The organism is Pseudoalteromonas sp. 3D05 (genome assembly GCF_002723455.1).
Taxonomy (GTDB): Bacteria; Pseudomonadota; Gammaproteobacteria; order Enterobacterales; family Alteromonadaceae; genus Pseudoalteromonas.
This window is the reverse complement of sequence record NZ_PDUS01000009.1, coordinates 64,463-122,133: the sequence shown is the minus strand read 5'-3', so window position 1 is coordinate 122,133 and position 57,671 is coordinate 64,463. Positions and strand designations below refer to the sequence as shown.

Here is a 57,671-nt window from a genome sequence, read left to right as displayed (position 1 = left end):
ATTTTGCTGGTGAAACTGTTAATTATACGACGGTTCCTATTATTTGGGGAATGACGGGCATTAACGGCCAACATGCTTTTTACCAATGTTTGCATCAAGGTAACGTGATTGTGCCTGCCGATTTTATAGCCTCAGTTAAGCCGCAGGTAAGTGTTGGACAACACCACGATATATTACTATCCAACTTTTTTGCTCAAACAGAAGCAATGATGATGGGTGTTGATGAAAACCAAGTACGCGCAGATTTAACGGCTAAAGGTAAATCTGAGAGTGAAATTGAAACGCTGTTAAATCATAAAATACACAAAGGTAACAGACCGACTACTTCTATTCTTTTGGATGTAGTTGATGCAAAAGCAGTCGGGCGTTTAATTGCACTGTACGAGCATAAAATATTTTGCCAAGGTATTATTTTAGAAATATGCTCTTTTGACCAATGGGGAGTTGAGTTAGGTAAAGGGTTAGCGTCTAAAATAGAAGCTGAATTACTTGATGAAACAGTTAAACATACCCACGATAGTTCAACTCAAGGCTTAATGAACTACTACAAAGCGCACCGCGCTTAACAAATTTAGCGATTGGCATTAGTTAAATGCTTATTGCAAACCAAATACCTTTGAACGGGTAGCGCTGGAGTTCTTAGGGCCTGTATATTTGTGAGAGGATATGCAGAGCCCCTAAGGCTCATTTAATCAGCCGTATAAATCGAATTCAACAGGCTTTTTCTCGATGCGAAAAGCTGACATCACTTTAAACAACAAACGTATGCCTGAACTGCAATAAAAGCAGTCGACAACTGGGCAATGCTAACGTAGAGAGTTAATTATGCTAAATCCTTTTGATATTGTTATTTTTGGGGGCGGTGGTGATCTTGCTTTACGCAAATTACTTCCAGCAATGTATCGCGCATATCAAGAAGGGAATCTACCAGAAGGTTCGCGTATATTGCCGACCGTTCGAGAAGAAAGTAAACGTGCAGAATACATCGAAACCGCGCATGAAGCGTTAAAACAGTTTCTTAGTAAAGGTGAGTTTAACAGCAAAGATTGGAAAGCATTTTCTGCTTTTTTAGTTCCGGTTGTTACCAATGTAACCGAAGCGGATAGCGACTGGGATACATTAAAAGATATTCTCGATCGAGATTCATCAGAAAAATCACGTGTTTTCTACTTGTCATTACCACCTGCTGTTTACGGTAGTTGCTGTGAAATATTGTCTGTCAAAGGTCTGATCACCCCGACATCTCGTGTAGTGGTTGAAAAACCTATTGGTTACTGTGGCCAGTCAGCAGAAGAAATCAATGCAAAAATTGCTGAGTACTTTACAGAAGATCAAATATTCCGTATCGATCATTATTTAGGTAAAGAAACAGTTCAAAATTTAATGGCACTGCGTTTTTCAAACTCATTGTTTGAAAATATGTGGGATGCTAAATCGATTGATAACATTCAAATTAGCTTATCAGAAACGGTTGGTCTTGAGAGTCGTGCAGGGTTTTACGATAAAGCCGGTGCATTACGTGATATGGTACAAAACCATCTATTGCAACTACTTTGCCTTGTTGCAATGGAGTCGCCTAATAAGTTAAATGCCAATAGTATTCGCACTGAAAAATTAAAAGTGTTGGAATCTTTACGTCCATTGGTCGATGGCGATGTTGATGACAATATTATACGTGGTCAATATGTACCAGGTGATTTAGACGGTAAAATTGTCCCAGGATACTTAGAAGAGTTGAACGAAGGCGCCAGCAAAACAGAAACATTTGTCGCTATTCGTGCTCATATTGATAACTGGCGCTGGGCGGGTGTTCCATTTTATTTACGTACCGGTAAGCGCATGGCCAAACGCTGTGCTGAGATTGTTGTTGAGTACAAAAAAGTATCGCACAATGTTTACGGTGATAATGTAGGTAAAATAGAACCAAATCGCCTTGTGATCCGTTTGCAACCGGAAGAAACCATCCAGCTTACTTTGATGTCAAAACGTCTTGATAATCTTGAAATGCAATTAGAACCCGTCACTATGAATATTGAGTTATCAGAGGCTTATAGTAATGGTTTTCATTCTGATGCTTACAAGCGCTTAATGCTAGATGCAGCGGCAAATAATCCGTCACTATTTATACATCGTGATGAAGTAAGGCAAGCATGGAAATGGATTGATCCAATCATTAAGCGCTGGCAAGAAAAAGGTAAACCTGCATTGTATCGTGCTGGTAGCTGGGGCCCAGAAGATGCGGATGATCTTCTTGCTGAAAAAAATCATGTATGGTTTAACACTGGCGAAAAGGGATAAGCATGGCACATATTACTGAGAAGTTTTTTGATTCAAAAGAAGCGCTTACTGCTGAATTATCAGCTAGTCTTGAGCAAAGCTTGGTTTCGGGTATCAAGAATGACGGACGTGCTGTATTACTGGTATCTGGTGGTTCATCGCCGGCACCTGCATATAAGCATCTGTCAAACCTTGAACTTGACTGGGACAACATCGATGTGGCTATGGTTGATGAGCGCTGGGTAGATGTTGAGCACGAGAAAAGTAACGAAGCGTTTATCAAAAGCACGTTGTTACAAAACCATGGTGCGGCTGCAAACTTTATCACTATGAAAAACGCAGCAGAAACTGCAGAGCAGGGCAGTAAAGAGTGCGAAAAGGCTTATCAGCAATTAAAGCAAGCTTTTGATGTGACAATTTTAGGCATGGGGCCAGATGGTCATACTGCGTCATTGTTTCCACACGCACAAGGCCTTGAGCATGGCTTAACAACTTCGCAATTGGTTTGTGCAATTAATGCGATTGAAAGTGATGTAACAGGAACTATTACTGAACGAATGACTTTAACCTTGTCTGCTATTGCGCAGTCTAAAGTTGTTAAGTTACTTATCAGTGGTGAAGAAAAGTTAGCTGTTTACAAAGCTGCAAAAGCAGGCGGAGACGTTGACGATATGCCACTTCGAGCAGTTCTTAATCACCCAACGATAAATATAGAAGTTTACTGGGCTCCTTAACACAATAGTCCCAAGTATTAGAAATGCAGACATTTAGTCTGCATTTTCATTTCTACACTTGTTTATTTAATTTTATCTTTAGTTAACACATCAACTAATTCTTCATATCAAATATAAAAACCGCTTTCTCTAAAACGTCAGGCAATGTATTTAATTTTTAGAACCTCTCCTCACTAGCATGTTGAATATTGATGCTGTCAGATTTGCACATACCCATGTCACCTTAAGATCTGAGCGTTGTTGGGCGTTTAGCTGTTACTTAACCTGAACTCTGGTTAAGAGATGTACTAATATATTGATATTAAATCAAAAATACATTTATAAGTCTCCAGCCGGCAGCTTTTAGCGATAACAAGGCGAATCTATGCGTCAATAGCTGGTCTACTGCAAGTAAATTCAACGTAGTTAGCGTTGAAAGTAGCCGCTGGAGATAGATTTATTATCCAGGTTTCAGGTTACTTACTCTCATCCTTGTTACTTTTTAAAAGGGTTTGCCACTGTTGCAAAGTAACGTCTTGATAGTAAAACCATTTTAAAATACTGAGTTCTGTATTTTGGGGTAGATGGACATATAGCTTTTGTTTAGACGTTAGCCTTTTAATTGAAGACTTGTTATGAACATTAAATAAAGATAGACATGTGATGATGAGGCCTTTATAATCCAAAATGACAACGCTGTCATTGATATTGATAACTATTTACTTCCCCTTGGTTTGTTTTATTTGCCCAATAACAAATCATTATCTTTATAAACAGCTAATGTTGATTTTACAGAGATTTTGCTCATTAAAAAGCTTAAGTGGAGCGATAAGTTTACATGTTATTGCGATTGAACCGCCGTTTTTACCTTTATTAGGTATTTCTTTTTTCTCATTTGATATTAAATCATGGTATATTTGCGCCGTTAAAATGTAACAAACTATTCATTTACATTTTTAATTTCACCTTAAATCAATAACTTGCTTTTTTTTGAGTTTTTTTCGTACAGAAATTAGCTAAAAAATGTAGCACAAATGTAATTTAGGGTGTATGGTTTGTTACTAGATGACAACGCTGTCATCATCACTGGGCAGAAGTGATAAATAAAACCAACAAAATGATTCAAGGGGAATCCTGTGTTAGCTAAAAATTTTAAAAAAAGCTTATTAGCAGTAAATATCGGTCTTGTAATGAGTGCCGGATTCACTGGTGCTGCATTCGCGGCTGAAGAAAATAAAGTTCAAGAAGATGTTGAGGTAATTGAAGTTCGTGGTATTCGCGCATCAGCTAAAGCGGATATTAACAACAAGCGTTTCGCAAATGCAGTTGTTGACTCAATCACTGCCGAAGACATCGGTAAGTTTCCAGATAAAAACGTTGCTGAGTCACTATCACGTATCACTGGTGTAGGTGTTAGCCGTGAATTTGGTGAAGGTGAAAAAATCACGGTTCGTGGTTCAGATCCTACTAAAAACCGTACTTTGCTAAATGGTCAAAATGTAGGTACAGCGGATTGGTTTATTCTTGATAATCCGTCACGTAGCTTTAACTTCACAATGTTACCTTCATCATTGGTAAGTAACCTTGAAGTTTATAAATCACCAGAAGCGCGTTTAGATGAAGGCTCAATCGGTGGTACCGTTATTCTTCACACTCGTAAGCCTCTAGATTTGGATTCTGGTACGACCAATATCACGCTACAAAGCCAATATTCAGAAGCATCAGAAAAACATGATCCATTAATCGAAGGTCTGTTTTCATGGAAAAATGAAGACGAAAAATTTGGTATCTTGGTTTCAGGCTCTAAGTCAGAGCGTACTGTTCGCCGTGAAGGTTTTGAAGTACTAGGTTGGGATGCACACAGTGACGGTACATATACACCGCGTACAATGGGTGTGCCGGTTTTCCGCCAAGACCGTGAGAGAACAACATTCTTCAGCGCAATCCAGTTTGCACCATCTGATGATTTTAGCGCAACACTTAACATTCTAGACTCAAATATGGATGTTAATAATACAAACTCTAACTTCCTTCTTATGAATCCGGCAAGTAGCTCTACACTTAGCTATGAAGGCGCAAATGCTGTTAAAGGTTCAGCCGGTACAGATGTACGCTGGAACCACATTAACCGTATTTCAAGTACTGATACAAACTCTATCCATTTAGATATTGATTTTGCTACTGATTCATTCACTATGAATGTTGAACTAGGTAGTACTGAAGCTGAAGGTGGCACGCTTAACGAAACTTCATGGGAATATGGCGGCCAAGGCAACTATAACTTTGATTTAACTGGAAGTACTCCAACTGTAAATGCAGGTATTGACGGTACTGACCCATCTAAATTCAACGGTGGTTGGATTTGGGGTGGTAATAAACCAACGACTGATGAAGAGTCTTACGCACAAGTTGATTTTGATATCCCAGTTGAAATGGGTGCATTTACAGCGATTAAAGTAGGTGTTAAATATCGCGACCAAAAGCGTACTCAAGATAGAGAAGCATACAGCTGGCATTGGGGTTATGCAAATGACGGTGAAAGTGCTAACTACATGAACCAGATTCTAGCGGCCGATTGCCCTACATTAGCACAGTGTGACCTATCAGTAGGCACAGATAGCGTTGGTTCTGATGTTGTTAATGGCGATATTACTCAGCAGTTAACTCACAACAGTGCGAAAATGCTTGAGCTAGGTTTAGGTCCTAACGCATCTTACGCAGCCCATAAAAACTTAGCTGAAATATTTGAAGTTGTTGAAAAGAAAACATCTTACTACATTCAAGGTGACTTTTCAGGTGATGACTATCGCGGTAACTTAGGTGTACGTGTTGCACAAACCGATCAAGACTCTTCTGGTTACTTGTATTCTCCAGATTCTTGGGGCCTACTAACAGTTGATAACCCAGGCTTAAACCCAGATTTAGTACCAAGCACATTAGAGTGGAAAACTGAATCACGCACTTACACTGAGATTTTACCAAACTTTAACTTGTCATATGACCTAGCGGAAGATCAAATTGTTCGTTTATCTGCTGCACGTACAATGGCTCGTCCAAACTTCTTTGACATCTCACCAATTACAGCACCTGGTGACTTAGGTGAAGACAACCCTACAGCTCAAGCAGGTAACCCTAACTTAGACCCGCAGTTAGCAAATCAGTTCGATGCTGCTTGGGAATTCTACTTTGATGATGCATCTTTGTTTGCAGTTACATTGTTCTATAAAGATATAGAAAGCTATGAAACATCTGGTACATATAGCCAAGATTTCTATGACCAAGAAACTGAAACTTGGGTATCAGCTACGGTTACGCGCCCTGATAATGGTCCTGGTGGAACAACTACTGGTCTTGAAGCATCATTACAGTATGACTTAGGTGATGGTTTTGGTTTATCTGCTAACTACACTTACACTGATGCAAACAATGATGCTGAGCGTGACGTAATGAAACCTGGCTCAGGTTTGGTGATGGGTGCTTCAGAGAATATGTTTAATGCATCAGCATTCTATGAAGAAGACTTGTTCTCAGTTCGTGCAATGTATAACTACCGTACTTCTTGGTATAAAGGTTTACATTCATCTGGTGCAGAGCTTTGGAATGATGACTACGGTCAGCTTGATTTTAGTGCCAACGTAAATATTACTGAAAATATTTCAGTTGTATTTGAAGGTATTAACTTAACTGATGAAAAAGTTGTTGAGTACAACACTAGTAAAGACCGTGTATTGTCAATATACCAAAATGGTCGTCGATTTGTACTAGGTGCAAACTTCAAATTCTAATATATATTGTTAGATAAAAATGCCGCTTTTTAGCGGCATTTTTTTTGCCCAACTTACAAAGTCAATGTGATATTAAAAAGTTTATCAGTATAATGAGTTAAATAAGTTGGTGGTTTAATGTGTTGTTAATGAATTAGTGGTTGTTGCTTTTCATTCTTGAATTTAGTGCTTTATATGCCAGTTTAATTTTGTTTTTATTGCCACATAATATTCCATCATAGTTTTTGGTTTTTTTAGTGAAAGGGTCTGATTTATTGAAAACATAATAATCAAAAATTTTTTGCCATGATTTTCTCTGATGCTCAGGTAAATGTCTAATTGTTAAAATGCTATGTAATAAACTATCGGGAGCATTATTATTTATACTCTTATCCGTGGTTTCATTTTTCCACCAATAATTAATTAATATATTTATTTTTTCAGTTGCTTTTACATTATGCCACCACAGCGGTGGAATAAATAAAGCTTCTCCTTCATTTAGCGATGCCTTTAATACTTGATCTTTTACATTTGAGAACTTTGGAAACTTAGTAAGGTCAGGTTGCGAAAAATCGACTTGACTAACAGCGGGACCCGCTATGGAAAAATCCAGAGGCGCAACATATAAATTTGAAATAGCTTCGGCAGGAAGTAGATAAAAAGTTCTTTTACCGCAAAGGTTTAAAGCTATATTATGCTCGCAATCATAGTGTCCAGGGACTGTTGTGGCATTACCAATCCAAATTCGAGGATCAATACTTGCTAAAAAGTCTGGGGATGGATTATTTTTTAAAAATGAAGTTAAGCAATCTTTAATTAGAGCACTTTGAACTGCAATGACCTCGGTGTTCTTTAACTTTAAATTAAGGATAAGCTTTTTAAGCACTGATTGAAAAGGAGCATCGTATTTTTTAAAAGTATAAGACTCAAAAGTATTATCTGAAAAGCTTATTAAACCGTTGTGTTTTTCATCAATAACTAAAGTATTAACAAGTTCAGGTTTCGCTTGACTAATCAAGTGTCGTAATATTTTATCACCTGAATGTTTTGCAATTTCTAATGATGGCCAATTATTAAATAAGTTGGTTAAAATAATTGGGCTGTCTTTTTTTTCAAGATAACTCTTTAAATCATCAATTTCTTCAACATTAATTCGTTGTATCTTCATCCTTTAACTTACCTTGAATACATGTTATTTTTAATAAAATAATAACATATTGATGAGTGATTTATGTCAGAAAATTATGAAATATTTAGCTTGGAAAAACATAAAGAATATTTTGTTCAAATTAGTGGTGAATATTCATACGCTAGCCATCTACATATGGTGAGTATTGTACCTAGTGAAATTGCAAAAGTAGCTTTAAACTTCCCAATTTCTTTTATTAAGTCAAAAAATGATAGCTATCATATGGTTGCTATTCTGGGTCTACAGGCGGGATCTAATGTGTTCATTAATGATGGGCATTTTGATACGGTCTATGTGCCACAAAATATCGCTAAATATCCTTTTGCATTGGCAAAAAATACACATGATGATGTAGTAATGGCGGTCAATCCCGATGTGCTCAATACGCAAGGCATAGGAACTGCTTTGGTCACAAGTGAAGGGCAACCTTCTGAATATACAATTTCAAAACAAAAGCAATTATTGGATCTGGCTGAGCAAGAATTACTAAGCAGTCAGTTTATTGAAAAGTTAAACGAATTAGGGCTTCTGACTGAGCAAAGTTTTAAATTTGATTTAGGTGATGGTGAAAAAAAGCAAATCTCAGGGTTGTTTTCTGTAGACAGAGACTTATTAAACACTATAAGCGATGAGGATATGTTATTGATGCAAAAAAATGGCATGCTTGAGGCTATTTATTCGCAGTTAATTTCATTAGGCCAATTCCAACGTCTAATAGACAAGTCAACGAAAAGTTAAATTTCAAACTAAGGGTTCTATAATGTGACAAGTCATGTCGTTCACACATAGATGCTTAATTAACCTTCCTATGTAAGCAAATTGAAGTAGTTTAGGTTAATCTAATTGGTGTCATTCAAAGTAGTAAATCTGAAGTACAATTTGCAACAAAATTTTCACTTCCTTTTTGTGTTCAAAACCTTTAGCCTTAGGGCACTAACAGCAAAAACATAATTTATAATTTAATGGAGCAGTAACATGGCGGAGCAACAAGTACAGCCTTTACACAATGAAAAACATGCCAACACTAAAATTCAAAACGGCATCAATGTAGAATTTTTAAAATCACAACATTTAGTACCAGTTGTTGCACACGAGTTTGCTCGTGTGGCAAATGAATTCCCAATGTCTTTTGTTAAAAATAATGAAACAGGTCAATTTCAAGCGGTTGCTATGTTTGGCCTAGAGCCAGGCGAAAACTTATTTGTTCAAGACGATAAATGGACTGCTGCCTATGCACCTATGGCAACAACACGCTACCCACTAGGTTTGGTTAAGCACCCGCAAGAAGATCAATACGGTATTGTTATTGATGAAGCAAGCCCGCTTGTTGGTGAAGAGCAAGGTAGTGCTTTATTCGAAAACGGTGAAGAAACTGATTATTTAAAGCGTCGTAAAGAAGCATTAGTATCTTTTATTGAGTTTTCTCAAGTAACAGAAGCGTTCACTAAGTTTTTAGCTGATAAAGAGCTGCTAGTTGCACAGACACTAACAGTTGATATTAAAGGCGAGAAAAAAGACATCAATGGTATTTACCTTATTGATGAGAAAAAACTCAATGAACTAAGCGATGAAGACTTTTTAGATCTTCGTAAACGTGGTTATTTAGCACCAATGTATTCGTTCTTAACGTCTACTCATCAAGTAGCGCGTTTAGCACGCTTAAAAGCTCAACAAGCTTAATAAAGCATGTATGACGAAAAAGCGCCACTAGGCGCTTTTTTTATGCGCTTTATCTGGTAAAGGTTGTAATAGGAGGTGATTTTATACACAGTAGTATCACATTGAATAAACTAAATAGAAATACATGAATAAATTAGTCTTAGCTAGTTTAATAAGCGTTACCTCGCTTATTGTTAGTCCACAATTGTTTGCCAATACAAAACCGTTCGCAATCGCTATCCATGGCGGTGCAGGCACTATCGAAAAGAGCAGATTTACACCAGAGCAAGAAAAAGCATACAGAGCTAAACTCAAAGAGGCAGTAGAGACAGGTTATAAAGTGCTTGAACGAGGTGGAGAAAGCCTAGATGCCATTACAGCTGCTATCAACGTCTTAGAAAATTCCCCTTATTTTAATGCCGGCCGTGGCGCTGTATACACATATGATGGCAAGCATGAGTTAGATGCGTCGATTATGGATGGACGTAACCGCCAAGCAGGTGCTATTTCGGGTGTGAAACACATTGAGAATCCTATTAACTTAGCCCGTTTAGTTATGGAGCAATCAGTTCATGTAATGCTTAGCGGTCAAGGTGCTGAGAAGTTTGCGGAAAATAACGGTGTTCCGTTAGTTGAAAACAATCTATTTGATACAGAAAATCGATATAAATCTTTATTGAAAGCCAAAGAAAAGCTAGATAAAGCAAAGCAAACAAGTAAGGACTACCAAGCTGCACATTCAGCACTGCCTGCTAACTTTAAAATGGGCACCGTAGGGGCTGTTGCACTTGATAAAAATGGCAATTTAGCAGCAGGTACTTCTACCGGTGGTATGACCGCAAAACGCTTTGGTCGTGTTGGTGATGCACCTATTATTGGTGCCGGTACATTTGCTGAAAACGAGTCGTGTGCAGTGTCAGCAACAGGGCATGGCGAATACTTCATTCGTTACACTGTGGCTGCAGATGTTTGTGCCCGTGTAAAATACCAAGGTAAAACAATTTCACAAGCAGGCGATGAGGTTATCAACGGCGTGCTTAAACCAATTGGAGGAACGGGCGGTGTGATAATTGTTGATAGGGAAGGAAATATGAGTATGCCGTTCAATACTTCAGGTATGTATAGAGCAAGCAAATCAAACACGCAAGCTACTTACGTTGGTATATTCAATGGAGAGTAATCATTTTTAAAAATGAAAGCGCCTAATTTATGTGGGTGATGCAGTCAGTTTATTTGTGTAATCACCCTTAATAATCTCTAATGCTTTTAACACATCTTCTGGTTTAACATTGTTTTCTTCTAATAATTGAATGAGATCAACGGCTAGTTTGATATGGGTAGGTGCTTGTTCAAGTGCTTGGCTCATACTTTTCCTTTTTTTGCGATTTGGCTGATAGCAACATCTATTGCAATGTTAACTTGGTTTTCCATGTGAATTCTCTCGTCTTGTGGCAAATAAAAGGCCATATCAACATCAAAACGAATATATCGTGGTGTTAACTGGTTTAACACAGTGCAACAAAAATCCGCCATTGTATCATCGTCATACTGCTTATCTAACTTTCGCTTAATTATCTCTTCAACCACTATTTTTTCAAAGTAGTTATGTATATCATCATGGAGTCTCACGGCTTTACTCGCTTAGTTTATATCATTGATTTTAGTTTATACTAAGGTGTTGGATAAATCGAATATCTGCTGCAAAATCGAGCGTTAAATTATCGACTATACAAATAATAAGTGTGAATAGGGTAGCTAGCGTAGTTGTTTTTTTTCAACAAGTTGGATTTTTTCTTCAGTGGCCGATATTGCCTTTCTACACCGGCCCAAGCGGCCGTGTAAGGTTAATATTTCTAAATTCAACTCAGAGGCTTTTGCGGGTCCGACATTTTGCATTTTTAGCTTACGTTCTTCTATCATTAATACCAGTCTTCGCTCGAACTCATGATTTTGTTTTAATTCATCATAGAGTTCATGAATCGGTTGCATGATTTTCTTTGCGGCTTGCTGAAAAGCTTTTGTCTTATTGCGGGGTTTGAATGTATGTTTATTTTCTTTTGCCCAGATCGGTGTTGATTTAATAACATTAAATACAGCCTCTACTTGGTTGCCAATACGTTCAAGGGCATAATTGTAAGCGTGGCGATGCTCTGCTGGAGGCAGCTTTGCTATTTCATCCTCTATTTCAATCACATAGTCAGCCAAGTTTAAGCTTTTAGTTGAAAAAACACGACGATCAAATAAACTTGGTTGAGCTTGCATATAGCGATTTTTAGTAAGTAATTTAGCATTATCAAACTTGATTGCTTGTTGCTTGAGTGTATTTATTTGCTGACAAAGCTTTTCAAACGCGATTGATTGCATATTATAAATATGCCTCATAAATTAATTTAAGCGCTAAAATAATCACAACAGTATTAAAAACAGGCTTGATAAACTTACTACCAAAGCGGATTGCAGAGTGAGCACCCAGCCATGCACCTAGCATAAGAAACAGCCCCATTGTGACACCTAATATAAAGTTAACATGGCCCAGAGCAACAAAGGTGATTAATGACACAAAATTTGAAACAAAATTCATGGAACGCGCTAACCCACAGTTTAACAGTAAGCTCATTCTATAAAGTAAGCTGTTAGATGCAGTCCAAAAAGTACCGGCACCTGGTCCTGCTAATCCATCAAAAAAACCTAGGCTTAAGCCTTGCAACCATTGCTTAACCTTTGTTGAGCGATTAAGAGGAGGTAATGCATGCTCTTCAGTCGCGCTCATGTTACCGAATAAGCTATAACAAGCTACAACAATAATCACAACGGGTAAGAGTTTATTTAAAAACTCGATGCTTAAGTAATCAACAACAAGCGTACCTATTAACGCACCTAACCCCGTCGCTAAGATCGAAGCAGCCCAAAAACGGGGATTAAATAGTTGTTTACGAAAATACGTTACGCTTGCGGTAAGTGAACCAAAGCTTGCGGCTAATTTATTCGTGCCTAGAGTCAAATGTGGCGGTAACCCGGCTGTTAATAATGCTGGTACAGTTAACATACCGCCGCCGCCGGCTATGGCATCAATGAAACCTGCGGCCAGTGCCACAGCGCAAAGGAGTGCCCATGTTGTTGGGTCAAGTGCAAGTTCAAACATTAATAGTCTATTTGTCTTTTAAAAGGTGGAAGTGTATCAAGCATGGCTTTTCCATATCGCTTGGTTACTAATCGGCGATCAAGAATTGTGATTCGTCCCTGATCGTTTTCTTTTCGAAGCAGTCTACCACAGCTTTGTACTAATTTCTTTGCTGCGTCGGGCACAGTGATTGATAAAAATGGGTTTCCACCCTTACTTTGTACAAATTCAGCTTGAGCTTCTTCTATCGGTGAAGTTGGCACGGCGAAGGGAATTTTAGTTATCACGAGGTTTTCAAGATATTTACCGGGTAAATCGAGTCCTTCGGATAGACTTTGTGTGCCAAATAATATGCTACCTTTCCCTTGTTCTATATTTGTATTATGTTTTTTTAAAAGCGCTTCTCGAGACATCTCGCCTTGTACTAAAATATCTATATTTTTTAAACGTAATGCTTTGACCACATGATCCATCTGCCAATACGATGCAAATAGCACTAAGTTCGCTTGTTGTTGATTTAAGTGTTCGGGCAGAACAGAGGCTAAATGATCACTAAAATCTTTATCGGTAGGTTCAATAGTTGATTTTGGGATATGTAAAGTAGCTTGATTTGGATAATCAAAAGGTGAAGGCACTTTGAGGTATTTAACGCCTTCCTCTTTGGCTAATCCGCTTTCGTATGCAAAATGATCAAAAGATCCCAGAGCTGTTAAAGTGGCTGAACATAAAACAGCACCCGCACATTGTCGCCAAAGTTTATCTTTTAAGTAATAACCCACTTCGATAGGACAGTCACTTAATAGATGATCATGATGGTTCTTATACTCTAACCGTTTTATCCAACGCGCATGGGGAATGCCTTCACCTTTATTAGCATAACTAAACCAAAGCTTGTTAAGTTGTTCTAACCGATTTATGTAATGACCACTTTCGCCCAGTATGGGGTCGGCTACATAGGGTTTGATATCGCCATCACTTACATCTTGTACTAATGTATCGTGCATTTTATTTAAACAGCGAAGAGCATCCAGAGTAGCTTCACTAATATCTTTGGCTTTATTGTATAACGAATCGGGGATCTCACCATGTTCAAAGCGATAAGTGTCATCTTTAGAGTAGTTAAAATCGGCCTTGTCTAATATATCGCGAACAACTTTTAGGTCTTTATTAGCATCGTTAACGCTGTCGCATAATTTAAAGTTTTGCCCTATGGCTTTTTGACCTACTAAAATTTTTGCCATTTTCCCACTGAATTTTGTGAGTTTGTCTAACCAGTCAATGGTGCCTTTTATAGTGGCTGCCGCAGAAGAAAAATCACGTGTTATATGTGCTAAATGATGAGCTTCGTCGATAACATAAATGGTGTTATCTGGCTCGGGCAAAATTTTACCGCCGCCCAAATCAAGATCTGCCAGTAATAAAGAGTGATTGATGACCAATACATCCATTTGCATTAATCGTTGACGAGCGAGCTGAAATGGACAAGTTTGATGTGCTTTCATTTGTCTTTGACAGGCGTGCTTATCGCAAGCAATTAGCCCCCAAACACGATCTGGAATAGTATCAGCCCAGCTATCTCTATCGCCTTGCCATTTTTTATTGGTATATGCATCATAAAGTTGTTTTAGGCATTTTGTTTCCATCGGACTCAAAGGAGAGTTCAGCGTTGGCATGAACTCCATTTGTGTTTGGCTATCGCCATTTATAGCATTGTGCAGCTTATGTGCGCATATATAGCGTTGACGACCTTTAACTAAATCAAATTTAAAATCAAGTCCAGAATGAGTTTTAAAAAACGGCAGTTCTTTACTTATAAGCTGCTCTTGCAATGCAACAGTTGCGGTTGAAATGACGAGTTTCTTTTTTTGTGCCAGTGCTAAAGGCAAAGCGCCTAGGCAATAAGCGAGTGATTTGCCAGTACCAGTTCCTGCTTCAATAACGCAAATACGTTGTTTTTTATGGTATTCGCCAGCAAGTGTTTTCGCAATTTCAGCGACTAAGTAGTTTTGGCTGCTACGAGGGCGGTAGTCGTTCAGGTTATCGGCCACATGCTTATGAATTTTTCGTATGGTGGTTTTTAATGGTTCAGAAAGCATGGGTGAATAACCTAAAGTATGTATATAATTACAGTGCTACATATTAATTGGGATCGGACATTGACACAAGCAATCTATCAAGGCTTTATACTTTCAAGGCAACAATACTCTCCTAATAAGTATAACCACCAAGAAGGCATTACTCTGTGTTATTGGCTGTCTAGTGATAGTGGCCCAATAAAAGTGTTAATACCTAATCAATCGGCTTTATTCTTTATACGCGCCTCAGATGTTGAAAAAGCAAACGCTTTATTAAAATCAGCTGCAATCCCATTCGACATAAAAGAGGTATCAATACACCACTTCGACTCAGAAGAATGCGTCGCCTATTATTTTTATTCAACTCAAACATTATATCAAGCACGTACCCTACTTGAGCAGTCAATCTCAATATATGAAGCGGATATTCGCCACACTGACCGCTTTTTGATGGAGCGCTTTATTCGTGGCAGTGTTTATGTCACTGGAGAGGTCACACGAAAACAAGGTTACATTCAAATTAATCATGCGCAAATCAAAGCGGCTGATAACTATATACCTTCATTTAAGCGTTTATCGTTAGATATTGAATGTAGTGGGGACGGGGTGCTTTTTTCAATCGGCCTTGTTGGTGATGACATTGATTGTGTATTGATGATTGGCGAGCCTATGACATCTAAACAGTCAATTGTGTGGTGCCATGATGAGCTTGATTTACTCAACCAGCTTCAAGCTTTTATCTTAAAAGTGGACCCCGATATCCTCATCGGCTGGAATGTCATCGAATTTGATTTTACTGTACTTTACAAGCGTGCTGAAGAGCTTGGTATAAAGTTGTTAATAGGGAGAGATCATTCACCTCTTTTTGTAAAGGAAGGTCATTTTACGCGCTTAACATTACCGGGTCGTTGCGTTATTGATGGTATCGATACGTTAAAGAATGCAACGTATCACTTTGATAGTTTTTCGCTTGCAAACGTGAGTCACAAAGTATTGGGTGAAGAAAAGCTGATAAAAAGCAATAATCGTTTAAGTGAAATTGTTCGTCAATATAATGAAGATAAATTAGCACTTGCAGCTTACAATCGCCAAGATTGTGTTCTAGTCAATCGAATATTCGACACACTCAAACTTATAGACTTTGCCGTTGTTCGTACTGAATTGACTGGCTTAGAACTAGAGCGGATGGGGGGCTCCGTGGCTGCGTTTACTAACTTATACTTGCCGTTACTCCATAGAAGTGGCTATGTTGCACCTAATTTAGGTGAGCATGGTTTAACGTTTGAAAGCCCTGGAGGTTATGTTATGGAGTCAACACCGGGGCTTTACAAAAACGTATTGGTTTTAGATTTTAAAAGCCTATACCCTTCTATAATGCGTACCTTTTGTATTGACCCATTGGGCTTAATTAAAGGCCTTGGTAATGTGAGTGATGCAATCCCTGGCTTCTTTGAAGCTTATTTTTCAAAAGAGCAGCATCACTTACCAAACTTAATCAAAGAGCTTGCAGCGTCTCGCCAACGTGCAAAAGAAACTGATCAACCTATGTTATCGCAGGCGATTAAAATTATAATGAACAGTCTTTATGGTGTGCTCGGTTCAAAAGGCTGTCGTTTTTATGATCCGCGCTTATCGAGTTCGATTACCCTGCGTGGCCATGAAATCATGCAAACCACACGTAAATGGCTAGAAGAACTTGGCCACACAGTTATTTATGGCGATACAGACTCGACCTTTGTCTGTTTAGATGAAGCGATGACAGCACAACAATGTAAGCTGGAAGGAAACCGGCTAGCGCATACCATCAATATAAAATGGCAAGAAGAAATAAAAAATCGATTTGATTTAGAAAGTTATTTAGAAATTGAATTTGAAACTCACTACAGTCCCTTTTTTATGCCTACTATACGCGGAAAAACAACTGGGTCTAAAAAGCGCTATGTAGGCCAAATTAATAATGATGGCGATAAAAGGCTGGTATTTAAAGGCATGGAAACAGTTCGCAGCGACTGGACACAGCTTGCACAAGAGTTTCAGGTAGCGCTTTTTGAATTGTTATTTAAAGATAACTTTGACGCCACAAATTTAACAACGGTTATCGAAAGTTATATCGAACGGTTACATGCTGGCGAGTTCGATAGTAAGTTAATCTACCGTAAACGCCTAGGGCAACATTTATCAGATTACCAAAAAAACATCCCACCTCACGTACAAGCTTTAAAAAAATATCAAGCTAACAACCCTGAATTTGAAATAGCAAAGGGACAGGTTGTTGAATATGTATATACAGATAGCGGTGCGCAATTACACCAAATTGGCAACAAGTTTGATTATGCAGTTTATGTCGAAAAACAAATAAAACCTATCGCTCAAATGATACTCCAACCATTAAAGTTAGACTTTCAAAGTACAAAAAAGAGCCAGTTAGACCTGTTCTGATTGTTGCGAAAAAAGAAACTAAGTTCCCACAAGCAAAACAATGCGTAACAATTTTAATAAATTACCAGTTGCGATTGTCCCTTAAATAAGCATATTTGTACCCCTTTGATGCATTTTTTGGATTAATTACTTAAATTAGTTTAATTATTCGTGAACAGATGTTGGCAGTCGTGTTTTTTTTGTTTAGTATCTTTGTGTGATTGCAACGTTATGTTCGCAATCGTTTACAAAAGCTAAATAAAAATAACCGCAATATAGTGGTCCAGGGAGAATCAAATGTTAAATAATAAAGTTTCAAAAGCTGTTCGCTTAGCGATTGCTTTTGGTGCAGTTTCAACTGCTGCCTTTTCAGCTAATACAATGGCTGCTGAAGAGGGTGCAGAAAAAGTTGAACGTATCCAAGTAACGGGTTCACGTATCAAACGTACCGACCTTGAAGGCGCTTCACCAGTAATTTCAATTACAGCGCAAGACATAAAGATGGAAGGTGACTTTACAGTTGCTGATGCTTTACGCTCTAGTTCATTAAACTCTTTCGGTTCATTCTCTGAGCGTTCTGGTAGCTCAGCGCAGTCACAAGCAACTATCAACCTTCGTGGTGCTGGTTCACGTCGTACTCTTGTACTTCTAAATGGCCGTCGTTTCCCAGGTTCACCTACTCTTGGTGGTGCTTCTGCTAACCTTAATGCTATCCCAATGGCAGCTGTTGAACGTATCGACATCATGACTGAAGGTGCTTCTTCAATTTATGGTTCAGATGCAATGGCAGGTGTTGTTAACGTAATCCTAAAAGACAACTTTGAAGGCCTAACTTTCAATGTTGGTGCAGGTCATCGTGACCAAGATGAAGGCACAACTTCATCTGAGTTCTCAGTAGTCGGTGGTGTTTCTAGCGACAAAGGTAATATTACTTTCTCATTCGATCACCAAAAACGTAAAGGTATTAGTGACGGCGCTCGTGATTATACTAAAGCGCAAATCGGCGATTTAGACGGTGACGGCGATATTGAAGCGTATTCAGGTGATACTGTAGGTTGGTCAATCTATGGTGCTACTGTTGCTTCACCTGATTTTGCTACAGCTTCAGCTTCACTAAAATGTGATGACTTAATTGCAGAATACGGTGAAGATACGTTCCGCCGTGTTGATGCAAATGAAGATTGGGGCCCAGGTTCTGAATATTGTATGTATGCATTCGGTAACGTTTCTTACAATACAGCTTCGATTGACCGCAACACGTTATATGTGAGCTCTAACTATGAGCTATCTGAAAATGTAGAGTTCTTTGGTCAAGCAATGTTTGTACAAAACTCTTCATTCGGTCGTTATGCACCACCGGCTGCTCCTTGGCGCGGTATGGCTGCTGATAATGAGCACAACCCATATGGTGAAGAAACAACTGGTTACTTCCGTTGGGTAGATATCGGTACGCGTGATGGTAACGTTGATGACTATAACCTAGATTTAACAGCAGGTCTTCGTGGTTTCCTTGATTGGAATAATGCTTCTTGGGAAGTATATTACCACCGCAACAAGGCTGATAATAAGTCTGTAGGTCAATACTACCTTTCTTATTCAGGTCTTGCTTACAACCAACAAAACGATATCGATTTAGGTTCTGAAGAAGGTGTTGCAAACATGAAAGCAACAACTCTTCAAGAGTCTTCTTCTACATTTGACCAAGTGTTTGCTGGTATCGGCTTCGATTTAGGTGAACTATCTGGCGGTACTGTATCTCACTATGTGGGTGCAGAATACTTTGAGCAAACTTATGCTGATATCTATGATGGTCAGTCTGAAGCAGGCCGTATCGGTGGTTCAGCAGGTAACTCTTCTGAAGGTTTACGTGATGTAACAGCTGTATTCTTTGAAACAGTATTACCTGTAACTGAGACTGTAGAGCTTAACGTTAAAGCACGTTACGATGATTATTCAGATTTTGGTGATAACATTGCACCTGCTCTTTCAGCTCGTTGGGAAGCTATGGAAGGTGTAGTGGTTCGTGGTTCTTACTCAGAATCATTCCGTGCGCCAGGTCTTGACTTGCTAAATGCTGCACGTACTTTCTCTGCTGAATCGGCAATCGATTACGCTAACGGTGCAACAACATCACGTCAGTATGATACTTATTACACGCAAAACTCTGGTCTAGATGCAGAAACGTCTGATTACACTAACTTAGGTGTAGCATGGGATGTTAATGACAATGTGAGCTTTAAGCTTGATTACTTCCAACTTTCTGTTGAAAACGTAATTCAATCTAAGTCTTTACAAGGTCTTCTTTCTGACGAAGCTGCTGGTCTAATCTCAGCTGTTTCACCTGATACAGATACTTCAAACGAAACTTTCTACTTGAAGCGTGCTGCATCTGGTACTCTAATTGAAGCAGGTACTTCTTACTTTAATGGTGCTGGTTTCGAAATTGAAGGTATCGATTTCACAATCAATGCTAACCTTGAAACAGCATTCGGTGATTTACGTTTCAGCAATGTTAACAGCTTTGTACTTGCATACGATTCTGAAGTAGGTGGTACGGTTCAAAATACTACAGGTTGGTCAGGTCAACCAGAGCTTAAGTCTGTAGCGACTGTGTCATGGTCTTATGAAGATCATTCAGTATCTTGGAACTCTACTTATACAGATAGCACAACTGAGACAGAGATCGATAGAGACGGCGATGGTTACTACGAGCAAGAAGGTAAGCTTGACAGCTGGTTGATTCACAACTTAACTTACAGCTATTTTGCAGGTGAGTACGGTTCAGTTACATTCACAATCAATAACTTAACTGATGAAGATCCAGTTCTTTCTTCAGCAGGTACATGGGATAACCAAGACTTGTACAACAACTTTGGTCGTGACTACCGTGTGAACTACACTATTAGTTTCTAAGTTTAAATAAACTTAAAAATATAAAAGGGCTGATTATTCAGCCCTTTTTCATGTCAGTAAGAAGGGTTTATGAAAGATTATTGGAGCGAGTATTGGGCACAGGGTTATATAACTTCTTTTGGTGAAGGTATAAAAACAAATTACTCAGGCAAACTGAAAGAGTGTTGGGGGAATTTTTCTAGTACATTAAATGAAGATGCTACAATTTTAGACATAGGTACAGGTAATGGGGCATTAATCGATTTAATAAATAATTCTCGTGAGCATAATTTTACATTTTTTGCAGTCGATCAAGCGCAATTAAAAGAAGAGCTTATAAAAAGCCTACCAGGAAGATTTATTTCTAACACGAACGCAGAAAACCTTCCATTCAAAAATGAATTTTTTGATGCAGTAGTATCACAGTTTGCAATTGAATATAGTGACCTTCATGCCAGTATTAAAGAGTGTGGTAGGGTTTTAAAAAAAGGGGGGAGTTATCAGTTAATTTGCCACGAAAAAGATTCTGATATCGTTACTCCGAATAGAAATATATTAGCTTCAGCAAAACGAGTTAAAAACAGGTTCTTAAATGAGCTTTACCATCTCATAACATGCATCAAAAAAAACGATGATATATTAAATGAAAAAATTAATTTAATAGAACTTTTTATAAAAGAAGAAAATAAAATAAACACTTACGCATTCAATGCAACATTATTTCCAAGCTTTTACGAATTTGTTTTAAGTAATAGAAAAATCGACTTAGATAAAGCCTACTCTTTATTCAATAAAGAGCTTGAAGGGTTAATATTTAGGCTGAGTGATTTAGAGAATGCAGCAAAAAATAGTAGTGAAATTTTAGGTTACTTAAATCAATATAATTTATCAGTATCTTCTGTAAAGTTAATCGATAAAAATAAACAGCTCATTGGAACACTTTATCAAGGCCATAAGCTTTAAAATTACTTTTATATTTCAGGGCTAATAAATGTAAAAGCACGTTGAATAAAGTTGTTAATTGTTTTGATTGTTTGGCTTTTAAAATTCCTTGGTTTTAGCTAAATGATAATAAGAATTAGTTCATATCGTGGCTCATTTAATTTATTTTAGGCTGTTTATAGCAACTGCATAGCATTTTCACTTATTTTACATATGGTTACATTTGAACCTCACCGTTAACAGACGTTTTTTTTGTAAACAAAACGCCTTGCAAGTTAAAAAACTGTTGACCAAATGATGTTCCTGATATTAATATATTTTCTCGCAATGGGGTACTTAGTTGCCATTACGTTAACTAATTCGCTCCTTTGGGGTCTAAAACTAATAAAATCATATTTCAAATATGACCAGGGAATAATCAAATGTTAAATAATAAAGTTTCAAAAGCAGTTCGCCTAGCGATTGCTTTCGGTGCAGCATCAACAGCTGCATTTTCAGCAAGCACAATTGCTGCTGAAGAAGGCGCAGAAAAAGTTGAACGTATTCAAGTAACAGGTTCACGTATCAGCCGTACTGATATGGAAACTGCAACACCAGTTACAGTTTTTACATCTGTTGAAATTGAAAAAACAGGTGTTTCTACAGTCGCAGAGTTTTTAAGAACCAATGCTTCTACTGGCGGTTTTAACGAATCAGCTACACTTAGCCAAGCGGCTGGTGCATCTTCAGTTGGTATTCGTGGTTTTAGCTCTGATTACACACTAATTCTTTTAAACGGCCGTCGTTTACCTAAAAACTCTGCTGGTGGCGTATTTACAGATGTAAACCAAATTCCAATGGCAGCAGTAGAACGTATTGATGTATTACCTGATGGTGCTTCAGCAGTATATGGCTCTGATGCGGTAGCTGGTGTAATTAACATCATTACTAAAACTGACATGGAAGGTGTTGCAGCTAAATTTAAATACGGCGCAGCATTAGAACACATGGATGGTGATGAGCTTCAGTTCTCATTAACAGCGGGTGCTACAAGCGGCAATACTAATATTTTATTCGCAGCTGATTATTTTGAGCGTCGTCCAATTATGGCTAAAGACCGTGAAATGGGTGGTACAGCTTATCTTCCAAACCACCGTGGTGGTGAAGGTCGTTCATCTTGGGGTATTCCAGGTTCTACGTATGTTGATTCGACTTCTGCGACTGATACAGGTTGGGCTCCTTGGTCTGATTGTGCTACCGAAAATGTATTATCTAATGGCCGTTGTGCGTATGACTTCGCACCGTTATATCAATTACAGCCAGCAAGTGACCGTCAATCTATCTTAACGTCAATTTCTCATGAATATAGTGATGACCTAACATTTGATTCACAGTTCCGTTATACACGTGCTTACACGCACAGTTCGAATGCACCAGCTCCAGGCTCTGTTAACATTTCTGAGAGTCCTTTCTTAAGAGACTTCTTAATTAACGACCGTTATAAATCAAACCCTACGCTGGGCGCTAAAATTGCTGATGAAATTGCTGCTGGCGATGGTTTTGCCTACGTAGGTCGTCGTTATATCGATTTCCCTAATCGTCAAAAAGACAACACAAATGAAACGTTTGAAGCAATCGGTGGTGCAAACTACTTGATCAGCGATAACTGGGAGTTAGATTTTGATATCGGTTTCTCACGTTTAACAAACCGTCAAGTTGGTAAAGCAGGTCAATTACTTGTAGATGGTGTTGAGAGTGCATTTGCTGATGGTACTTTGAATCCGTTCGTAGTAAATGACTGTAATTCAGCAGAGTTAAAAGACTTCTGTGAAGGATTAAATTCATCAATTCATAGAACATCTGAATATGAGCTAGCTTTCTCTTCATTAGCAGTTTCGGGTATCACTGGTTTAGAATTGCCAGGTGGTGAAGTAGGTGTTGCTGCGGGTGTTGATGTTCGTCGTGAAAACTACTTAGATCGCTCTGATGAAGCTTCTATCAGCGGTGCTGTTATTGGTGGTGCAGGTTCAAATGGTGGTGGTGTATTCCAAAATGAAGCAGTATTCATGGAAGTTAACTTACCAATCCTTGACAACTTAGAAGCGAGCATCGCAGTACGTAATGACTCTGCAGACTGGGGTGAATCAGATGCAAGCGAAACAACTTATAGCGCTAAAGTTTCTTATCGTCCGACAGATGACATAATGCTTCGTGCATCATATGGTACAGGCTTTAAAGCACCTTCACTAGATTCGCTTTATTTAGCTTCATCTTTTGGTGTTAGCAAAGCAGTTGATACTAAACTGTGTCAAGCAGCTGGTAACGATGATAACCATCCTGATTGTAAAGAAGTTGAGCTTAACTCTAAATCAGGTGGTAACGTAGAGCTAGAGCCTGAAACATCAGTATCTTACAATATTGGTATGGTTTACGATGTAACTGAAGATCTATCTTTCACAATCGATTATTGGTCACTAGAGATTGAAAATATTGTTGGTTCACTTGGTATTCAAGAAATTCTTGATGAGGAAGCGAAAGGTAACCTTACTGACCTAGTTGTTCGTAACTCATCTGGTCGTATTGATGATACTAAGAGAACAGGTTTTGTTAAAACCGATTTACAAAACTTGACTGAGCAAAGTGCAACTGGTTTGAACTATGATATTCAATATTCAACTGATTTAAGCTTTGGTTCTTTAACTTCTCGTTTGAAAATTGAACAGTTCTTAAGCTATGAATCACAATCTTCAGCAGTTCAACCTTTGTGTGATTGGATTGATGATGAAGCAACACGTGATTACAATGCTAATGGTAACTTCACACTTGATACAGGTGACTTTACAACGTCATTAAACATGCGTTTCTTACCAGGTTATGACTCGTATGATAAGCGTAATACAGCTAACAAATCATGTCAGTTAGTTGGTTACTACGATGTAGATACTAAAAACTTAGATGCAAACGGTGATTACGTAGACGCAGGTGAGTCTCAACATTTTGCTTCTTACGTTCAGTTTGATTTAACAGGTGCATACCACGTTAATGAAAACAACACAGTAACTGTTGGTATTCGTAACTTGTTTGATAGACAGCCTCCATTTAGCTCAGTAAATGACTGGCCTTTCTACAGCCAAAGCACTTACGACAACATCGGTCGTTTCATGTACGTACAATATGATGTTAAATTCTAATTTAGTTTAGAGTAAGGGAGCGCACAATAGTGCGCTCTTTTTTTATGATTCAAATAAATGCAAAACCCAAAATATGCTTTGCTTCACCTGTTCTTGAAGGAAGCTTTGCTCACTCAGAAGCGTTAAATAAACGATTATCTGAACTATTTTTTGACCTTGAGAAACAAGGTTATAAAAATGAGAATAAACTTAATACCACTCTAGGCAACATTTTCGATAGCCCTGGTGATTTATTTTCATTAACTCAATACGAAGATATCCTAGAAATTCGTCGTTTAATGAATGGTGCTTTAACTTCTTGGATCTTAGAAACATCAAATTGGCAAAAAGAAGATTTAAGTAATTTAAAATTTGAATTCGAATCTTGGTTTCATATATCACGATTTGGTGCCACTAAGTCATTACACGATCACGGCCAATGTTCTTGGTCAATGATCTATTATGTTGATGCTGGGGATTTACCAACTGTTGAGTTTCCACGAAGTGGCTACTTACAAATATATGATCCAAGACACATACAGCAAAATCCTGATGATCAAGGCTTTTTTAATTTAAAAGCGATGTTCGATTATGGTGGCTTTGCAATTAGACCAAACTCGGGGAAATTTGTTATTTTTCCTGGTTATCTAGAGCATGAGGTTGTTACTTATTTCGGTCAGAGTCCGAGAATTATGATTGCACTTAATTGTTTAATTCGTAAAAAGTAAAAGGAAAAATCTAATGAAAAAAATTATGACTCCCTTGTTGATACTACTTCTCACGGCATGTAGTTCAAACAATGTTAATAACAAAGATGCTCAAATGGAAGAATTAGCTAAAGTTGAGAAAGACGATAAGTATGTATGCACAACAATTAAAAAAACAGGTTCGCACTTCAATACGCGTCGCTGTATAACTAAAGAAGCAAAAAAGAGAGAAGAAGAAAACGCTAAAAAAACGATGGAAGACTTGGACCGCAACTGGTCCTTGCATGGAGGTTAAGATGAGCAAATATTCACTTATATTATTTCTTTTTGTCTTATTGAAACCTTTCAACTTATTCGCGGCAACGCAGTGGATTGATTTTAAAGTGGTTAATGGTAAAGTTGTTGTTCCTGCGGAAATCGAAGGGATTGCCGTAAACGCTATATTAGATACCGGTCAGAAAGAGCATTACATTAGTGAGCAGTTTTTAATTAGCCACCCGTTGGCTGATAGAAAAGGTAAATCAATTGATGTTAAAGATACCAGTACAGAAGCTAGAAAATTTTTGTACAACCAAGTTAAGCTTGATATTTTTGGCTTCAACAATAAATTAGATGAAATGAGACCTACAAAAATAGATGATGGCGATATTATTCTTGGTATCGGCTTTTTCCATAATTTTGTAATGCAATTTGATTATCCAAAAAGAAAACTGCGATTTTTAGATCGAAAATCAATTGACTTAAGAGCAGCTGAAAACATTGATATGCGCTTGCATCGTCAGTCAGCGCTCCCTATAGTAAAGGTTAACCTAAACGACAGTAAGTCTATTTGGGCTCTAATCTCTACTGGTGCTCAAGAGGGGTTGAAAGTTGAACGCACGATCATTGAAAATCAAGGTTGGGATAAATCTCTTGCCTCTACTCCTGTTGAAATAGTAGAAATAAATGGCCCTCAAACTTATGAGTTATCTAATATACCAAAAGTTGAATTTGGACCGTTCAATGTAGACGCTGTATCGATTGCTTACCCGCAAGAGGGTAAACGCTTTGAGTTATTAAATAGCGATTCATTTACAGGCTCCAATTTAAAGGGGATGGATGTTAAAGGTGTTCTTGGGTATGACTTATTACAACACTTTTTAATAACTGTAGATTTTAAATACGGGCATATGCATGTAGGCCTTTCAGAGTAAGTTAAACGATGCTAAATAACATTTACTGTAATTTAGCATCTCTCCAATCTAAAAAATATCGCTCAAAAAGTCCTTATAATTTTTAAACCTTCCAACTGACCCTGAGTGTAATTTACTTCTAACTTGATGATAGCTAGCCGTACGAATACTGTTAGTATTTTTGTAAAAATTTAGCATGTCTTTTTCAAACTCTATTTCTAGGAATTGGCACAATGTCTTTAGACTTTGCTCAGTATAACTAATTAAATCTTCGTACTTAAACGTCAAAATATCGTCGTTAAATTTGGACTGCCAGTGTTTTACTACTGTTTGTTGTTTTAAATAATACGCTTTAGTTAACTCTAAATTTGATGCGTAGGGGTAGTTGTTAGCGATATTTTGAAAATAGATGGATAAGCAAGTATCTTCGATGCTTCTTTGTGTAATGATGAATTTCGCGTTTGGGAAAAGTGCTTTAATTAGACCTATGTATAAAACGTTATCCGGTAATTTGTTTATAACTCGATTAATCCCCCCTCCATATAAGCTCATCTTTTTTTCATATGCATTTGCAAGTTCATTTGCATAGTTGTTACTTTTAAGACATGAGTTAAGTGTTTCAGCTGTAAAGAACTCAATTTCACCACCACTATCAAACTGACTGTGTGCAGAAACAATCTGTTCAATAAGGGTACTACCTGATCTGAACATACCGCAAATAAATACTGGGGATTCATCACGCTGTAATTGGTAACTTATTTTATGCTGCTCTTCCATTAAGTAGATGGGATCATTCGCTGTTTCACTAAATGGAATTAAGTTGTTTGCAAGTTTAAAGTACTCAAAAGCACGACCAAACTCTGCAAGCTTGTCAAAAGCTGTACCCATTGAAAAATATAGATCAGTTAGCTCAGCTTTTGAGAGTTCGCTTTTTTTAATTATGTTTTCACATGTTCTTAAAAGTTGAGGTAATTTTTCTTTACACTCTATAGATAAAAGCCTGGTTAGTGATTGCGTATGATTATGGTGCTTAAAATTTGTTTTGAAGAGTAATTTTGCTTGTTCAAATTCGCCAACATTTTCATAGGTAAGTGCCAAGTTATAACGAGATACATAGTGTTTAGGGTCTGATGAAAGTACCATTTTTAAATAGTGCACAGCTTCATTCTGACGGTCTAATTTTAAATATGAATTTGCAACGACCTCAAGGACATCTATGTTATTTTTTATTTGGTTCTGGGTATGAGAGTCTTCTTTTAGGCATTTAATTGTGAGCTCGTGATCACCATATGAGGCAAGTCTAATAAGTGCTGCTATGTAGTCCTTGTTAGATAAGCCTTTCATTATGATTTTACAGATATTGCTTTTTTCAGTTAATTCCCCTGCATGAAATATCTGGTTAAATATACAAAGTTTAGATTCGTCATTTAAATTACTGTAAGCTCTTTCGAAGAAAAACAAATCATCAATGTATAAGTAGTGAATAGCTAAATTTAAAGTGATTTGAATATTATTTTTGTTTAAATCAAGTAATTCATTATTAATATTTTTGTAGTTTAAAGAGGCTCCCTCATTTCTAAAAAGGTTATATGCAACTTCAAGTTTTTTAGCTATTTCTTTATTGTTCATTATTGACTAATACCTGTATTTATTTTCCCAATAAAGTAACATAGATCTTAATTAAATAAGAGCCATTAGCATGATAATCTATGGGTGTTGAACGAGAACTTTAAACATAAATAAGGAACAATCATGTGCTACATTAAACACCTGAGCGAAGATGTAAGCGCTATGCTAATGAGAACGACTGTATTATGATTAATAGTTTGTATTTTGTATTACTTGCAGCAGTAGCAATGCTTTGTATATTGGCCATAACAGTTTTAAAAATTAAAGATTGGTTTATAAGAAAAGACGTGTTTGTTCAAAATATGCATGCGATGAATTCTGTTATGCCATATTTCTATATTGAAGACACTAAGAATGTACTTTTATACTTTAATAAAGCATGTCTTAATACGTTGAAAGTTTTTTGCAATGAACCGAGTGGGTCTTTAAATGAAATTAACTCTTTAGCGCAGTACATGTTTTGCATAAATGATGAAGTAACGGATACTTCTCAATCATTAAGTTTTTGTATATTAGTACCTAATAACTCAGGGTCACTAATCAAACTTGAATGCACCAAAATTCCTTACTTAAATAATATAGGCAAGACAGCTGGTGTTATCACTTTTTTAAAAGAAATAAAATCAGCTGTTAATGATCGCGTATACAAAGTTTCGATGTTTGAACAAGATGCTGAGCTTGTAAATCATTTCTCAGATGGCCAGTGTCAGTTTGAGTATTTCTCTAATGGTGAAGGGCTTTTCAGAGCTTTATCTTCTGGGGCGGAAGACTTGCTTGGCTTGAACTCCAGTTCAATTAATAAAACAGGTATAACAGGGTGTATATCGCCTGCTATCTGTGATGAAGATAGAGTAAACATAGCCCGTGCTTTTAAAAGTGTTGATAGCGATACTAATAAACTGACGTGTTCATTTCGTTACAATTCGAAAGGGGAAATACGCCAATGTAAGTTTATTGCGATTAGAGATTTCACATTAAGCGGACCATCGCAAAGCAGTTTATGGCATGGAATTTTTATAGACTTAGGCCTTGTAAATACTGCAACTCAATCGAAGGAAAATTTGCCTCCACCAATAGATCGAGATATCAATACTCAAGAATCATGGTTGCTATTCAGATATCATCAGGCTTTAGTTGATGGTCTTACTCTCAACTTAATTAATTTTAAAATATGCCAACAATCCTCTATAAATGACGTATTGAACGATACGGCTAATATTGTGTTTATGTTGGACGATTTAGTTCAGCAGTATGGCCAAAAGTGGCTTGACTACATTGCTAATTTTAAAGGAAAAGCAATTGTTGTAGCAGCAAATGGCGAACAGTTTCATTATTATACAGAATCAATAGTTCAAATACCGTTAGCGCAATTTAGTAAAGTCAAATTCGCCACCTTGTTCTGTCACTCTGATTCACCTTTGCCAAATAAGGCTCCTTTTCAGCCTTGTAACTTTAAAGTGTTAATTGCAGAGGATAATCAGGTCAATCAATTTCTAATTAAAAACCAGCTTGAACAGTTAGGGTGTGATGTAACGATAGTTTGTAATGGTAAAATTGCACTTGAAAAATTAAATCAACAGAGATTTGATATCGTCATTACTGACTGTCAAATGCCTGTGATTGATGGCTTTGAGCTTGCTAAGCAAATTCGTCAAAACGCGCTAGCAACGATTAGAGACTTACCCATTATCGGCCTTACAGCAGATAACTCAAAAGATATATCTGTCTTATCTCATAATATTGGTATAAATCGTGTGCTATTCAAACCGTACCTCATTGGCGATTTGTATGAGGCTTTAGTTGATTTGGTTGAATCATCGACCCTGGCCCCTCGTGATAGTGAATCGTTAGTTTGTAATGAAATAATTGTTCCAGACTTATCTCAATGGGTGGGGGTTTTCGGCTCTGAAGCAGATGCAGTTAATATGGCGCGTATTTTTAATGAGACATTAGAAGCAGATATATTAGCGCTGGAAAAGGCGATTGAAGAAAATAATATTCCAATGTGCCAGAAAATATTGCATCGCATTAAAGGGTCAATAGTGATGGTTAAAATGAATACAATTACACAGCAAATAGAAGAGTGCGAAGCATTCATCACACTTGAAAATCGTATAGATGATCGGTTATATCAATTAGTAAATAACCTTGTACAGATAAATAAGGTTGTTCTGACTTGGTTAGTTTAAAATAGTTTCTTCTTAGATTATTATTAATAATATGCTTATAATGGACTATAGTTGAAACCCTAAACCCTTTATTTATTTTTGAGAGTCAAATGAAAGAAATACGTTCATTTATTAAAAATGCTAGTTTATCTGAGTTAGAAAAAGCGCAGTCATTAATTAATAATGCAATTGTTAAGTTCACGGAGCAACAACAGGCTAAGCAAGAAGTGCTTGACTTACTAAAAGAAAAAGGACTGACACTGGAAGATCTTCAAGAAGTTGCTGGTGATAAGCGCACTAAAGTGTTACCCAAATACAGAATTGAACACGAAGGTAAAATCGTAGAGTGGACCGGCCGTGGTAAACGGCCTAAAGCTTTTCAAGGTGTAGAGTTAACAGATCATTTAGCATAAAATTAAATATGCCTATAAATATGCCAATGATTAATTCATTGGCTTTTTTGTTTAAGTAGTATCGATGAGTTACATATTAAGGCCTTATCAGCAAGAGGCTGTTGAAAAAACCATTGCTCACTTTAGAAAAACAGATAATGCAGCAGTCATTGTATTACCAACAGGCGCCGGTAAAAGCTTAGTAATTGCTGAACTGGCTCGTATTGCCAAACAAAAAATTCTTGTATTAGCACATGTTAAAGAGTTAGTTGAACAAAATGCAGAAAAGTATTCCAGTTATGGACTTCAAGCGAGTATATTTTCAGCAGGGTTAAAGCAAAAGTCACTTTCACATCAAGTCACATTTGCTAGTGTGCAATCATTATCACGTAACCTATCACAATTAAATGAACATTATTCTTTGCTCATTATTGATGAGTGCCACCGTGTGAGTGATGATGAAAACAGTCAGTATTTAAAAATAATAAAAACACTCAAAGAAAATAATCCAAAGCTTAAAGTATTAGGCCTAACAGCGACGCCTTACAGGTTAGGAATAGGGTGGATATACCATAAGCATTATCATGGTTTTGTCCGTGGCAGTGAGGCCAGTCCGTTTAAACAATGCATATTTGAATTACCACTTCGATATATGATTAAAAACCAGTTTTTAACACCACCAAAGGAAGTTGATGCTGCATTAAGCCATTATGATTTTTCATCACTGAAAAGTGATAGTTTTGGCCGATTTAATCAAGATGATTTAAATACATTATTAAAAGAAAATACACGGGCCACCCAGTCTATTTGTCGCAATATATTAACGCTTAGTGAAACGCGTAAAGGGGTGATGGTATTTGCCGCAACTGTCCGCCATGCGCAGGAGGTGTTAAGTTATTTTCCTCAGCAACACAGTGCATTAATAACAGGTGATACCCCCGCACAAAAGCGCGATGAGATAATCCACTCTTTTAAATCCAAACGGTTAAAGTATTTAATAAATGTGTCAGTGTTAACAACGGGGTTTGATGCACCTCATGTGGATTTTATAGCGATATTACGTCCAACAGAGTCAGTGAGTTTATATCAACAAATTGTTGGGCGTGGTTTGAGGTTAAGTGAAGGTAAGCTAGATTGCTTAGTGATAGATTATGCAGGCAATGGGTTTGACTTATTTTACCCTGAGGTGGGGAATAAAAAAGCCGACAGTGATAATGAACCTGTACAAGTACTTTGCCCTGGTTGTGGGTTTGCCAATATTTTTTGGGGTAAAACAGATTCTCAAGGAAAAGTCACCGAGCACTTTGGACGACGTTGTCAAGGCTTGCTAGAAGACGACGCAGAATCGGCACAATGTGATTATCGTTTTAGATTTAAAGAATGTGAACAATGTGGTGCTCAAAATGATATTGCTGCGAGAGTGTGCCAATCGTGTGATGCTACACTTGCTGATCCGGATGACAAATTACGCGCAGCGTTAAATCTAAAAGATGCATTAGTACTGCGTTGTAGCGGTTTGAGTGTGCAGGCACTAAACTCGAATAGCAGTGTTATTAAATTAACCTACTTTGATGAAGATGGTGCAAGCTGCGATGAAATATTTGATTTTTCTAACCCGGGATCGCGTTATATATTTAATAAACAGTTCGGTGTTCGCTCTTCCCAAGGGCGTTTACCAATTGAGTATAAAACGGCCAGTGAAGTAATTGCGGATGAGCTTAATTTAACTGCGCCTGACTTTGTTATTGCTCGTAAAAACAAAAAATATGGTTGGAAAGTGGCTGAGAAGCTATTCGATTACAAAGGTAGTTTTAGGAAAGCAAACCAGTTAAGTCGTTAACTACTTAACTGGTTTGAATATAAATAAAGGTTATTCGCTTTCTAATCCCCAGCCATCGCCGTAGCCTTTATGACCATTAGCAATACTTTCTAGATATTGTTCCGTTTGACCAAGCAAGGTGTGGTCAGGGACCATTTGCACTTGTGTTATCACTTCCCAGATACCTGTGTCTTTGCACTGCTCAAGTTGTGTTGTTGGCGCTAATTCATCTTCACTAATCGCTTTTGCAAATTGTTCGGCTTCAGTTTTTTGCTCAAACAAAATATAAAAATCAATTTTATGCATTTGTGTTAAATCAATACCAGCATCAGCTATTTCAGTTAGTAATTGGCCGTTTTCGTCATCAGGAAATTGCATTTAGAAGCTCTATAATATTATCTCAAATTCGTTATTGCTATTGTAACCAAAATAAAGCAATTAAGCGTACTAATTTTCACATTTGAGTTGATGTGTCGTGGTACTGGCTTGTGGTATTATTAAGCCTCTTGAAGGTTCATTTGTTATTAGTAAGGAAATTACTTGCCTAGTCGTTTATTTGCGCCCATTACAGCAGTATTCTTTTTTATATCGTGCAACTTAGTTGCCGCTCCCCAAGTTGTAAAAAGCTACGATATCAATGGTATTAGTGGTGAACTTGAAAAAAATGTAGAGTTGTATTTAAAGCAACTAGAGGGAGAAAAAGCCACAAGTACATTATTGAGCCATGCTAAAAAGCAAGTGGCGAATAGTATGAAGGCGTTGGGCTACTACAAACCTAACATTAACCTTAACTATCTTGCACAGTCTCAAGAGATTGTCGCAACGATTGAACGTGGCCCTGCAACACGGATAGCGGATATTCGTATCACTGTAAACGGTGAGGGTAATACTGATCCGCAACTAATGGATGTAGTAGAATCAATTAAGCTAAAACAAGGTGATATTTTAAACCACAACCATTACGACTCTGCTCGGAAAAAAATTGAAAGCCAATTGCTAGAATTGGGTTATTTCGATGTTAAGTGGCAAACTCATCAATTAGCGATTTCTCTAAAATCGAATAGTGCTGAAGTCATTTTAACTTTCGATACTGGTGTAAGATATCAGTTCGGTGCGTTAATTTTAGGTGAACCAACCCCTGCGGAAAAATACATTCGCACACTTGCTGACTTCAAGCAGGGGGAGCAATATCAAGCGTCAATTGTTTCAGAGTATAACCTCTCTCTTTCTACAACCCCCTACTTTAATAGTGTTCGGGTCTATGCTGATATAGCAAACCGTTCAAATCAACAAGTGCCCATAAATGTAGATGTATTGCATAAGCCTGCAAACAGCTTCGAAGTAGGTGGTGGTTTTGACACTGACTTAGGACCTAAACTGAGGTTTAAATGGTCAAAGCCATGGATCACAGAAAATGGTCATTATCTCGAAAGTAATCTAAACGTAGCTGAAAAACAGCAAGATATATCATTCGGTTATACTGTACCTGTTGATGACCCTAATGATGACTTATGGCGTTATTCGGTTGGTTACAAACTGGAGGACGAAATAACGGATGATATTTATAGCGAAATATTTACCGCGCAATTACAACGCCAATGGTTGACTGAGAGCGACTGGGTACGCACTGCGTTCATTCGCCGTGATTATGAAACGTATCGATTTGGAGATGATGAACAAAGCTCCAAAATGTTGATGCCAGGTATTAGTTATGCCAAAAAAGAAACTAAAGGTGGAACAACCCCATACTGGGGGGAGCAATGGCTTATTTCAGCAGAGTTTGGTTTAGAAGATGCATTTTCAACAACCAATATTATGCGAGTACAATTTAAAAATGCATGGTTACGCACATATTTGGACAAACATTTACTGTTTTTAAAAGCAAATTTAGGGGCTATGTATGTTGATGACATTAATAATGTGCCTTTATCTCTTCGCTTTTACGCAGGTGGTGATCAAAGCGTACGAGGTTTTGCTTACGAGTCAATATCGCCAGAGGATGAAGAAGGGCGCTTAATTGGTGGTAAATACTTACTGTCAGGTACTATTGAGTACAATTATCAATTTGCACAAAGTTGGCGGTTAGCGCTATTTATTGATAGTGGTACGGCGACGAATGACTTTTCAGACCGAGTTGAAGTGGGCGCAGGATTTGGCTTTCGCTACCTCACGCCCGTTGGGCCTGTCAGGGTTGATCATGCTTGGGGACTAACAAAAGAGAGTAAAAGCACACGTTTAAGCATTACAATAGGGCCTGAAATTTAATGTCAAAAATGAAAAAAATTACAGCCGCACTGACCATCGTAGTTAGTACACTGATAGTTGTACTATTTTGCTTGCTATTTACAGCATCAGGAAACCAATTAATTGCTTATACAGCAAATAAATTAATTGATGGACTGTCTATAAATATCAAAGATGGTCGCTTTTTATATAATGACGCATTTGACGTTGACTATACGTCACCAAGTTTAAACCTTACAGCAAAGCAATTAAAACTCGATTTATATTGGTGGCACTGCGATGGAATTTGTATTGAAAACTTAAGTGCTCAGGCAATTAATTTAAACCTCGGTAACCCTCAAACTGAGGATCAAAGTGTTGAACCTGTTGACGAAGAATTATCAACTGAAACGCTCGGTGAGCAAGCTGCTGAGATTAGTTTGCCTTTTGATTTGTCAATCAAACGTGTTGCAATAGCGAGCTTTAACTTGTCACATTCTAGTGCTGATGTAACGGTTCATAAATTTCAACTAAGTGCTAAAGCAAAAGACTCTTTAGTAACGCTAAAATCTTTGAATATTCAACAAATTGATGTGTTATTAAAACAAAACGAAGAGTCCCCAGTGGAGCCTTTAACCGCATTGGAGCCACTACCTAATATTGAATTTAGTTCACCTATAGCTGCAAATATTGAACAAGTAGCAGTAAACTTGGTAAACATCACCAAAGGTGAACAACAACACAAAATTAAACAAATAAATACAGCCCTTTCGCTGCAAAAAGACCAGTTGGTAATGCACACGCTGAGCGCGGATTACTTACAATGGCATCTATCAAGTGAGTTAAAAGCAGAGCTAAATGGACGCACGCCATTAAGCGCTAAAATTGAAGTTGCAAGCACAGAAAATCAATTAACTTTACTCGCCAGTGGTGATCTAACTGACCTTCAACTTGATACAACTATCAAAGGGCTTTACCCATTGTCAGCTAAAATAAAAGCTGATTTAAAAACAGTAAACTATCCTTTTACACTAAAAGCGAATATTGCGCAGTGGCAGCTAAACACTCAGAGCAACCCGTTAAAGATTGAAAGTGTTGATTTAAATGGCAAAGGTAACGCAGATGACTATGTGTTAACACTTACTGGAAAGAGTCAACTAGGCGCCTACCCTGAAGTAAATCTAAATGCGATGCTAAACGGAGGTTTAACGCAAGTAAATGTGGAACAACTTGCTTTAGCAGCCAATGAAAGCAGCGCCACGATAAAGGCATCAGCAAGCTGGGATAATGGTTTAACAAGTCAATTTTCTGGGCAATTGGACCAACTTAAAGCGCAATACTTAACTGATGTAGTCACCAGTGATATTTCTGGTCAATTTGCAGGGTCTTTCAAGTTTGCCAATGATAATTGGCAACTAATCATGCAAGAGAGTCAATTAACGGGGCTTATTGATGACGTTAACTTTAAGTTTATGTCAGACTTTGATCTAAACAGTAATTTGCATGCAAGTATTAAAGTATTTGAGCTTACAAGTGGTGAAAACACATTATCTTTAGCAGGCAATATTGATCAGCAATGGAATATAGATGCAAAGCTGCATTTAGATAAACCAGAGCAAAAAAAGCTGCCTTTTACGGGGGTAGGAAATGGGAAACTTGCTATACGAGGCGGACGTTTAGAACCAATAGCTAACTTAGACTTAGCTTTACAGGACTTAACATACGCTGACATATCGGTTGCAGCGTTATTTATTAAATCTGACTTTAATTATGCTGCTGACTGGCAAACGAATGCCAATATCAAGATAACGGATGCTCAACTTGGCGGGCAGCATATTAATAGCCTAAGTTTAAATGCGACAGGAGACAAGAAAGACCATAGAGCTCAGTTTGAATTAGACGCCCTTGAGGGCAAAGCTGAATTTGAAGTAGCAGGTGTGGTTGTTAATAAGGTCTGGCAAGGACAGCTAAGCAATGTGTTATTGACTGATAATACAATACAGTTAACAGCAATGCCTGAGGTAGCAGTCACTTTTGATGCAACTACGGGCGATTTTTCAGTTGATAAGCATTGTTGGCAAACTAAAAATAGTAAGCTATGCATTGATAAACTTAAGCAGGTTGATAACTCGGGACATTTAGCCGCTAAATTGGATAATTTAGATTTATCTGAGTTAAAACACTTATTTCCTCATAATATAACAACAAAAGGGGGCTTTAGTGGGCTAGTAGAGGCAAAGTGGCAAGCCGCCAGTTTAAGTAAGCTCACAGCTTCACTGCAATCTCATCAGCTCTCAGCAACCTACATTGATGCTGAAAAACGTTATCAGTTACCTATTGAAACTTTGACACTTGAGGCGAGCTCTGACGCCATGAATGGTCAGCTTCAAGCAAATCTTAGCTCTAGTTTATTAGGTGATATAAGTGCGGATATTTCAGTGCAAGATTTACCTTCAAGTCGGGCATTATCTGGCAACATAGACATAGATCAAATTTTACTGACTGATTTGCAACCTTTCATTGGTACCCTAGAACAACTTAAAGGTGATATTAGCGGTCAAATTGCACTCAGTGGTTCTATCACCGCTCCTTTGTTAAATGGTAACGTCAATATCGCGCAAGTAAATATACAAGGTGAACAGCTCCCAGTGTCAGTGGTTGATTCAAATATTGATATCGGCTTTGATAATACAACCGCTACATTAGATGGCAAGCTTAATGATAGTGAAGGTGGCAATATAACCCTTACGGGCGATATTGATTGGGGAGAAGACAAACCAGCGGTAAATTTAGCAGTAGACGGTGAGCAATTTTATGTTAGAGCACAACAAGGTGTGCTTTTTAAAGTATCCCCAGATTTAAAATTAAGTCTTGCAGATAGTGCATTCAAATTAGCAGGGCAAGTTGTAGTCCCTTATGGGCGAATTATAATTGAAGAATTACCTGAAGGGGCTGTGCAAGTAAGTGATGATGAGATTATTATTGATCAGCAAAATGAACAGTCCAAAGCAATGCCATTTGATTATGATATTGATCTAAAATTGATTGTAGAAAATGATGTCCGTATAGATTCGTTTGGGCTCGAATCTAAAGTTGCCGGTGACTTAAGCATAAAAATGGATCAACAAACTCCCATGATTGCTACCGGTGAGCTAAACTTACGTGAGGGCACTTATCGTGCTTTTGGCCAAGACCTAATTATTACTAAAGGTCAAGTTGGTTTTAGCGGACCAATTAATAAACCTTACTTGAATATAAAAGCGATACGTAACCCAGAGAACACCGCTAATGATGTCGTAGCGGGGGTTACACTAACAGGAAATGTTGAGCAACCTTCTTTAAAAGTATTTTCAGAGCCAGCCATGGATCAAGGGCAATCATTAGCTTATCTTTTAAATGGCCAGCCGCTTGATGAAGGTGATAGTTCAACAGATGCCATGTTAACTCAACTATTATTAGCACAAGGGGTGAGTCGCAGTGAAGGGTTGGTGTCAAAAGTAGGTGAAACCTTTGGTTTATCGGATGTTAGCCTTAGTTCAAAAGGCAGTGGCGATGACACTAAAGTTGAAATTTCAGGTTATGTTGCACCCGGTATCCAAGTTAAATACAGCGTAGGGGTGTTTGAGTCGTTAAGCGAAGTGGCCATTCGCTATCAGCTCCTTTCTCAATTGTATGTCGAGGCGACCAATGGCTTAACTCGAAGTATTGACATATTATATAAATTTGATTGGGATGAATAATTATTAAAGTAAATAGACTCTTAATTATTGGGTGCATATTAATGCCATTTATGACTGCAGCCGAGGCGTTAACAGTCCGCTATACTGCGGGAGGGCACCCATATATTACAGAGTTGCTTAAATTAGTACTAAGTAAATCAGACATTACCATCAAACCAATTGAAATTGACAAAATACCGTCGCAGACTCGTGCGATACGCCTTTTAGGTGAACAAGATGGCATTGATGTTTTTTGGACGGTCACCAGCCCTTCGTCTGAGAAAAGAGCAAAAGCGATATTAATTCCTCTTGTAAAGGGGTTGATGGGGTATCGCATTGCATTAATACAAAATACAAGAAAAGATCTTTTTTCAAATGTTACACATTCTGGGCAGCTGAGCCCTTTTACATTTGGCTTACGCCAAGATTGGCCTGATACTGCTATTTTTCAAAGTAACGATTTAAAGACTATTACGTATGGGCAAGGAGCAGACCCACTTAATATGCTTACCAGTGGCCGTTTTGACGCTTTACCCTTTGAAATATTCGACCTTGCAAGTTTACACAATGAGCAAGTTGTTGGTGATCAATACATTGCTATTCGATACCCAAGTGCTGTGTACTTTTTTGTTGCTAAAAATAATTTGAAGCTGCATAAGTTAATAGAGTCAGGTTTATTAAAAGCGATTGATGATGGTTCATTTGAAGCGCTATTTAATCAACATTTTTCACAAGTCATTAAGCAAGCACAATTAGGTAGTCGCCGTATCATTGAGCTTAAAAACCCATTATTGCCCCCCAGTGCGCCTATCCACGAAGCACATTATTGGCTTGATAAAAATAAATTAAAGCAATAACCTATATAAAAACCTAATAAGCTTTTGTCATGCGTAAACACTTTGTTGTTACTATTTTAACCTCTTTATTATTTCATTCGCCTTTAATTAATGCTCAGCAGCCCAGTGCAGCTGCCATTATTGAGCAAGCACAACAATCACAGTGGCGACAAGTTGATCCGAGTAATGTGCTAAAAGTATCGTTACCAATGGGTGACGCTTATATTGAGTTAAACCCGCTTTTAGCACCAAATCACACTCAGAACATTAAACTCTTAGCTAAGGAGGGCTTTTATAAAGGCTTAAACATATACCGTTTTGTTGAAGGCTTTGTGGCGCAAGGTGGTGATGCAAGCGGTAAAAAACTCATAAAAACAGCCAATAAAAAGATACCTGCAGAGTTTTATTTGAAAACCCCAAAACCACTGATGATTACCGAGCTTGATAAAAGTGACGGCTATGCCCCGATTACTGGTTTTTTAAATGGGTTTGCGGTGGCTCAAAATGAGACAAAGACCCAAACGTGGCAAGTTCATTGCCACGGCATTTTTGCTATGGCCAGAGGGAATGAAACTGATAGTGGGGGGACTGAGTTTTACACCACAATAGGCAATAGCCAACGTTATTTGGATCGGAATATTACAGTTTTCGGTCGTGTTTTAGAGGGGATGGAGTACTTTAACCGATTGGACAGGCTGCCAACTAACGGGAAAACATTTAATCCTATTACTGATGTGCAGGTATTAAATGATATCGCCAAAGATGACGACAGCCAGTTTGAAGTAATGCATACTGAATCCGCTGCATTTAAAGCACTGATCGAGGCCCGCAAAAATCGCAGTGAAGCGTGGTTTGTTGAATCACCAGGTTACATTGATGTATGTTCAATGCCTATCCCGACACGACGTGTTTCCCGCTAACCCCAAATGCATGGGGTTAGTTTAAGTTAACAGCTATTGGCGGTTTATTTTTACATTAAATGGCACTGTGTTATTACTTGTAGAGCGGTACGGATTAATGTCTAAGCCACCTCTGCGAGTATAACGAGCATAGACTTCTAAATTTGATAGCTTTAGCTGAGTATTTAAGTCGCAGAAAATACGTTCTACGCATTGCTCATGAAATTCATTATGAGTACGAAACGAAATTAAATACCGCAATAACGACTCTTTACAAATTTTTTCACCCGAATAGCGAATAATGATACTTGCCCAATCAGGCTGTGAAGTGATTAAACAATTCGATTTTAGTAGGTGGCTGTGAAGTGTTTCGGTCACACACTCATCAGATGCGCTTTTGAGACTTTGAGCATCTAAGTCATAACTATCGATCTCAATGTCTAAATCGTCAATGCACACACCAGGTAAAGGTGTGCAAGGTAAGCAGTTGTATTCATCTGGGCTATACAAAGTAACCTTTACAGGCATTGCAACAGCTACAGATAAATCATTACTTAATGTGCTTTTAACCTTATCAACTGAATCAAATCGGGTTTGGTTAAAACTATTTAAATACAGTTTAAATGACTTTGATTCGATGATATGGCTAGTTTGACAAGGAAACTCAAATAACGCGACGCCAACCATCGGTTTTCCTTTATTATTTAGCCAAGATACTTCGTAGCCAGTCCATATATCTTGTCCTTTAAAAGGTAACTGTGCTTCGTCGATATTTAAATCATCACGGTTAAGCTTTCGAGCGATAGGAAAAAGTAAGCTAGGTGTATAGGTATCTACATACTCGGTTGATTGGCCAAGTACGCTGCCTTTTAGTTCGGGTGAGTTGCTGTAATCTGTCATGTTGCGTCTTTTGTAGTTACAATGGCTTCATTATACCTAAAGCTAATGAGTTTCGCAGTATGTCTATTGTTACCCAGTTAGAGCAACTTCATCAAGAATTTGCACAACACACCCTAGAGAAAACCAACAAATTACCACTCATAGAGCAGGATGATAGCTGGCCTAGTCCATGTGAAGTGGGTGAAACCAATGAGCATGGGCAGATCCAGTGGCAAGCTGTTCGTCGTAGTGAATCAGGCTCATTGACTGATTTGGCTAGCGCGCTTGATTTAACGTTTCCTGAGGAACTTTCAGACTATTATGGGTCTTTTTTTGGCGGCGGCATTGTTGCGATAATTGAAGACCATAAAGTAGAGTTATTACAAGCTTGGAGTGACGATGACTTTGACTTACTTCAGCAAAATATCACCGGTCATGTATTAATGAAACGCAAGCTAAAGCAACAACCCAGCGTGTTCATAGGCTTAACAGAGCAAGAGGACTTGCTTGTTACAGTATTAGTTGAAAGTGGTGAAGTGTGTTTGGAATACGTGGGTAAAAAACCTCACCACGTACTAGCTCCAAATCTAGAAGCGTTTATAAAAGCACTTAAAGTTTAAAAAATATTAGCGGAGTATCATTCACTCCGCGAAATTTATTATTGAAAGTCCCATGAAATGTTAGATACTAAGCCGCATGGTTCACACCTAAAATCGAATAAACCAAACCACGGCTCAGGTAGCTTCCAATCACTGTCGCAGCTGGGGCACCTTCGCGCTAACTCAGAGGCTTCATCTTTCCCTCCTACTCGGTATAAGTAGTAGTAAACTGGTTTTTTAGTTAAAAATTTAATACGTTTAGCGATGTCTTTTCCACGCCGAGATAAATCGCTTTCTATGTTTGATATTTCATCCAGCGCCGGGAACTCGCACCGCGTAGCGCCATTAATTTGAATTTGGTCGCATGCTTGCCAATCTTCTTGCCATTTAATAAGGGTTTTATAATCCCCGTTTGCAATGGCTGGAATATTAAATAACGGAATAGGTAAAAAGTCATCACCACAATAAAGCGGGCTACATGTGTGAACATACGTGGTATATAATATATATGACGAAGGTTCATGACATGCATCAGCGCCGTTAGAGTGAATATCTTGCCCTATTACTTTTACTTTTGGTGCCAATAAGCCAGCATCATGTAACTTATCAATACTGTGTTTGACAAATGGACTGTGATTTAACGGATGCATAGCGTCATCAGTTGGGCACATTACCCGAGTAATAAAATAACCATCTTTTAAAACGGTAGGGAATTCTTCCCCCATTATTTGACCATTAAAGCGCAAAGCATTTACTAATCGAATTATAGCTTGCTCAGCATTTTCAAGGGTCGTATCTTGGTAGCAGTCAAATGTTAAATCAACAACAAACATGGCATAGTCCAATTAATTTTTGTTAAGTAAGGCTAACAATGTATCTAGTTTAGCTTCAATGCGATCAAGTTGTTTTTGGTCTGCACAAGGGTTGTTTTGTTCAGTAGGTTGTTTTGTCAGGCTATGAATTGAATCAGGGTTATTCTTGTACTGACTAACAGCAGCAATTATAACCGGCATCGGAACAGGCTGAGTTAACCTATTTTTAGTCAATGCAACAGTGGGAGTTTTGCCTTCTTCAAGAAGGGCTTTTATAGCATCAAGAACAACTGAATTCATGTAATTAAAAGACTCTTAGGTTTGTATGAGGCGCAGTAGTGCGTGCATGTGCATAGTATCAATTTACTTATGTGTGCTCAATGTTGACAGCATGACAACACAAGCGTAAATATGGTGCACTTTTGCAGTTTAACTCCCGCTGAATTTGCGTTTTGTTACAGATCGGAATATACCTATAAGTAACAACATAAAAATAATCAATAATGCCAATACCAATTATAGTGAAAGAGTGATCGCGTCCTACGGCAAAAAAGTAACTATTATAAAGCCACTTTATTCGGTGACTTTAAATACATAAATACCTGTTTGAACATCTCACTCATAAATCGAGTTCGCTTTAACGAAATTGGTACAGTAAGGATAACTTATGACAACTATCACGCCAGACGATGTATTTAACGTACAGTATATTGCTGCTGAAGACATTAGCATTGCAGCAAGTTTAATTTATCAAGCGTACCATGATGATCCAATACTGCAGAAAATGCTTAACTACTCAGAAGATGAGTTGGCAGCCTATGAAAAAAAATTACGAGCGTTAATACGTGAAGAGCTAAGTACATTTTGGCAGGAAAAACAACCGCTCATTGGTTTGTACAAAAATAACAGGCTCAAAGCTGTCGCGTGTGTATTTGAATCAAGCAGCCAACTGCAGGCACAGCGGTATTGGCACTGGCGTTTAAAATTGATGTTAAGCGCGGGTTATTTACAGACAAACCAATTGATTGAAAAAGAACAAACCATTCGTGATGCACTCAAACAGCAAGGTAATTACTATTTTTTAGCCTTTATTGCCGTTGACCCTCATTTTCAAGGAGAGGGGCTTGGTCGCTATTTATTACGTGGTCTTGATGATTTAGTAAAAAGTAATGCTCAGGCAACAGGCATGGCTGTATTTGTGACCCAAGAACAGCACATTAATTTTTTCCAAACGGAAGGGTTTGAAAAGCTAAAAAAACTAACATTTAATAACGTTGAGGGAGAGTTACTGTTTAAGTAACAATTGTTTTTTAGAAAAGCTTATCTGCCACAATTACAGATTTGTTATAAAAGCTAGTAGGCTTTGATTTGTATGATGAGAAAGTTATAACACGATTTTATATTTACCTTGTGATAAGTGAAAATCAAAAAATGAGTAACGTATGGCTTTAAAGGTATAATTCTTTAGCGGCTTTCTCATTGCAAGTTGTTTTAATTGTCATACCTTTCTACAAGTCACATTGTTAAGTTTGTTATTTCGGACTATTTATATTCAGTAATTATAAACATTCCATTTGTTAGCCTTAACCCGAATATCCAACTTTATTAGGAGGATTTATGGCAAGTGGATGGGCACGCGATGGTGCAATTCAAGAACAAATTGACGCAAGTGTTAATGACGCTGTGCAGTATGCTAGAAGTAATTTAGTTTCTGGAGCCAGTGCCGAGCTATGTGAAGAATGTGATGAACCAATACCACAGGCGCGAAGAATTGCGTTACCAGGGGTTAAGTATTGTGTAAGCTGCCAAGCTGGTTTAGAGGGTAAAGGCGCGCTTTCTAAAGGGCTTAATCGGCGTGGCAGTAAAGACAGTCAGTTACGATAAAAAGGTGCATACAGCACCTTTTTTAATATCGTATCAGAGTTGAGCTTAGATAATTAAAAAGGGGTTAGTAAACCTATTAAATAAATTTACTAAAATTTATTCATATTCTCTTTTTTCTGAATAAGTTCAATTGAGTAGCCATCTGGATCTTTTACAAACGCAATTTCTGTTGTGCCACCTTTTACTGGGCCTGGTTCACGGCTAACGTTACCACCAGCGCCCTTAATATCTTCACAGGCTTTATAAATATCATCAAACTCAATAGCGATATGACCATAGGCATTACCTAAATCGTAGCTGTCGGTATCCCAGTTATAGGTTAGTTCAAGTACTGTCGTGTCAGTTTCATCACCGTATCCTACAAAGGCGAGGGTGTAGCGGTACTCTTCGTTATCAGCACGGCGTAACTCTTTCATACCGAGCACTTGAGTATAAAACGCAATTGATTTATCTAGATCAGCAACCCGTAACATGGTGTGTAGTAAACGCATTTAAACCCTCTTAAAATTTCATAAATTTTGATAACGCAGCTACTTTGTAACGACTACTGCTGCGCTGTTAAAATATCAATCACTCGATTATAAATTATTTCTGTGAGCATCACAGTATCATCGCCATTAGTATTTATAAACTGTACAACGACTGTATCGATATCCTTATAATAACGAGCAATGCTTGAATACCCTAACACCCAACCCGTGTGTTCATACTTATAAAGCGATGTATACAAAGCTTGCTCTTGTTCGTCGAAAAAAGTGCCTTTGTTTAAAGCAATAAGAAAGTCGCCTACATCTTGTGCGGTTGCCACGTAGCCTTGATCGAGTGCTTTAAAGTCATTCTCATAACCTACGTAGTAACCACTCATTAAATCTACTAAATTAATTTCATGCACTGATGAAAACGTGTTCGTTAGGCCCAGTGGCGTTAAAATTTCATCTTTAATATATTGGTTGTGATCATAACCCAGTACGTTAGACATAATTTTTCGCAGCAACAAATAATTAGTATTAGAATAGCCATAATCAGCATCAGGGCTAAAGTCCGCGGGTTCATCGAGCACTAATGCAAGTGGATCAGGGTAGGTGATTGACCAATCAAAATTATCGGTGTCTGTGTAATTGGGTATGCCACTTCTGTGCTTTACCATCATTCGCAATGTAATTTTATCTGCGTTTTCAATGCGACCAATTAATGATGGAAGATAGTCAGCCAGTGTTTTATCTATATCAATACGTCCAATGGCTGCAAGCTTAGTTAAAGCCGCTGCGTCATAAAGCTTTCGTATACTGCCTATTTTAAATAGTGCAGATGGATAAGCTGGGATGGCAAGTTGCCTATTATGCCAACCTTGGGCATAAAGTTGATGCTTTTCACCTTGCTTATGAACGTAAACAATGATGCCATCCAAACCTTGCTCTACAGCCTGCGCTGCCTGTTGTTCAATTGAAGTAGGCAATGGGTAGAAGTAATACACAGCAAACTTCCATGGCGCGAAAAAGTAAATACTCATAATAGTAACAACGGCAGCAGCTATACGCATAAGTGTAATTGCTTTTTTACTTTTTAATTTATTCATGGCGATTTTTCACTGAGTTTGGTTAGATTTACATACTCAAAAAAGTGTATGTTGTCTGATTTAAAGCACGTATCTAGGTTGAGTTACCCATTCAACTGCAAATATTAACTTTGAATATGTGAATGAAGGTACTCGAACATAAAAGAATATTTATAAAATATCAACTCATAGAGAGTACTTTATATATTACGCTTTTAAAGCAACGCTGGTGGGGTTATTTGACGGTTTATATGCTGGTTAATTGTATCCATAATATGTGGAGCATTCTTTACCTGTTTATTTAAATATAAATAGACGGGAAACTCATCAATTTTATAGAATGTCAGCTTTAAATCAGCATGTTTTGCTTGTTCAACGCGAGTCGGTGATTCATAACCCAAAACACAATCAGCTCTTTTGTATTTAAGTGCCTTTACTGCACTATCATGATTTTGCGCGTGAAGCTCTATATTATAGCCGCTTTGCTCATTAATTTGTTTTTGTGTGCCATAGGTATACCCAGACAATAAAATTAACCTGAGTTGCTTTAGATCATTTAATTTTTTTATGTTTAGTGAATCATCTAAACATACAGCTCCTAATACAATCCGGTAGATTGGCAAGTTACTTTTCAAAAAATCATTAGGCGTAGAAATAAAGCTTTCGATTACTGTAGAAAAATCGACTCTACCTTGTGTGATGTATAACTTAGCTCTTTTATTGGGCAGTTCTACAGCGGAATATGTTAACTTTGCATCATTAAATATGTACTTAACTTGTTGCGCAATAACCCCTGCTACATTTTCGTTTTCACTGTAATGGTAGGGTGCAAAATTTACATATCCCCACGTTAAAGAGCGTGAATCATTAGTTGCAAAAGCCGCCGGATTAAAGAAGAGCAACATTGCAATCAAGTATAAGCGATTCATGATAATTATGAGCACCTTTAAGAGTAACGGAACCGTTGTTCAATAATTACATAGATTCCCAATAACGCAAACATGAAGAATAATATAATTAACGGTTAACTTAGTTTGACATTGCCAAAGCTAAAACTCTGTTTTAATTACTGCTTAGTGCAAAATCAGGTGAAACCTTAGGGTAACAAGGTTACTCCTAAAGTGAATTTTTAGCACTCACGCTTAAAAAAAGCGCGAGAACAATAAGCGTAGTGACAAACTATTGTCAGTATCAACCAGTGGGCTGTCAGTTATACTTGAATCACTTAATGTATAATCAACACTTAAACGAGTGAATCCGTCAAAGAATATTGGTGTCGCAACTGAAAAACCGATCGTCGTGTTTAAAGCGCTGTCAGCTTTATAAGCCGGTCTTAACGTTGTTGCCTCATAATCTCTCACGCCATAGTAATAATTCACATGATTAGCATCAAGATAACTAACTGAAATTGTAGGCTCATAAAAAATAGGACCGCTTTTAAATGCACGCCCAAGTGATGCTTTTAGCTCGTAGCCATTGGATTTATTAAGTACGTCAAACATAGACGATAAACCTACATTCCAATCATTACGCTCATACTTAACTCCCAAACCAGCATCAAATGAAAAGTCTCTTTCGTCCATTCCAATAAAAACATCGCTGTCTGAGCTATCAAAACCTTGAAATCGAGGTGACGCCTGAGCTGATAACTTAATCCCATCTTGGTTCAATACATCATAGCTAACAAAAGGGCCCAATACAGAGAGCCTATCACCTCTATACCCTAATATTGGTAAAGGAATAACCCGTCGGTCATATCCTTTATAAAGTTCTTGCTTAACACCTAAGCCAAAGCCATATAAAAAACCTTTTGGTTCTAGACGTTTTCGTACTTCTCCTCGATCATCAGCGAGAACGGGTGTAGTAAGGCACAGGGCTAGAGTCCCAAAAGTAAATAAACTAATATTTTTGTACATTGTAAATTTCATAAAAAATTTTTTATTATTATACCTTACGTACCAAACGATTTTTTAGCTTACTTTTTACTCTAAAAATTAAACTGCTATAGACGCAGCAGCAATGAAACAGACATTGCTGCTGGAATAATTGAGGTGATTTATTTGTTTGACTTGGCCTTTAAAACATAAATCTCGCCGTCGAAACTGCCTTGAATCGTTAACCCTTGCCCAGCTAACTCTTTTAGATATTCTATATGCTCCTCAGTGATATGCTGACCAGGAACTAAAAGCGGAATACCTGGCGGGTAGGGGGTGACTAACCCTGCACAAATGCGATTGTTGCTTTTGCTAATGGGTACTGACTCACGCTCGCCATAAAAAGCGTCACTTGGAATACACGCCAGGTCTATTGCGGGTAAACTCTCTGGTAAGCTAGAGCGTCTGGTCGATGTTGCCAACTTCACTTTACCACTGTCGAGCTTTTTCAATGCATTATATAAACGAATAATCTTCGAACGTGTGCCGCCTAGTGTCAGCAATACCAAAATAGTACTGTGCGTGTACTTTTCTATTTCGAGGCCTATTTCATCCAGCAAAAATTTATGAATATCTTTTAATGAATAAGGCAACTGACTAATATCGATGAGAATTTTCAACGGATCATGACCCATGTTGTCACCACTAAAGTGTGGGAATATGTTCATAAAGTCTTGCTTACCTAACACTTTAATATGCTTGAGTGACGCCATCTGTTGTTTAAATTCTTCTACGTGGTTTAACAAAGCATTAAGTAACTTATAGCCTTCCATCTCCAACTGTTTTTGGCATACATCAAGCGATGCGATTAACTGATACTTAGGCGATGTGCTGGCGTAAATACTGTAAATCTCTCTAAAGAAATCAGCATCAAAATCGGGATCGTTTACATGAATATAAGACGCCTGAGAAAACGCCGACACTACTTTATGAGCAGAGTGAGTGACATAATCTGCACCGGCATGAATAGCGGAGTAATAGCGCAAACTAGGGTGGAATAATGAATAGGCAAACCACGCTTCGTCGATAAACACTTTAATGCCATGTTGGTGGGCAAACTCCACGACTTGTTTTAGATCACTCAATAAACCATCGTATGTGCAGCCCGTGAGTACCAATAGTTTTGCGTCGGTATTTTGTTCAATCGCTTGTTTAATATCGGCCAATGACGGTGGTGCAAAAATGCCATATTTAGGGTTTAACACACTCGATAAATAAATAGGGAAGCTGGCCGATTGCAAAATGCCATAATGCACAGATTTATGACAGTTGCGGTCGATGATCACTTTGTCACCCTTGCGTAGTAATGTCTGCAAGATGATTTTATTTGAAGTTGATGACCCATTGGTAACAAAGTAAGTATGCTTTACTTCAAATGTAGCCGCAGCGGACTCTTGGGCACGGCCAATTGTGTTGGTGCTGTCGGATAATGAACCTAATGAATCAACGGATACAGACAGGTCTCCAACGAAAACATTGCGACCATAAAATTGGTAAAAATCTTTGATGTAAGGTGAGTTTCTAAAGCTAGAACCACCACTGTGACCCGGTGTATGCCACGAGTCGTTCGATTCACCTACATAACGACGATACGCTGTCCAAAATGGCGTTTCCGACCGGTCATCAAAGTCATTGATCATATACCCTAAAATAGCTTCAGGGTCTGAAATCACTTCATCTTTAAAAAAGAAAGACTCGATTTCTTCTGATTCGTTTACAATTTCCAGCCCATTAGTATCGTCGCCGATAACGTATACCGGCAATTCTAAGCGAACAGCCTTCAATTGTTCAATAAATCGACTATAAGTGCGTTCACCGACCTTGTTGTGTACATCCCAACTAAGTACGACAGCCTGAATATCACCATCTTCTTCAACACAACCTAACGCGTGTTTTAGTTCAAGGCTTTCAATGATATCGATTTGAATATCATCTCGCTCAAAATTAGCAATTGTTTTGGAAAGATTCGCAGAAAGCTCTTTTAAAGTGGTTTGCTCTTGCTCTATCAGCAATATTCGAAGTAAAGGTAACATGGGGTGTCGCAATTAAATTTTATAATACTCAGTAGCATAACCAAAGCATTGACACTTGTGAAATTAATAGCTTGAAAATGTTCTAATAATTGCTCTTAAAAAACCTATCCGTATAAAGAGCATGTATTTAAATTGATTTTCCAGAGATTGAAAGATGAATTTACTCTGTTCTATCCTTGAACTCATACAAGTCTTCATTAATACAGCCGCCACATATAAGTATACGGGCGTTATACACTTAGCGCTTGTTTACTTTTAACCTGTGGTGCGCATCAACGTTAAACTCTTTAGAAAAACTTTTCGAGTTTTAGCACACCCACATTTTTACCAAAGCAAACTTGGTACGGTTTGATACACGGTTAATAAGGTCGTCCTAGTTAATGGTCGATTAGACATAAGATTTTAAAACTAGAAAGTGAAGTTTACCTCAAGTTTGCATATTTGAGGCGCATGGAACTGTGTGAATTTAAATAATGTTACAAATAGTTCCTTGCATGACATGTAATACCTACCTATATTAGCAATAGCTTTCGCAAGTGCTTGCGGATATTTATGATTTGAATAAGAGAATTAAATTCATGACTAAAGAATCACATTTTAGTAATCAAATAAGATCGAATTATGCTTTTATGGCAAAGTCTGTTTTTGATTTACATTGCCTTATACAAAGCCAGTCTGAAGAGTTATATACTGAAAAAGAAATGGGTTTTCCTGTTTTTGCTTCATCTACATTGTTGTTTTTATCTAATGTAGAGAGCGCATCTATTATGCAAATCTCCCAGGGACTAAATTTATCTCATCAGTTGGTTTCTCAGCGGTTAAAAATAATGCTCAAGCTAGAATTAGTTGAAGGCATCAAAGATGGTAATGACAAGCGAAGAACCTTGTATCACTTGACGCCTAAAGGGCAAGAAAAATCTGAGATACTAAATTTGTATTGTTTGGACGCTGAGCAAGCATTTAAAGACTTATCTAACGAAGTAGGAGTAGATATTCAAAGTGTGCTTAATTCAGCAATAACAGCACTTCAAAACCAATCTTTTGGCAAGCGTTTTCCTGAACACTTACAATCATATAAGAAACGAGTTGCTTTAAAAAAAGATGAGAACGCCTAATATGAACGCGACTAAAAACACCTATATTACACTCGCCACATTTTTGGCCTTCGTTATTGCTTTTTACTTCCTAGGATTTTGGCTGATATTTAGAATGGGGCAAGCAACGCCCCTTATGTTGTCAGTAGGAGCTGCTACGATTTTAACTTGTTTAGTGAGAAAGAAGAGCTTATCTGAGCTGGGTTGGAAATGGGGGAGTTGGAAAGTTCAATGGAAAAGCTACCTAATACCCTTTGCTATTGCGTCAGTGGCTTATTTACTTATTTGGTCTTTGGGGGGCGGTGAATTATACAACAGTGAATTCTTAGCGGACAAAAAGCAAAGCTATAACTTAAGCGAATGGAATGATTTAAGTATATTTCTTTTTCATTTGATTTTAGTCGCATGTATCAGCTTCATAATGTCAATTCCGTCTATTTTAGGTGAAGAAATTGGATGGAGAGGGTTATTAGTTCCTGAGCTTTCTAAAATCACATCATTTACAGGGGTCGCGTTAGTAAGTGGCATACTTTGGTCAGCGTTTCATTGGCCGTTGATTTTTTTAGGGTTGTATGGAAATAGCGATACATCGATTTACTATCAACTATTTTTCTTTACGTTATTCATTATTTCTAGCGGAACTATCATGGCTTATATCCGGTTAAAAACAGACAGTGTCTGGACTGCTGTTATGTATCATGGTGCTTCTAATATATTTATTCAGAAAGTTTTTACGCCGATTACCATTACAAACGAGAACTCAAGTTATTACATTGATGAATTTGGAGCTGTATTAGCGTTGGTTGCCTCCGTTGTTGCGTTTGTCTATTGGAGAAAAGGCGTAAAGGAGTTTTCTTCATTAGCTCAAAAAACATAATGCCCTGTTGAGGGATATACTAATCAAAGCATCAATTGAATAAACATAAAACATTATTCAGTTTTGCCTTTAAACTCACATCACTATTTAACAATACATGAGCCGCTTCTAAGTTTGCGAGCAGTCCTTACATAGCGGCCATGTATGATTTAAGGGTATTGTACGTCTACTTTAAACTTTGCTGGCACAACGTTAAGAGGCTTTTTTCAACCTGTTAAACATTTTTACCCATTGTAATAGCCCGATTGCTCACACGGAATATACGTGTATCTTCAGCTATTGTCGGGCAGCCAAAAGATAACAACAGTAGATTGTGGAATGCTCGTGCTTGGCGGTTTGAAACGAATTCCAGTTGCTCAAATTCACCCAGTCGAATGATTTTAGCAATAGGGCTTGAGCAATCACTAACTTAGCTTGGCATCAATCGATTGGATAAACAATAAAATGGTCTGTAACCACCCGTGATGGTGAAATTCTGCTCTGCATTATTTCATTTAGCAGGCTAAGGTCTTTAACGAACATAGGCAGCGCTGCTTCTTCTGGCTGATAGGTCGTTCCCATTTCATAATCTTGTCCTGGGGTATTCTTCATTTCAATATGCGTACCCATTAATGCTGATATGACATTATTTTGCGCAAAATCAGTTAGCCGGGCTATGCTATTGCGAAATGCTTCCCAGTCTTTCACATACAAGCGACCCGGATAAAGGCTATCGCCTGTAAGTAGCCACTTGGTTTCACTATCATATACCGCTATTGCATCTGACTTGTGTCCTGGTAGTGCAATAATAGTGAGGTGACGATTCCCTAATTCAACATTAGCATGAACGTTCGGCCACTTGTTGCCGTGCAATCTGAATGCTTGCTTGACCGACTCCAAGTTCGGCTTGATCAGGGATACATTAGGTTGATTTAGAAACTGACTATCACCTGCAATGTGATCTCCGTGCCCATGTGAATGAGCAACTAACCAAGATAAATTGTCGTAACTCTGCCTTCTTTGTTCAGCTAACTTGTTGACGATGGATTCAATGGTTCGAAACAATGGAAATGTAACTGGATCTGATGTCGCTCCAGTATCGAGTACAAAAACCTTGTTCTTACCGAATAATAGGTAAATAAAGGGGGCTTCGTAGTGGCTACATTTGCTTTGCCTGAGTATATAGGTTGTATCTGAAAACTGATAAACTTCTATAGACGGATCACTATTACCCTCACACATTGGTGAACCGTGAATCCATGTGTGTTTTGCAAGTTTAGCCATTCGGTTATCAAAATCGTTTTCTCTTGCTAATGAATTGTCCGAAGAAAATAAAGCAATTGAAAGCAGTACAAGTATTAACTTCATTTGGCAAAATCCCTTATTTCAAAGTACAACACTTCCATCGACTGACATTGCTTTATTTTAGAATACAACGTACCAATATCAGGCATTGATTCGGACTGATTCACTAAGCTATTAGCAAGGCATTGATGACCAAACACGATTGCGTCAAACGATGGCGCAGCTTGAATAGGATGGATAAGCAGTTGCTTGTTATCTGGTCCTGTATCCAAAACATGCCACTCTATTTGACTTGGTTTTCCAGCGGTACGCAAAGTTGTTAGTGGCCGCTTGTATATTTGACGGACAAATGTGAAGTTTTTGTCCTTCAGCCATTTCTCACCACCTCGCTCAAAGTGACCAAGGTAAAACTGAGTGTCTATCTCAAAAGATTGACCGTCGATAAGTGTGTTTAAGTCAAACGTTGCTGGCAGCAGCGTTATCATGTTTTCCACATAGTGCGCGTGTGTCGTTTTATTTGTTTGCGTTAAGTGTTCGAGCAATTGCTGGCGATGTGTACTTTCTACTTCATAAACAAGTTGGTAATCGTGAGGCGCTTGATATAAAGGTAAGTGACTGGCAAAGAGACGCTTGCCATTAGTAAACAACACCATGCCATGAGAACCTACTCGTGTATGTTTTTCATGTAGGTCATGTTTATTAAGGGAAGTTTGTGCATCTAAAGTCATGCTTGTTAATATTAACAATGTGAAAAGGATGTGCGTTATGTTTTTCATGGCTGGTACACTTAATACGTTATTATACAACACGAACTATTGCCTTTCCGGTGTTTTGCCCTTCAAATAATCCAGCTAATGTATCCGGCAGATATTCAAAACCGCAGACCTCTGTGGACTTGAACTCTATTTCACCCGTTTTGATCCAAGGGGCAACATGCTCGATCATTTCTGCCATACGGTGAGTAAAATCACGTGCCAATATTCCTTGCACAGAAGCTCGTTTATACAAAAGCTGATGTAAAAAGCGAGGGCCCACTTCAGGGGTATCCAGACCGCCGTTGTATTGTGAAATTTGGCCGCAAACAACAACACGGGCCCTCAGATTCAGACTGGTCAACGCTGCATCTGTTATCATGCCCCCAACATTATCAAAGTACACGTCAACACCACCCAGCTCCAAAAGTTTAGTTTGCAATTGTTGCGCCGAAGAATACGACTTGTAGTTCAGTGCTTCATCGACCCCCATTGTTTTTAACCATTCACATTTTTCTTCAGAACCCGCAATACCAATCACACGGCATCCAGCTTTAATAGCAAACTGAGTTACGAGCGAGCCAACGGCGCCTGCAGCACCAGATACGAGTACAGTTTCACCGGGTTTGGGTTTGCCAGCTTCCATTAGTCCAAACCACGCAGTTCTGCCTGGCATACCTAAGATCCCCAATGCAGTTTTTACATCGGCTTGTTCAGGATCGATAGTCTGTATTTCATTGCCGTGCACAACAGCATGAGTTTGCCAGCCAATATATCCGCTCACCCAGTCTCCGGGTTGGAAGTTGTCATTGTTTGATTCAAGTACTTTAGCTACAACCGCAGCACCCTGCACAGTGTTTAAAGGGTGAGGTGGTTCCCATGAGTGTGTTGCTGCTTGCTGGATCCGCATGTAAGGGTCAACAGAAATGTATTCAGACTTTACCAGCACCTCATTTTTGGACAATTGGGGACTAAAATCAGATTCTCTGAGTTCATAGTGCTCTGTGCCTACAAATTCATTAGGTCGTTTTACGTAAAACCATTGCTTCAACTGATAACTGCTCATTTCTATCGCACCTCTTGTATATAATGAGCGAAATTGTTGCATGTAATTTATGTCTCGGTAAGCTATAATTATTCTGCTAATGATTCCAATTTGGAAATGATGGATTAAATGGATACCGAAGATTTAAACAAATTTCTAATTGTTGCTGAGACATCAAATTTACAAACAGCATCTGAACAGCTCAACATTACAGCAGGAGCGCTTTCAAAAACAATTAAGCGCATTGAAACCAAGCTCAACATACGACTTTTTGACAGGGTTGGCCGAAACATTCGGCTCAATCAACACGGTGAGAAATTTCGTCACTATGCATCACATTTGGTGCATGAAGCAGAGCAAGCAATTAGTGAGTTTAGTGGCGATAGAAATAAAACATTGGTGAAGATGGTCGGGCCTTCATTGTTACTTCAGCACTATATTCCCAAACTTACCTTAGGGTTAAACAAAGAACATTATGATTACAGTGTAGAGTCGGTTTGGGAAGGCCGTGCCATTGCGCAGGTAAATACGGGGCAGGCACATTTAGCTTTGGTAACTCGGTTTGCACTAGAAGAAAGTTCCTACAGAGAGGACCTTGCAAGCATACACCTTGGTACTTCTGAGTTTAAAGTCGTAGCAGCAGTTCAGCACCCTTTGCTCAAACGCTTTCCAGATGGAGAGGTCACTGTTGATCAGTTGCGTGAATTCGGTTTTGCTTGTCCGAGTGTATCGCCCTTTTGTGGTATCAAAAGAGGCATTGGTTCTGACGGCTGGCGCGACGATAAAGTGCCTCGTACTATCACCTATCGGTGTTCCGAGTTTAGTGTGCTGATGTCCTTGGTTAACAATGGGATTGCACTTGCGTATGTGCCAGACTTTGTTGCCCGTAATGCAGGGTTAGTGATTATCGATGTGGTGGGATGTGAGCACAGTTGCCAAGAGCATATAGAACTTATCTATAAACCGAGCCTAGCGGCTGGTTGGTTACACCGATTTACGGGTTCTATTGCGATTGAAGAGCAATAAGTAGGATTATCCGGTCTTATATTCATAAAAGTATTCAAAAATACAACTGCCGCACTTAGGTTTACGGGGGGGCACTTATAGCGACCGTGCAGAATAAACCAATGGTACATATCTACTTTAAACTCTTTAGGCATCACTTTTCGAACTTTTTTCTACTCCAACATTGTTCTTACCTATAGTAAATCGAGTGCGGTTTGATACGTTGTAAAGTATGGTGATGTTTAAGCGAGATATAAACGTTGAAGAGCGTTTTATTCTAGCAAAAATGACTTATTTGTTTTCTAACTGCTGCTTACGATACTGGCCAGGTGTAAAACCAGTAAACTCCTTAAATGCTCGTGTAAATGGAGCGGCAGAAGCAAAACCACTTTCAATTCCAACAACAAGTACAGGCCAGTCACTTTTATCCGGTGCAATCAAAATGGTTTTAGCATATTCAATACGCATTTGATTTACGTAATGGTTAAAGTTTTTAGCATTAAAATGGTTGAGCATTACAGAACGGATACGATATTCGGGCACGTTCAATTCACGAGCGATGTCAGCAACTCGTAAACTCGATTCCAAATAACGTTTTTCATCAACCAGAATCGCCTGGATTTGTTGGGCTAGTGCGGGTTCTTCCTGAGCAGAGGGCGCTGTGTTCTGTTCTTTTTGATCAAGTTGCTGTTGGCGGAAGAGTATTAATCCATGAGTGCTGATCAGTATGACTAAAAACGCGAATGTCGAGAGCCAGTCTCGTCCAGTGCCAGCCAATAAATCATTTGGAAGAGTTGCACCTATTAACATGACACTGACAACGCAAAAAATGAATGACGATAGGTAAATAGTTGCCATTTTGCGCTGTAATGCAGTTGAACTATTTAACACCCGATATCCTTCCCAGAAAATAAGAATGAGCATACCCGGGTACAAAATCGAAATTATTTCAGTTAAAACGTTTGTTAATAAGGAAAGCCAAACTGAATGGGCTAGCCACAACTTTTTAGAAAGAAGTAAAAGGTGTTGCAATATTAGACATGCTGAAAGTAACCCAACAAAAATTAGATGGTGACGATTAATAGAGTTATTTTTTCGGAAAAAAGCGCGAGCAAATAGCCAATATGCACTAGAGACGCCAACTCCCAGCATACCGATTAAATGGTGATAAGGTTCCCAAAAAACATTGGTTAACTTGTGTGCGACATACATAGAAGTTGATGCACAGAAAATCGCAAAAACAAAGTGTAAGAGATGCCTTTCTTTTAGGCGAAAATGAAAGATGGCTAATATAAGACTTAGCAAAATTATAATTAATTGGGCTAGATTTAACAGTTCCAACTTTTACTCCCTTTGTTTCTGACGCTATTTTACAGTAACTCAGTTCTTTTTCTATAATCTTCTTGTTTTTGTTCATTTTCGTATATCGATTTTCAAATTTGATGCTCCTCAGGCCTTACGACATGCGAGTATTGAAGCGAAATTTGAACAATAAGGTTATTGCTATGAACAGTAAATCGATCACAAATAACGACAGTGTTATTGCAAGTGGAAGTATTAAAAACGAAGACAATTTAACGCAAAATAACGCGCCATTAGTACCACTATGGCAAACTTGGGGACTTCGAGTATTTTTTGCGGGATTAGTGTTTGTCATTGGTAAATGGCAGTTGATGTCAATTTTACAGGGACCTTTTGAGTGGACATCATGGCGAGGTGTGGGGCATTCGCTTTTATTTACACTTGCTTTATTGGCTATCGGCGGCATGTTTCGCCCAATAGCATTTCTACCGATTATGCTATTTGAAATCGTTTGGAAAGTAGTTTGGTTGGCTGCTGTCGCACTGCCACTATGGATGGCAGGTGAGCCAATTCCGGGCGTTGTAAGTGTAAAAGGATCGCTAATTGGGGTTGGTTTAATCATTATTTGTGTCCCTTGGAAATACGTTTGGTGGAGATATTTTTCACAACCTATTGAGCCATGGAGACGCAAAAAACAGGTGAGTAATAAAAGTAGCAACTAAACAGTGATTAAGGTAGGGGAGGAGATCTATACCCAAGCCTCCTCAAGATGCGAGTTTCAGTTGGAGTTAAAAGCGATTTAGGCAAGGCATTGATTGCAAGTAATAGTGGTCCTATTGTTAAAATCAATAAC

Annotated in this window: 48 protein-coding genes (1 of these 48 cut by a window edge); 28 read left to right on the top strand and 20 right to left on the bottom strand. The window is 38.1% G+C overall.

Going from position 1 to position 57,671, the window contains the following annotated elements; all coding sequences use genetic code 11:
- The 4 genes from pgi to CSC79_RS11130 all read left to right on the top strand — a co-directional run.
- On the top strand, positions 1-566 hold the final stretch of the coding sequence (gene pgi / locus CSC79_RS11145; RefSeq protein WP_099295888.1) for a glucose-6-phosphate isomerase. 1,078 nt of this gene lie to the left of the window's left edge; the window shows 566 of its 1,644 coding nt (coding positions 1,079-1,644); its start codon lies off the left edge, out of view; its stop codon occupies positions 564-566.
- A 259-nt stretch (positions 567-825) separates the two neighbouring features.
- Positions 826-2,298, top strand: a complete 1,473-nt coding sequence (gene zwf, locus CSC79_RS11140; RefSeq protein WP_099295887.1) for a glucose-6-phosphate dehydrogenase — start codon at positions 826-828, stop codon at positions 2,296-2,298.
- Positions 2,299-2,300: 2 nt separating this feature from the next.
- A complete protein-coding gene (pgl, locus tag CSC79_RS11135; RefSeq protein ID WP_099295886.1) occupies positions 2,301-3,011 on the top strand; it encodes a 6-phosphogluconolactonase in 711 nt (236 codons plus the stop codon).
- A gap of 1,115 nt (positions 3,012-4,126) precedes the next feature.
- Entirely contained in the window at positions 4,127-6,775 is a 2,649-nt protein-coding gene (locus CSC79_RS11130; RefSeq protein ID WP_099295885.1) for a TonB-dependent receptor, read from the top strand.
- A gap of 133 nt (positions 6,776-6,908) precedes the next feature.
- Here CSC79_RS11130 and CSC79_RS11125 read toward each other — a convergent pair whose 3' ends face one another.
- A complete protein-coding gene (locus CSC79_RS11125; protein ID WP_099295884.1) occupies positions 6,909-7,922 on the bottom strand; it encodes a cupin-like domain-containing protein in 1,014 nt (337 codons plus the stop codon).
- Between the two features lie 63 nt (positions 7,923-7,985).
- Between CSC79_RS11125 and CSC79_RS11120 the strand changes: the two genes are divergently transcribed.
- The 3 genes from CSC79_RS11120 to CSC79_RS11110 all read left to right on the top strand — a co-directional run bounded on the left by CSC79_RS11120 (position 7,986) and on the right by CSC79_RS11110 (position 10,782).
- Entirely contained in the window at positions 7,986-8,681 is a 696-nt protein-coding gene (locus tag CSC79_RS11120; RefSeq protein WP_099295883.1) for a SapC family protein, read from the top strand.
- A 237-nt stretch (positions 8,682-8,918) separates the two neighbouring features.
- Entirely contained in the window at positions 8,919-9,623 is a 705-nt protein-coding gene (locus CSC79_RS11115) for a SapC family protein (protein WP_099295882.1), read from the top strand.
- A 124-nt stretch (positions 9,624-9,747) separates the two neighbouring features.
- The gene (locus CSC79_RS11110) at positions 9,748-10,782 is read left to right on the top strand and encodes an isoaspartyl peptidase/L-asparaginase (protein WP_099295881.1); all 1,035 of its coding nucleotides are present in this window, start codon (positions 9,748-9,750) and stop codon (positions 10,780-10,782) included.
- Positions 10,783-10,809: 27 nt separating this feature from the next.
- Here the strand turns inward: CSC79_RS11110 and CSC79_RS11105 are convergent, their stop codons facing one another.
- The 5 genes from CSC79_RS11105 to dinG form a co-directional block, all read right to left on the bottom strand.
- The gene (locus CSC79_RS11105) at positions 10,810-10,968 is read right to left on the bottom strand and encodes a DUF2496 domain-containing protein (RefSeq protein ID WP_099295880.1); all 159 of its coding nucleotides are present in this window, start codon (positions 10,966-10,968) and stop codon (positions 10,810-10,812) included.
- Positions 10,965-11,231 (bottom strand): late competence development ComFB family protein, encoded by a 267-nt coding sequence (locus tag CSC79_RS11100; RefSeq protein WP_099295879.1) that lies wholly within the window; start codon positions 11,229-11,231, stop codon positions 10,965-10,967. Before CSC79_RS11100 ends, CSC79_RS11105 begins: the two co-directional genes overlap by 4 nt.
- 126 nt (positions 11,232-11,357) lie before the next feature.
- Complete coding sequence (locus CSC79_RS11095) at positions 11,358-11,966, bottom strand: primosomal replication protein (protein WP_099295878.1); 609 nt, start codon at positions 11,964-11,966, stop codon at positions 11,358-11,360.
- A gap of 1 nt (position 11,967) precedes the next feature.
- On the bottom strand, positions 11,968-12,744 hold the full coding sequence (locus tag CSC79_RS11090; protein WP_099295877.1) for a TSUP family transporter: 777 nt from the start codon (positions 12,742-12,744) through the stop codon (positions 11,968-11,970).
- Entirely contained in the window at positions 12,744-14,819 is a 2,076-nt protein-coding gene (gene dinG, locus CSC79_RS11085) for an ATP-dependent DNA helicase DinG (protein ID WP_099295876.1), read from the bottom strand. The genes CSC79_RS11090 and dinG overlap by 1 nt, the downstream gene beginning before the upstream one ends.
- A 60-nt stretch (positions 14,820-14,879) precedes the next feature.
- Here dinG and CSC79_RS11080 point away from each other — a divergent pair, with 60 nt between their 5' ends.
- The 7 genes from CSC79_RS11080 to CSC79_RS11050 all read left to right on the top strand — a co-directional run bounded on the left by CSC79_RS11080 (position 14,880) and on the right by CSC79_RS11050 (position 26,099).
- Positions 14,880-17,237 carry a DNA polymerase II gene (locus CSC79_RS11080; protein ID WP_099295875.1) on the top strand — a complete coding sequence of 786 codons (2,358 nt, stop codon included), beginning with the start codon at positions 14,880-14,882 and terminating at the stop codon, positions 17,235-17,237.
- A 276-nt stretch (positions 17,238-17,513) separates the two neighbouring features.
- The gene (locus CSC79_RS11075; protein ID WP_099295874.1) at positions 17,514-20,129 is read left to right on the top strand and encodes a TonB-dependent receptor; all 2,616 of its coding nucleotides are present in this window, start codon (positions 17,514-17,516) and stop codon (positions 20,127-20,129) included.
- A 69-nt stretch (positions 20,130-20,198) separates the two neighbouring features.
- Positions 20,199-21,071: a class I SAM-dependent methyltransferase gene (locus CSC79_RS11070; protein WP_099295873.1), complete on the top strand. Its 873-nt coding sequence runs from the start codon at positions 20,199-20,201 to the stop codon at positions 21,069-21,071.
- Positions 21,072-21,472: 401 nt separating this feature from the next.
- A complete protein-coding gene (locus tag CSC79_RS11065) occupies positions 21,473-24,220 on the top strand; it encodes a TonB-dependent receptor (protein ID WP_099295872.1) in 2,748 nt (915 codons plus the stop codon).
- 29 nt (positions 24,221-24,249) lie between these two features.
- A complete protein-coding gene (locus tag CSC79_RS11060; protein ID WP_135476192.1) occupies positions 24,250-24,927 on the top strand; it encodes a putative 2OG-Fe(II) oxygenase in 678 nt (225 codons plus the stop codon).
- Between the two features lie 13 nt (positions 24,928-24,940).
- On the top strand, positions 24,941-25,201 hold the full coding sequence (locus CSC79_RS11055; protein WP_099295870.1) for a hypothetical protein: 261 nt from the start codon (positions 24,941-24,943) through the stop codon (positions 25,199-25,201).
- 1 nt (position 25,202) lies between these two features.
- A complete protein-coding gene (locus CSC79_RS11050) occupies positions 25,203-26,099 on the top strand; it encodes a signal protein PDZ (protein WP_099295869.1) in 897 nt (298 codons plus the stop codon).
- 48 nt (positions 26,100-26,147) lie between these two features.
- On the opposite strand, the gene CSC79_RS11045 is transcribed toward CSC79_RS11050, so the two are convergent.
- The gene (locus CSC79_RS11045; RefSeq protein ID WP_099295868.1) at positions 26,148-27,707 is read right to left on the bottom strand and encodes a sulfotransferase; all 1,560 of its coding nucleotides are present in this window, start codon (positions 27,705-27,707) and stop codon (positions 26,148-26,150) included.
- Between the two features lie 185 nt (positions 27,708-27,892).
- Here CSC79_RS11045 and CSC79_RS11040 point away from each other — a divergent pair, with 185 nt between their 5' ends.
- The 3 genes from CSC79_RS11040 to CSC79_RS11030 all read left to right on the top strand — a co-directional run bounded on the left by CSC79_RS11040 (position 27,893) and on the right by CSC79_RS11030 (position 32,107).
- Positions 27,893-29,896 carry a response regulator gene (locus CSC79_RS11040; RefSeq protein ID WP_099295867.1) on the top strand — a complete coding sequence of 668 codons (2,004 nt, stop codon included), beginning with the start codon at positions 27,893-27,895 and terminating at the stop codon, positions 29,894-29,896.
- Between the two features lie 89 nt (positions 29,897-29,985).
- A complete protein-coding gene (locus CSC79_RS11035) occupies positions 29,986-30,288 on the top strand; it encodes an H-NS family nucleoid-associated regulatory protein (protein WP_099295866.1) in 303 nt (100 codons plus the stop codon).
- 64 nt (positions 30,289-30,352) lie between these two features.
- The gene (locus CSC79_RS11030; protein WP_099295865.1) at positions 30,353-32,107 is read left to right on the top strand and encodes a DEAD/DEAH box helicase; all 1,755 of its coding nucleotides are present in this window, start codon (positions 30,353-30,355) and stop codon (positions 32,105-32,107) included.
- Between the two features lie 30 nt (positions 32,108-32,137).
- Here CSC79_RS11030 and CSC79_RS11025 read toward each other — a convergent pair whose 3' ends face one another.
- The gene (locus tag CSC79_RS11025; protein ID WP_099295864.1) at positions 32,138-32,464 is read right to left on the bottom strand and encodes a ribonuclease E inhibitor RraB; all 327 of its coding nucleotides are present in this window, start codon (positions 32,462-32,464) and stop codon (positions 32,138-32,140) included.
- A 162-nt stretch (positions 32,465-32,626) separates the two neighbouring features.
- Here CSC79_RS11025 and CSC79_RS11020 point away from each other — a divergent pair, with 162 nt between their 5' ends.
- From CSC79_RS11020 to CSC79_RS11005, 4 genes are read left to right on the top strand one after another with little or no spacing between them, the layout of a single operon-like run.
- Positions 32,627-34,351: an autotransporter assembly complex family protein gene (locus CSC79_RS11020; protein WP_099295863.1), complete on the top strand. Its 1,725-nt coding sequence runs from the start codon at positions 32,627-32,629 to the stop codon at positions 34,349-34,351.
- On the top strand, positions 34,351-38,049 hold the full coding sequence (locus tag CSC79_RS11015; RefSeq protein ID WP_099295862.1) for a translocation/assembly module TamB domain-containing protein: 3,699 nt from the start codon (positions 34,351-34,353) through the stop codon (positions 38,047-38,049). Before CSC79_RS11020 ends, CSC79_RS11015 begins: the two co-directional genes overlap by 1 nt.
- Positions 38,050-38,090: 41 nt before the next feature.
- Positions 38,091-38,885 (top strand): transporter substrate-binding domain-containing protein, encoded by a 795-nt coding sequence (locus tag CSC79_RS11010; protein WP_099295861.1) that lies wholly within the window; start codon positions 38,091-38,093, stop codon positions 38,883-38,885.
- 29 nt (positions 38,886-38,914) lie between these two features.
- Complete coding sequence (locus tag CSC79_RS11005) at positions 38,915-39,784, top strand: peptidylprolyl isomerase (protein ID WP_099295860.1); 870 nt, start codon at positions 38,915-38,917, stop codon at positions 39,782-39,784.
- A gap of 33 nt (positions 39,785-39,817) precedes the next feature.
- Here the strand turns inward: CSC79_RS11005 and queF are convergent, their stop codons facing one another.
- Entirely contained in the window at positions 39,818-40,663 is an 846-nt protein-coding gene (queF, locus tag CSC79_RS11000; RefSeq protein WP_099295859.1) for an NADPH-dependent 7-cyano-7-deazaguanine reductase QueF, read from the bottom strand.
- Positions 40,664-40,722: 59 nt separating this feature from the next.
- Here queF and syd point away from each other — a divergent pair, with 59 nt between their 5' ends.
- The gene (gene syd / locus CSC79_RS10995; RefSeq protein WP_099295858.1) at positions 40,723-41,262 is read left to right on the top strand and encodes a SecY-interacting protein; all 540 of its coding nucleotides are present in this window, start codon (positions 40,723-40,725) and stop codon (positions 41,260-41,262) included.
- Between the two features lie 38 nt (positions 41,263-41,300).
- On the opposite strand, the gene CSC79_RS10990 is transcribed toward syd, so the two are convergent.
- The gene (locus CSC79_RS10990; RefSeq protein WP_099295857.1) at positions 41,301-42,074 is read right to left on the bottom strand and encodes a Zn-ribbon-containing protein; all 774 of its coding nucleotides are present in this window, start codon (positions 42,072-42,074) and stop codon (positions 41,301-41,303) included.
- Positions 42,075-42,086: 12 nt separating this feature from the next.
- Positions 42,087-42,353: a hypothetical protein gene (locus CSC79_RS10985; RefSeq protein WP_099295856.1), complete on the bottom strand. Its 267-nt coding sequence runs from the start codon at positions 42,351-42,353 to the stop codon at positions 42,087-42,089.
- 367 nt (positions 42,354-42,720) lie between these two features.
- On the opposite strand from CSC79_RS10985, the gene CSC79_RS10980 reads away from it, so the two are divergent.
- On the top strand, positions 42,721-43,353 hold the full coding sequence (locus CSC79_RS10980) for a GNAT family N-acetyltransferase (protein ID WP_099295855.1): 633 nt from the start codon (positions 42,721-42,723) through the stop codon (positions 43,351-43,353).
- A gap of 317 nt (positions 43,354-43,670) precedes the next feature.
- Positions 43,671-43,937: a DksA/TraR family C4-type zinc finger protein gene (locus tag CSC79_RS10975; protein ID WP_099295854.1), complete on the top strand. Its 267-nt coding sequence runs from the start codon at positions 43,671-43,673 to the stop codon at positions 43,935-43,937.
- Between the two features lie 89 nt (positions 43,938-44,026).
- On the opposite strand, the gene gloA is transcribed toward CSC79_RS10975, so the two are convergent.
- The 5 genes from gloA to CSC79_RS10950 form a co-directional block, all read right to left on the bottom strand.
- A complete protein-coding gene (gene gloA / locus CSC79_RS10970; RefSeq protein ID WP_010388396.1) occupies positions 44,027-44,428 on the bottom strand; it encodes a lactoylglutathione lyase in 402 nt (133 codons plus the stop codon).
- Positions 44,429-44,481: 53 nt separating this feature from the next.
- On the bottom strand, positions 44,482-45,513 hold the full coding sequence (locus CSC79_RS10965; RefSeq protein ID WP_099295853.1) for a serine hydrolase domain-containing protein: 1,032 nt from the start codon (positions 45,511-45,513) through the stop codon (positions 44,482-44,484).
- A gap of 194 nt (positions 45,514-45,707) precedes the next feature.
- Positions 45,708-46,421, bottom strand: coding sequence for a transporter substrate-binding domain-containing protein (locus CSC79_RS10960; RefSeq protein WP_099295852.1), 714 nt, complete (start codon positions 46,419-46,421; stop codon positions 45,708-45,710).
- A gap of 213 nt (positions 46,422-46,634) precedes the next feature.
- Positions 46,635-47,408, bottom strand: a complete 774-nt coding sequence (locus tag CSC79_RS10955) for a MipA/OmpV family protein (protein ID WP_099295915.1) — start codon at positions 47,406-47,408, stop codon at positions 46,635-46,637.
- Positions 47,409-47,548: 140 nt separating this feature from the next.
- Positions 47,549-49,459, bottom strand: a complete 1,911-nt coding sequence (locus tag CSC79_RS10950; RefSeq protein WP_099295851.1) for an aminotransferase class V-fold PLP-dependent enzyme — start codon at positions 49,457-49,459, stop codon at positions 47,549-47,551.
- A gap of 578 nt (positions 49,460-50,037) precedes the next feature.
- Here CSC79_RS10950 and CSC79_RS10945 point away from each other — a divergent pair.
- Both CSC79_RS10945 and CSC79_RS10940 read left to right on the top strand, forming a co-directional pair.
- Complete coding sequence (locus tag CSC79_RS10945; protein ID WP_099295850.1) at positions 50,038-50,574, top strand: MarR family transcriptional regulator; 537 nt, start codon at positions 50,038-50,040, stop codon at positions 50,572-50,574.
- Between the two features lies 1 nt (position 50,575).
- Positions 50,576-51,430: a CPBP family intramembrane glutamic endopeptidase gene (locus CSC79_RS10940; RefSeq protein ID WP_099295849.1), complete on the top strand. Its 855-nt coding sequence runs from the start codon at positions 50,576-50,578 to the stop codon at positions 51,428-51,430.
- Positions 51,431-51,850: 420 nt separating this feature from the next.
- Here CSC79_RS10940 and CSC79_RS10935 read toward each other — a convergent pair whose 3' ends face one another.
- From CSC79_RS10935 to CSC79_RS10925, 3 genes are read right to left on the bottom strand one after another with little or no spacing between them, the layout of a single operon-like run.
- The gene (locus CSC79_RS10935) at positions 51,851-52,777 is read right to left on the bottom strand and encodes an MBL fold metallo-hydrolase (protein ID WP_099295848.1); all 927 of its coding nucleotides are present in this window, start codon (positions 52,775-52,777) and stop codon (positions 51,851-51,853) included.
- Positions 52,774-53,490 carry a hypothetical protein gene (locus tag CSC79_RS10930; RefSeq protein ID WP_143483827.1) on the bottom strand — a complete coding sequence of 239 codons (717 nt, stop codon included), beginning with the start codon at positions 53,488-53,490 and terminating at the stop codon, positions 52,774-52,776. Before CSC79_RS10930 ends, CSC79_RS10935 begins: the two co-directional genes overlap by 4 nt.
- Positions 53,491-53,512: 22 nt before the next feature.
- Positions 53,513-54,532 (bottom strand): NADP-dependent oxidoreductase, encoded by a 1,020-nt coding sequence (locus CSC79_RS10925; protein WP_099295914.1) that lies wholly within the window; start codon positions 54,530-54,532, stop codon positions 53,513-53,515.
- Positions 54,533-54,640: 108 nt separating this feature from the next.
- On the opposite strand from CSC79_RS10925, the gene CSC79_RS10920 reads away from it, so the two are divergent.
- Positions 54,641-55,537: a LysR family transcriptional regulator gene (locus CSC79_RS10920; RefSeq protein ID WP_099295846.1), complete on the top strand. Its 897-nt coding sequence runs from the start codon at positions 54,641-54,643 to the stop codon at positions 55,535-55,537.
- Between the two features lie 270 nt (positions 55,538-55,807).
- Here the strand turns inward: CSC79_RS10920 and CSC79_RS20090 are convergent, their stop codons facing one another.
- On the bottom strand, positions 55,808-56,407 hold the full coding sequence (locus tag CSC79_RS20090; RefSeq protein WP_180270419.1) for a helix-turn-helix transcriptional regulator: 600 nt from the start codon (positions 56,405-56,407) through the stop codon (positions 55,808-55,810).
- Between the two features lie 614 nt (positions 56,408-57,021).
- Here CSC79_RS20090 and CSC79_RS10905 point away from each other — a divergent pair.
- Positions 57,022-57,540 carry a hypothetical protein gene (locus CSC79_RS10905; protein WP_099295844.1) on the top strand — a complete coding sequence of 173 codons (519 nt, stop codon included), beginning with the start codon at positions 57,022-57,024 and terminating at the stop codon, positions 57,538-57,540.
- Positions 57,541-57,671: the final 131 nt, after the last annotated feature.

What these genes read in the sequence shown, in the direction of transcription:
- zwf (WP_099295887.1), top strand. Translation starts at nt 826, where the DNA reads ATGCTAAATCCTTTTGATATTGTTATTTTTGGGGGCGGTGGTGATCTT.
- pgl (WP_099295886.1), top strand. Translation starts at nt 2,301, where the DNA reads ATGGCACATATTACTGAGAAGTTTTTTGATTCAAAAGAAGCGCTTACT.
- CSC79_RS11125 (WP_099295884.1), bottom strand. Translation starts at nt 7,922, where the DNA reads ATGAAGATACAACGAATTAATGTTGAAGAAATTGATGATTTAAAGAGT.
- CSC79_RS11120 (WP_099295883.1), top strand. Translation starts at nt 7,986, where the DNA reads ATGTCAGAAAATTATGAAATATTTAGCTTGGAAAAACATAAAGAATAT.
- CSC79_RS11115 (WP_099295882.1), top strand. Translation starts at nt 8,919, where the DNA reads ATGGCGGAGCAACAAGTACAGCCTTTACACAATGAAAAACATGCCAAC.
- CSC79_RS11110 (WP_099295881.1), top strand. Translation starts at nt 9,748, where the DNA reads ATGAATAAATTAGTCTTAGCTAGTTTAATAAGCGTTACCTCGCTTATT.
- CSC79_RS11105 (WP_099295880.1), bottom strand. Translation starts at nt 10,968, where the DNA reads ATGAGCCAAGCACTTGAACAAGCACCTACCCATATCAAACTAGCCGTT.
- CSC79_RS11095 (WP_099295878.1), bottom strand. Translation starts at nt 11,966, where the DNA reads ATGCAATCAATCGCGTTTGAAAAGCTTTGTCAGCAAATAAATACACTC.
- CSC79_RS11090 (WP_099295877.1), bottom strand. Translation starts at nt 12,744, where the DNA reads ATGTTTGAACTTGCACTTGACCCAACAACATGGGCACTCCTTTGCGCT.
- dinG (WP_099295876.1), bottom strand. Translation starts at nt 14,819, where the DNA reads ATGCTTTCTGAACCATTAAAAACCACCATACGAAAAATTCATAAGCAT.
- CSC79_RS11075 (WP_099295874.1), top strand. Translation starts at nt 17,514, where the DNA reads ATGTTAAATAATAAAGTTTCAAAAGCTGTTCGCTTAGCGATTGCTTTT.
- CSC79_RS11070 (WP_099295873.1), top strand. Translation starts at nt 20,199, where the DNA reads ATGAAAGATTATTGGAGCGAGTATTGGGCACAGGGTTATATAACTTCT.
- CSC79_RS11065 (WP_099295872.1), top strand. Translation starts at nt 21,473, where the DNA reads ATGTTAAATAATAAAGTTTCAAAAGCAGTTCGCCTAGCGATTGCTTTC.
- CSC79_RS11055 (WP_099295870.1), top strand. Translation starts at nt 24,941, where the DNA reads ATGAAAAAAATTATGACTCCCTTGTTGATACTACTTCTCACGGCATGT.
- CSC79_RS11050 (WP_099295869.1), top strand. Translation starts at nt 25,203, where the DNA reads ATGAGCAAATATTCACTTATATTATTTCTTTTTGTCTTATTGAAACCT.
- CSC79_RS11045 (WP_099295868.1), bottom strand. Translation starts at nt 27,707, where the DNA reads ATGAACAATAAAGAAATAGCTAAAAAACTTGAAGTTGCATATAACCTT.
- CSC79_RS11040 (WP_099295867.1), top strand. Translation starts at nt 27,893, where the DNA reads ATGATTAATAGTTTGTATTTTGTATTACTTGCAGCAGTAGCAATGCTT.
- CSC79_RS11035 (WP_099295866.1), top strand. Translation starts at nt 29,986, where the DNA reads ATGAAAGAAATACGTTCATTTATTAAAAATGCTAGTTTATCTGAGTTA.
- CSC79_RS11030 (WP_099295865.1), top strand. Translation starts at nt 30,353, where the DNA reads ATGAGTTACATATTAAGGCCTTATCAGCAAGAGGCTGTTGAAAAAACC.
- CSC79_RS11025 (WP_099295864.1), bottom strand. Translation starts at nt 32,464, where the DNA reads ATGCAATTTCCTGATGACGAAAACGGCCAATTACTAACTGAAATAGCT.
- CSC79_RS11015 (WP_099295862.1), top strand. Translation starts at nt 34,351, where the DNA reads ATGTCAAAAATGAAAAAAATTACAGCCGCACTGACCATCGTAGTTAGT.
- CSC79_RS11010 (WP_099295861.1), top strand. Translation starts at nt 38,091, where the DNA reads ATGCCATTTATGACTGCAGCCGAGGCGTTAACAGTCCGCTATACTGCG.
- CSC79_RS11005 (WP_099295860.1), top strand. Translation starts at nt 38,915, where the DNA reads ATGCGTAAACACTTTGTTGTTACTATTTTAACCTCTTTATTATTTCAT.
- queF (WP_099295859.1), bottom strand. Translation starts at nt 40,663, where the DNA reads ATGACAGATTACAGCAACTCACCCGAACTAAAAGGCAGCGTACTTGGC.
- syd (WP_099295858.1), top strand. Translation starts at nt 40,723, where the DNA reads ATGTCTATTGTTACCCAGTTAGAGCAACTTCATCAAGAATTTGCACAA.
- CSC79_RS10990 (WP_099295857.1), bottom strand. Translation starts at nt 42,074, where the DNA reads ATGTTTGTTGTTGATTTAACATTTGACTGCTACCAAGATACGACCCTT.
- CSC79_RS10985 (WP_099295856.1), bottom strand. Translation starts at nt 42,353, where the DNA reads ATGAATTCAGTTGTTCTTGATGCTATAAAAGCCCTTCTTGAAGAAGGC.
- CSC79_RS10980 (WP_099295855.1), top strand. Translation starts at nt 42,721, where the DNA reads ATGACAACTATCACGCCAGACGATGTATTTAACGTACAGTATATTGCT.
- CSC79_RS10975 (WP_099295854.1), top strand. Translation starts at nt 43,671, where the DNA reads ATGGCAAGTGGATGGGCACGCGATGGTGCAATTCAAGAACAAATTGAC.
- gloA (WP_010388396.1), bottom strand. Translation starts at nt 44,428, where the DNA reads ATGCGTTTACTACACACCATGTTACGGGTTGCTGATCTAGATAAATCA.
- CSC79_RS10965 (WP_099295853.1), bottom strand. Translation starts at nt 45,513, where the DNA reads ATGAATAAATTAAAAAGTAAAAAAGCAATTACACTTATGCGTATAGCT.
- CSC79_RS10960 (WP_099295852.1), bottom strand. Translation starts at nt 46,421, where the DNA reads ATGAATCGCTTATACTTGATTGCAATGTTGCTCTTCTTTAATCCGGCG.
- CSC79_RS10955 (WP_099295915.1), bottom strand. Translation starts at nt 47,408, where the DNA reads ATGTACAAAAATATTAGTTTATTTACTTTTGGGACTCTAGCCCTGTGC.
- CSC79_RS10950 (WP_099295851.1), bottom strand. Translation starts at nt 49,459, where the DNA reads ATGTTACCTTTACTTCGAATATTGCTGATAGAGCAAGAGCAAACCACT.
- CSC79_RS10945 (WP_099295850.1), top strand. Translation starts at nt 50,038, where the DNA reads ATGACTAAAGAATCACATTTTAGTAATCAAATAAGATCGAATTATGCT.
- CSC79_RS10940 (WP_099295849.1), top strand. Translation starts at nt 50,576, where the DNA reads ATGAACGCGACTAAAAACACCTATATTACACTCGCCACATTTTTGGCC.
- CSC79_RS10935 (WP_099295848.1), bottom strand. Translation starts at nt 52,777, where the DNA reads ATGAAGTTAATACTTGTACTGCTTTCAATTGCTTTATTTTCTTCGGAC.
- CSC79_RS10930 (WP_143483827.1), bottom strand. Translation starts at nt 53,490, where the DNA reads ATGAAAAACATAACGCACATCCTTTTCACATTGTTAATATTAACAAGC.
- CSC79_RS10925 (WP_099295914.1), bottom strand. Translation starts at nt 54,532, where the DNA reads ATGAGCAGTTATCAGTTGAAGCAATGGTTTTACGTAAAACGACCTAAT.
- CSC79_RS10920 (WP_099295846.1), top strand. Translation starts at nt 54,641, where the DNA reads ATGGATACCGAAGATTTAAACAAATTTCTAATTGTTGCTGAGACATCA.
- CSC79_RS10905 (WP_099295844.1), top strand. Translation starts at nt 57,022, where the DNA reads ATGAACAGTAAATCGATCACAAATAACGACAGTGTTATTGCAAGTGGA.